We start from the raw sequence: 51,647 nt of genomic DNA on the forward strand, positions 1-51,647 counted from the left end.
CTCGCGCGTGAGCTCGAGGCGACCGGCTACGCGCAGTACCAGAGCGAAGCGGCATAAGGGCGGGGCACGAGCATGGGCGTCGCGATCCGCAAGACCAAGGCCGAGCTCGGGCTGGCCGATCTGTACCAGGGCGCCCGCCGCTATCTGCCGGGGGGCGAGGAGATCACGGCGGTGCGTGCCGCCGCCTTCGACCGCTTCACCGCGGTCGGCCTGCCGCACCGGCGCGTCGAGGCCTGGCGCTACACCGATCTGCGCACGCAGATGAAGGAGGCCAAGCGGCTTGCTTCGCTTCCGGACGATGCCGCCAAGGCCAAGGCGCGGGAGGCAAAGGATCTGTTTGCCGGCGCCGGCTTCCGCAAGCTCGTCATCGTCGACGGCGCCTTCGTGCCGGAGCTGTCCGACCTCGCCGGGCTCGAGCCCGGTCTGACCATCCAGCCGATGGCCGATGCGCTGGCCGCCGACAAACCGCTGCTGTCGCAGCGCCTCGGCGCGATCGTGCCGGACGATGATCCGGCGCTGGCGCTCAACACGGCGCTCGCCGCCAATGGTGTCGTGATCCTGGTCGCGCCGGGCACCGCGCTGAGCCGGCCGATCCACGTTGCCTTCGTCACGACCAATTGGGTCGCGACCTCGATGTTCACCCGCTCGCTGGTCAATATCGGCGCCGGCGCCAGCGCGACCATCGTCGAGTCGCATCAGGGGCCCGATGGCAGCGAGTACCAGGTCAACACCGCGATGCAGCTCGTCGTCGGCGACGAGGCGCGCATCGACCACGTCAAGGTCGTCAGCGAGGGCGGCAGCGCGCTGCACATCGGCTCGCTGCTGGCCAATATCGGCGCGCGCGCGACCTTCAATCAGCTCGGCTTCGTCGCCGGCGGCAGTCTGGTCCGTAACCAGCTGTTCGTCCGCTTGGCGGGCGAGGGCACCGTCGCCGACATCCGCGGCGGTTCGCTGCTGTCGGGCACGCAGCACGCCGACACCACGCTGTCGATCGAGCATGCCGCCGAGAACGGCCAGAGCCGCGAGACCTTCAAGGCTGTAGTCGGCGACACCGCCCGCGCGGTGTTCCAGGGCAAGATCACGGTCGCCCCCGGCGCGCAGAAGACCGACGCCAAGATGATGTCGCGGGCGCTGCTGCTGTCTGACGAGGCCGAGGCCGACTCCAAGCCGGAGCTCGAGATCTTCGCCGACGACGTGCAGTGCGGCCACGGCACCACGACGGGTGCGATCGACGATGAGTTGCTGTTCTATCTGATGGCCCGCGGCATTCCGCCGGCGGAAGCCAAGGCGCTGCTGATCCAGGCCTTCATCGGCGAGATCATCGAGGGCGCGGCCAACGAGAGCGTGCGCGACGCGCTGACCGGGGCGCTGCTGGGCTGGCTCGGACGACGGGAGTAGACGATGCATGCAGCGGTGAACGGGAGCGGCTACGATGTGAGCCGCATCCGGGCGGATTTTCCCATTCTCGGCATGCAGGTCCACGGCAAGCCGCTGGTCTATCTCGACAACGCCGCCTCGGCGCAGAAGCCGCAGGCCGTGCTGGACCGGATGAACCAGGTCTATACGTCCGAATACGCCAACGTGCATCGCGGACTGCATTATCTCGCCAATGCCGCCACCGAGGCCTATGAGGGCGCCCGCAGCAAGGTGGCGACCTTCCTCAACGCCGAGAGCCCCGAGCAGATCATCTTCACCCGGGGCGCCACTGAGGCGGTGAACCTGGTGGCCCAGACCTTCGGCCGCGAGCGCATCGGGCCAGGCGACGAGATCGTGCTCTCGATCATGGAGCACCACGCCAACATCATTCCGTGGCATTTCCTCCGGGAGCGCCAGGGCGCGGTTATCAAATGGGCCCCCGTGGACGACGACGGCAACTTCCTGCTCGACGAATTCGAAAAGCTGCTGACCCCGCGCACCAAGATGGTGGCGATGACGCAGATGTCGAACGTGCTCGGCACGGTCGTGCCCGTGAAGGAGGTCATCCGCATCGCGCATGACCGCGGCATTCCGGTGCTTGTCGACGGCTCGCAGGCCGCGGTGCACATGGAGGTCGACGTCCGGGATATCGATGCGGATTTCTACTGCATCACCGGGCACAAGATCTACGGCCCGACCGGAATCGGCGCGCTGTATGGAAAGCGCGAGCTCCTGGCCTCGATGCCGCCGTTCAACGGCGGCGGCGAGATGATCCGCGAGGTGTCACGCGACTGGGTCACCTATGGCGACCCGCCGCACCGCTTCGAGGCCGGCACGCCGCCGATTGTCGAGGCGGCGGGTCTCGGTGCGGCCATCGACTACGTCTCCTCGATCGGCAAGCAGCGCATCGCCGCGCATGAGCATGATCTCGTGGTCTACGCCACCGAGCAGCTGCGCGAGATCAACTCGCTGCGCATCATCGGCAACGCCGCCGACAAGGGCGCCATCGTCTCGTTCGAGATGCAGGGCGCCCACGCCCACGACTTCGCCACCGTCATCGACCGCTCCGGCGTCGCGGTGCGCGCCGGCACCCACTGCGCCATGCCTCTGCTGGAGCGCTTCGGCGTGTCGGCAACCTGCCGGGCGTCATTCGCGATGTACAACACGCGGGAAGAGGTCGATGTTCTGGTGCGCGCGCTGAAGAAGGCGCAGGAGTTTTTCTCGTAAGAGACTGAGATTCCGGTCGCTAGTATTGCGATAAAGCGGTGCCAATTGCTGCGCCCTCTCCCCTTGTGGGAGAGGGCAACGCCGCCATCAGCTCCAGACTCACTCGGGTGAGGGGTCGTCTCCGCGAGTCACGACCGTCTGAGTATGCCGAGAGAACCCCTCACCCGGCGCGCCTTCGCTGCGCTCATGCGCACCACCCTCTCCCACAAGGGGAGAGGGTGCACCGAGTATGACGCGCTAGACGGGCTCAATCAAACAAGCTCATCAGCTAATTCAACCTACGCCGCCGCGGCCATCGCGGCCTGCGCATCGGCCTTGATCCGGTTCACCATCGAGCGGAAGCCGTTGGAGCGCTGCGGGGTCAGATGCTCGCGCAGGCCGAGCTTCTCGAACAGCGCGATTGGATCGGCGGCGAGGATCTCGGGCGCGGTGCGGCCGGAGACCATCGCCAGGAGGATCGCGACCAGGCCGCGGACGATGTGGGCGTCGCTATCACCGACGAAGTCCAGCACCGGCGCTGCACCGTGGCGCACGGAGGTGGCGACCCAGACCTGGCTGGTGCAGCCCTGGACCTTGTTGGCGTCGTTGCGGTCGGCGTCGGGCAGGGGCGTCAGGCCGCGGCCGAGCTCGATGACGTAGCGGTAGCGGTCGTCCCAGTCGTCGAGCAGGGCAAAATTCTCGACGATGTCCTCGATATCCGGGTTCGCGGGAGCTGCCGTCTGCACCATCTTCAACATGATCCTCTCCTGGTCGTCTGCTGATCTCGATCCGCCTTGAGGCGCGGCTATGTCGCGAGGCTCGGCTCGGTGCCGCGGCGCGCCAGCACCGTGTCGACCGCATGGGTCACGCCGTCGAAGGTGATCGGCTTGGCGATGATCGCCTCCGCGCCCTGGCGAAGGCCCGCCAGCGCCAGCGGCGATTTGGTCGAGCCGGCGACGACGATGATGCCGGCCTGATGAAGCTTGCGGGCGAGCATGCCGACGGTCTCGGCGCCGTCGTCCTCCAGGATGCTGCTGCCGACCAGCACCGCATCCGGTGTCGCTCGTGCCGCCTTGCTCAGCGCATCCGCGGTCTCCGCGAAGGTGAAGGTCTCGTGACGCTCGCTGAGGATATAGCCGAGCGCCGAGCGGATCACCTGATCGGATTCAATGACAAAGACGCACGTCCTGCTCGACATCGAAATGCTCCTTCTGGCCCGTTCGTAAAGCGGGTTTGATCTACATCAAGCAAACTCCGTACCGCCGGCCTGAGCAGGCTTCATACATGCGCTGCGAGAGAGGATCGCTGCAGCGCTGCGTGGAGCCTGCGACGACATGTGTCGTTTCGGACAGCACGTCGCGGGAGCGTCGGGTGAAAAACCCAGATGTCGGGTTTGCAACAAGGTCATCCTAGCTTCGAGCTTGGCCGCATCTCTTTCAAAACATGGCCTTTTTAACGATTCCAAAGCTCTGGCACAGCCGTTGCAAAACTCTGGTCAGGCAAAGGTTGAGGGCTGAGTGCACGCCGACGCTTCGGACGAGCGATGCTCTCCTTCCCAATAACCCGTCTGCCGGTTCTGGAGAGAGGACGCGGTCCTGGTCATGCAAGGCGCATGCGGGACATTGGCAATCGGTTGATGGAGAGCAGAATGTCATCACTTCGACAAATCGCATTCTACGGCAAGGGCGGCATCGGCAAGTCGACGACGTCGCAGAACACTCTGGCGGCACTCGCCGAGATGGGTCATCGGATCCTGATCGTCGGCTGCGACCCCAAGGCGGATTCGACCCGCCTGATCCTGCACGCCAAGGCCCAGGACACCATCCTGAGCCTGGCCGCTGCCGCCGGCAGCGTCGAGGACCTCGAGATCGAAGAAGTCATGAAGGTCGGCTATCGCGACATTCGTTGCGTCGAGTCCGGCGGTCCGGAGCCGGGCGTCGGCTGCGCCGGCCGCGGCGTCATCACCTCGATCAACTTCCTGGAAGAGAACGGCGCCTACGAGGACATCGACTACGTGTCCTACGACGTGCTCGGCGACGTGGTCTGCGGCGGCTTCGCGATGCCGATCCGCGAGAACAAGGCGCAGGAGATCTACATTGTGATGTCCGGCGAGATGATGGCGATGTATGCCGCCAACAACATCTCGAAGGGCATTCTGAAGTATGCGAACTCCGGCGGCGTGCGCCTCGGCGGCCTGGTCTGCAACGAGCGCCAGACCGACAAGGAGCTGGAGCTGGCTGAGGCCCTCGCCAAGAAGCTCGGCACGCAGCTGATCTATTTCGTGCCGCGCGACAACATCGTGCAGCACGCCGAGCTGCGCCGCATGACCGTTCTGGAGTACGCGCCGGAGTCGGTCCAGGCCAACCACTACCGCAACCTGGCAACCAAGATCCACGGCAATGCCGGCAAGGGCATCATCCCGACCCCGATCACGATGGACGAGCTCGAGGACATGCTGATGGAGCACGGCATCATGAAGGCCGTCGACGAGAGTCAGATCGGCAAGACCGCCGCCGAGCTCGCCGCTACGGCCTAAAGCGTCACCGGTCATCCGGCCCGTCACGTCGACGGGCCGGGCGATCTCCGCAACCGATCATCGAGGAAAAAGCCAGATGAGCGTTATCGAGAAACAAAGCGTTGCCGAGATCAAGGCACGCAACAAGGAACTGATCGCCGAGGTCCTCAAGGTTTACCCTGAGAAGACCGCCAAGCGCCGCGCCAAGCATCTGAACGTCCACGAGTCCGGCAAGTCGGACTGCGGCGTCAAGTCGAACATCAAGTCGATCCCGGGTGTCATGACCATCCGTGGTTGCGCCTACGCCGGCTCGAAGGGCGTGGTCTGGGGTCCGATCAAGGACATGATCCACATCAGCCACGGCCCGGTCGGCTGCGGCCAGTACTCCTGGGCGGCGCGCCGCAACTACTACATCGGCACGACCGGCATCGACACCTTCGTCACGATGCAGTTCACCTCCGACTTCCAGGAGAAGGACATCGTGTTCGGCGGCGACAAGAAGCTCGCCAAGATCATGGACGAGATCCAGGAGCTGTTCCCGCTGAACAACGGCATCACCGTGCAGTCGGAATGCCCGATCGGCCTGATCGGCGACGACATCGAAGCGGTGTCGAAGACGAAGTCCAAGGAGTATGACGGCAAGACCATCGTCCCCGTCCGCTGCGAAGGCTTCCGCGGCGTGTCGCAGTCGCTCGGCCACCACATCGCCAACGACGCGATCCGGGACTGGGTGTTCGACAAGCTGCCAGCCGACGCCGCGCCGCGCTTCGAGCCGTCGGATTACGACGTCGCGATCATCGGCGACTACAACATCGGCGGCGACGCCTGGTCCTCGCGCATCCTGCTCGAGGAGATGGGCCTGCGGGTGATCGCCCAGTGGTCGGGCGACGGCTCGCTGGCCGAGCTCGAGGCGACGCCGAAGGCGAAGCTGAACGTGCTGCACTGCTACCGCTCGATGAACTACATCTCGCGTCACATGGAAGAGAAGTTCGGTATTCCGTGGTGCGAGTACAACTTCTTCGGGCCGAGCAAGATCGCCGAATCGCTGCGCAAGATCGCCAGCTATTTCGACGACAAGATCAAGGAAGGTGCCGAGCGCGTCATCGCCAAGTACCAGCCCTTGATGGACGCCGTGATCGCCAAGTACCGGCCGCGCCTCGAAGGCAAGACCGTGATGCTGTTCGTCGGCGGCCTGCGTCCGCGCCACGTGATCGGCGCCTACGAGGACCTCGGCATGGAGGTCGTCGGCACCGGTTACGAGTTCGCCCACAACGACGACTATCAGCGCACCGCCCAGCACTACGTCAAGGACGGCACGCTGATCTATGACGACGTGACCGGCTACGAGTTCGAGAAATTCGTCGAGAAGGTCCAGCCGGACCTGGTCGGCTCGGGCATCAAGGAAAAGTACGTGTTCCAGAAGATGGGCGTGCCGTTCCGCCAGATGCACTCCTGGGACTACTCGGGTCCCTACCATGGCTATGACGGGTTCGCGATCTTCGCCCGCGACATGGATATGGCGATCAACTCGCCGGTCTGGAAGATGACCAAGGCTCCCTGGAAGCAGGCCCCCAAGCCGCTGCTCCAGGCGGCCGAGTAACTGGCAAAGTAACCTGCACCACCCACGGCCTGGCTCTCCTTCGGCGGAGAGCCAGCGCTCCCTGATCGACACAGGAACATAGAGAGGGTTTTCCCATGACACAGTCTGCCGAACATGTGCTCGATCACTTCGAGCTTTTCCGTGGTCCCGAATACCAGCAGATGCTGGCCAACAAGAAGAAGATGTTCGAAAATCCGCGTGATCCCGCGGAAGTCGAGCGCATCCGCGAATGGGCCAAGACGCCCGAATATCGCGAGAAGAATTTTGCCCGCGAGGCGCTGACCGTCAACCCGGCCAAGGCCTGCCAGCCGCTCGGCGCCGTGTTCGTCGCCGTCGGCTTCGAGAAGACCTTGCCGTTCGTGCACGGCTCGCAGGGCTGCGTCGCCTATTATCGCAGCCATCTGTCGCGCCACTTCAAGGAGCCGAGCTCCTGCGTGTCGTCGTCGATGACCGAAGACGCAGCCGTGTTCGGCGGCCTCAACAACATGATCGACGGCCTCGCCAACGCCTACAACATGTACAAGCCGAAGATGATCGCGGTCTCGACCACCTGCATGGCGGAAGTCATCGGTGACGACCTCAACGCCTTCATCAAGACCTCGAAGGAAAAGGGCTCGGTTCCGGCCGAGTACGACGTTCCCTTCGCTCACACCCCGGCTTTCGTCGGCAGCCACGTCACCGGCTACGACAACGCGATGAAGGGCATTCTCGACCATTTCTGGGATGGCAAGGCCGGCACCGCGCCGAAGCTGGAGCGTGTTCCGAACGAGAAGATCAACTTCATCGGCGGCTTCGACGGCTACACCGTCGGCAACATCCGCGAGGTCAAGCACATCTTCGAGGAGATGGGGATCGAGTACACCATCCTCGGCGACAACTCGAACGTGTTCGACACGCCGACCGATGGCGAGTTCCGCATGTATGAGGGCGGCACGACCCTGGAAGACGCGGCCAACGCCGTCCACGCCAAGGCGACGATCTCGATGCAGCATTATTGCACCGAGAAGACGCTGCCCTTCATCGCCAACCATGGCCAGGAAACGGTTTCGTTCCATCACCCGGTCGGCGTCTCCGGCACCGACGCCTTCGTGATGGCGCTGTCGCGCATCTCGGGCAAGGAGATCCCGGAATCGCTCGCCGTCGAGCGTGGCCGCCTGGTCGACGCGATCGCCGACTCCAGCGCCCACATCCACGGCAAGAAGTTCGCGATCTATGGCGATCCGGACCTCTGCCTTGGCCTGGCGTCGTTCCTGCTGGAGCTCGGCGCCGAGCCGACCCATGTGCTCGCGACCAACGGCAACAAGGAGTGGGCGGAGCGCGTGCAGGCGGTGTTCGATGCCTCGCCGTTCGGCAAGAACTGCCACGTGTATCCCGGCAAGGATCTCTGGCACATGCGCTCGCTGCTGTTCACGGAGCCGGTCGACTTCCTGATCGGCAACACCTACGGCAAGTATCTGGAGCGCGACACCGGCACGCCGCTGATCCGCATCGGCTTCCCGATCTTCGATCGCCACCACAAGCACCGTTATCCGGTGTGGGGCTATCAGGGCGGCCTGAACGTGCTGGTCACGATCCTCGACAAGATCTTCGACGAGATCGATCGCAACACCAACGTGCCGGCCAAGTCGGACTACAGCTTCGACATCATCCGCTAAGTCACGGCGCGCGGCGGTCCCCAGGGGCCGCCGCGCTTCGCTCTGGACGATGCGGCTCGTGGGAAGGCACCAAGCCTGAGCCGCCTCATTCCACCAAGACGCGCCGAACGTCCGCCAACAGGAGAAGCCGATGAGCTCGCTGTCTGCCACGATCCAGAACGTCTTCAACGAGCCGGGTTGCGGCAAGAACGCCAACAAGTCCGAGGCCGAGCGCAAGAAGGGCTGCACCAAGCAGCTGCAGCCGGGTGGCGCGGCCGGTGGCTGCGCCTTCGACGGCGCCAAGGTCGCCCTGCAGCCGCTGACCGACGTCGCGCATCTCGTGCACGGACCGATCGCCTGCGAAGGGAATTCCTGGGACAACCGCGGCGCGGCCTCGTCTGGCTCGCAGATCTGGCGCACCGGTTTCACCACCGACATCAACGAGACCGACGTCGTGTTCGGCGGCGAGAAGCGCCTGTACAAGGCGATCAAGGAAATCATTGAGAAATACGATCCGCCGGCGGTCTTCGTCTACCAGACCTGCGTGCCCGCCATGACCGGCGACGACATCAACGCGGTCTGCAAGGCGGCTTCGGCCAAGTTCGGCAAGCCCTGCATTCCGGTCAACTCGCCCGGCTTCGTCGGCCCTAAGAATCTCGGCAACAAGCTGGCCGGCGAGGCGCTGCTCGACCACGTCATCGGCACCGTCGAGCCGGAGGTCACGACGCCCTACGACCTCAACATCATCGGCGAATACAATCTCTCCGGCGAGCTCTGGCAGGTGAAGCCGCTGTTCGACGAACTCGGCATCCGCATCTCCGCCTGCATCTCCGGTGACGGCCGCTACAAGGAGGTCGCGTCGTCGCACCGCGCCCGCGCGGCGATGATGGTGTGCTCCAAGGCGATGATCAACGTCGCCCGCAAGATGGAGGAGCGCTACGGCATTCCGTTCTTCGAGGGCTCGTTCTACGGCATCCAGGACTCCTCGGACTCGCTGCGCGAGATCGCGCGTCTCCTGGTCGAGCGCGGCGCGCCGGCGGATCTGCTGGACCGCACCGAGGCGGTGATCGCCCGCGAAGAAGCCAAAGCCTGGGCCGCGATCGAGCCGTTCAAGAAGCGGCTCACCGGCAAGAAGGTCCTGCTGATCACCGGCGGCGTGAAGTCGTGGTCGGTCGTGGCGGCGCTGCAGGAGGCCGGCATGGAGCTGGTCGGCACCTCCGTGAAGAAGTCCACCAAGGAGGACAAGGAGCGCATCAAGGAACTGATGGGCCAGGACGCTCACATGATCGACGATATGGCGCCCCGCGAGATGTACAAGATGCTCAAGGACGCCAAGGCCGACATCATGCTCTCCGGCGGCAAGTCGCAGTTCGTGGCGCTGAAGGCCGCGATGCCCTGGCTCGACATCAACCAGGAGCGCTCGCACGCCTTCATGGGCTATATCGGCATGGTGAAGCTGGTCGCCGAGATCGACAAGGCGATCTACAACCCGATGTGGGAGCAGCTGCGCAAGCGGGCGCCCTGGGAGAGCGCCAGCAACAACTGGCAGGCCAAGGCGATTGCGCAGGCCGATGCGGAAGCTGCTGCGCTCGCGGCTGATCCCGTGGCGGCGGAAGCCGCGCGCCGCGCCAAGAAGATCTGCCATTGCAAGTCGGTCGATCTCGGCACCATTGAGGATGCGATCAAGGCGCACGGCCTGACCGACGTCGCCGGCGTCCGGACCCACACCAACGCCTCGGGCGGCTGCGGCGCCTGCGCCGGCCGGGTCGAGGACATTCTTGCGGCGCAGAAGGCACCGGCTGCGCCGCTCTTGCAGGCAGCGGAATAGGGCGGCGCTCATGGCCAAGGTCACCATTGGAAAGAAGGCCTGCGCGGTCAATCCGCTCAAGATGAGCCAGCCGATCGGCGGCTCGTTCGCCTTCCTCGGCCTGCGCGGCGCGATGCCGCTGCTGCACGGCTCGCAGGGCTGCACCTCGTTCGGCCTCACTTTGTTCGTGCGCCACTTCAAGGAAGCGGTGCCGATGCAGACGACGGCGATGAGCGAGGTCGCCACTGTGCTCGGCGGCTACGAGAACGTCGAGCAGGCGATTCTCAACATCTACAAGAAGCAGAAGCCGGAGATCATCGGCATCTGCTCGACCGGCGTCACCGAGACCAAGGGCGACGACGTCGACGGCTACATCAAGCTGATCCGCGAGAAGCATCCGGAGCTCGCGACCTACCCGCTGGTCTACGTCTCGACGCCCGACTTCAAGGATGCGTTCCAGGACGGCTGGGACAAGACGGTTGCCAAGATGGTCGAGGTGCTCGTCGACAAGCCGACCTCGACCCGGCGCGATCCTGCCAGGGTCAACGTGCTGCCCGGCTGCCATTTGACACCCGGCGATATCGAGGAGCTCCGCACCATCTTCGAGGATTTCGGCCTGGAGCCCTCGTTCCTGCCGGATATCGGCGGCTCGCTCGACGGCCACATCCCCGACGAGTTCACGCCGACCACGATCGGCGGCATCGGTCTCGAAGAGATCGCGACCATGGGAAGTGCGTCCTGGACGATCGCGATCGGCGCGCAGATGAAGCGCGCGGCGGAGGCGATGCAGGCGAAGACCGGCGTGCCGTACCGGCTGTTCGAGCGGCTCTGCGGCCTGCTGCCGAACGACGAGTTCATGTCCTTCCTGAGCGAGATCTCGGGCCGTCCGGTGCCGGCGAAATATCGCCGCCAGCGCGGCCAGCTCGCGGACGCGATGCTGGACGCGCATTTTCACATCGGCGGCCGCAAGCTCGCCATCGGCGCCGAGCCGGACCTGCTGTTCGACGTCGCCAGCATGCTGCACGACATGGGCGCCGAGATCTCGGTCGCTGTCACCACCACGCAGTCGCCGGTGCTGGAGCGGATGCCCTGCGAGGAGGTGCTGATCGGCGACCTCGAGGATCTGGAGAACCTCGCCAAGGCGCGCGACTGCGGCCTGATGATAACGCATTCGCACGGCCGCCAGGCGGCGGCGCGGCTGAAGATCCCGTTCTACCGGGTCGGCTTCCCGATGTTCGACCGGCTGGGCGCTGGGCATCTGCTGACCGTCGGCTATCGCGGCACCCGCGACCTGGTGTTTGCGCTCGCCAACCTGATCATCGCCGACCGCGAGGACAACCATCAGCCGACGCCGGACACCTGGATCGATCCCTGGAAGGATTTCCAGCAGGTCTCGCCGGAGCCGGCGGTCGTGGCACCGCTGCATTGACGCGTCAGGAGAAAGGACCGACGACATGAAAGTCGCATTCGCTACCCAGGATCTGAAACGCGTCGACGCCCATTTCGGCTGGGCCAAGAACATCGCGATCTACGATCTCGATCCCGAAGGCTACCGCTTCGTCGAGACCGTCGAGTTCGACGGCGATCTCAAGGAAGACGGCAACGAGGACAAGCTGGCGCCGAAGATCGAGGCGATCAAGGATTGCGCGATCCTCTATGTCGCCGCGATCGGCGGCTCCGGCGCGGCGCGCGTGGTCGCCAACAACATCCACCCCATGAAGGTCACCCAGCCCGAGGACATCACCGATCTCCTCGGCAAGCTGCAGGCGGTGCTGAAGGGCACGCCGCCGCCGTGGCTGCGCAAAGCCTTGGCAAAAGGCCAGGAACGCGCGCTCGATTTCGAGGAATGAGGAAACGAACATGTCTGATACCGCAGTCGTAGAAGAAGTCGTCCCCGCCGAGCAGCGGCCTTTCGTCAAGGAGCTGATCAAGGTCTGGCGCGCCCAGGACACCCATGGGGCCTGGGAGGGCAAGAAGGACGTCGAGCTGCTCGAGCCCTACATCCTGGACAAGGAGAAGCGCCGTGCGCTGCCGATCATCGGCGACCCCGATCCGGAGACGATCTGGCGGCTCGAGCTGTTCTTTAACGCGATCGCGCTGTCGATCGAGAAGGCCACCGGCGTGATGATCTCGCCGATGCTGAAGATGAGCCATGAGGGCTTTGGCCGCATGGTGCTGATCGGCGGCCGGCTGATCGTGGTCAACAAGCAGCTGCGCGACGTGCACCGCTTCGGCTTCGACAATCTCGGCAAGCTGGCCGACGAGGGCGACAAGTTCGTCAAGGCCGGCGTCGAGATGATCGAGAAGTTCAAGGACGTCGCGAATTACTAACGGCGAGGATGAGAGAGATGAGCGACCTGGATACATTGAAGGCCGAGATCAAGAAGCTGTCGGCCCGCGCCATGGATGCCAAGATGAACCTGCACGATCTGTCGGAGGAACTGCCCGTCAATTGGGACCAGATCCTGCCGACCGCGCAGAAGGCGCACGAGGCATTCGCCGAGCTGGAGAAGAAGCGGGCCGAGCTGAAGAAGCTCGAGGCCGCGTAAAGCCCGCACAAGGACCTGTCACTATGTCCAATTCAACCCGCGACGGCCGCGACTGGCGGCCGGACTATCTGGTCGCCATCGACGCGGCCAAGTGCATCGGCTGCGGCCGCTGCTACAAGGTCTGCGGCCGCGAGGTGATGACCCTGAAGGGCATCAACGACGAGGGCGAGTTCGTCGAGCTCGACGACGACGAGGATGACGAGGTCGAGAAGAAGATCATGGTCATGCACGACACCGGCGCCTGCATCGGCTGCGGCGCCTGCGCCCGGGTCTGCCCGACCAACTGCCAGACCCATTCGCCGGCGTGATCCTATCGAGCGTGCGGGCATGCTGCGGATGGAAGCAAAATTCACGATCGGCCAGGTGACCCGGCACCGCGTCTACGACCTGCGCGGTGTCGTGTTCGATGTCGACCTGTCCTTCTCCGAGGAGGAAGGCTGGCGCGCCATCACGATGGACAAGCGGCTCGACAAGGAGCAGCCGTTCTATTACCTGCTCGCCGAATGCGGCGATAGCAGCTACATCGCCTATGTACCGGAGCAGAACCTGGTGGCTGACGTCTCCGGCGAGCCGGTGAAGCATCCGGATATCGGCGAGCTGTTCGATGTCGATGACGGCGGGAGCTATCACTACCGCGGGCGGATTTTCCAATAATCGACTGGATATCCAGCCATAGCCGTCATTGCGAGGAGCCGCAGGCGACGAAGCAATCCAGAATCTCCGCGCGGCCCCGGATCGCGTTGCTGTGCTCGCGATGACGATGCTTTATGAGGCACCATCTGTCCGATCGTCATTCCGGGGCGCGCACAGCGCGAGCCCGGAATCCATAACCACGAATGGGTATTGTTTTCCGAGAAGAGCGCCACGTCCATCCCGCGGCTCATCACCGCCTGTGTCTATGGATTCCGGGCTCGCGCTGCGCGCGCCCCGGAATGACGACGGAGAGAGGCGGGCGCAGGCGCCAAGCGGGGACCTACTCGATCCCCTGTTCCCGGGCCTTCCACATCGCGGCGATGCGGAAGCGTTCGTTGATCGCGGCGGGGCTGGCGAGGATCTCGCTCTGGGCGCCGGCGAAGGCGCCCTCGACGATCGCGGCTTCCTCCTTCGTCAACGTGATCCGGCCGGCCATGTGGGTCGCATCCGGCGCCGCTTCCCAGATCTTGCGGCGGTTCGGATGCAGCTTGACCTCGACCAGCTCGAACGCCTCGAGCTCGCCGTCGAGGCAGATCGCCAAGCCGATCACCTCGACCTTGCGGCCGTCCTGCGTGGTCTTGACCAACGTCTTTGCCATGCCTGTGCTCCCGTCACTGATGTCCTGAAGGTCACGCCGCCGCCGGCGTGTCGTCGAGCTGGCTCCATTCCGCCCAGGCGCCGTCATGGACGGCGACGGCGGGAACGCCGAGGCGGTACAGCGCCAGCGCCAGCATGCATGATGTGATGCCCGAGGCGCAGGTGGTGACGATCGGCTTCGCCAGATCGATGCCGGCGGCCGCGAAGCGCGCGGCGAGTGCCTCCGGCGGCAGCAGAACGCCAGTGTCGGGATCGACCAGATCGGCCCAGGGCAGGTTGATGGCGCCGGGGATGTGGCCCTGGCGCTTGAAGGTGAAGACGTCCGGCTGCGTGCCGTCGAACTTGCCGGGGCCGCGGGCGTCCACGAGCTGCGCGCCACTCTGCAGCGCGGCCTGCACCTGCGCCGAGGTCGCAACCAGCTCGGGCCGGAAGCTCGCCGTGAAGCTCGCCGGCGCCGGGCGCACCGGCGTCATCTCCGCCGGCTGCTTCTCCTTGGTCCATTTGCCGAAGCCGCCGTCGAGCAGGGCAACGTTATCGTGGCCGAAGACGCGGAACATCCACCACACGCGGCCTGCGGCCGAACCGCCATAGTGGCGGTCATAGACGATGACGCGATCGGCATTGCTGATGCCGAGCAGCCCGACCTTGTGGGCGAAATCCTCCGCCGTCGGCAGCATATGCGGCAGCGGGTTGGTCTTGTCGGCGACCTGGTCGATGTCGAAATGTACCGAGCCCGGCAGGTGCCGGCCGCGATATTGCGTACGGCCGTCGAGATTGGTGCTCGGGTGATGCCAGGTGCAATCGAGGATCTTGATGCCGGGATCGGCGAGATGCTGCGCCAGCCATTCGGAGCTGACCAGGGCGTCTGATGGATCTCTGCTCATGCATGCGCTCTCGATGAGGGGCCAACGGAAAGGCTGACGCGGACGCGCGTCAGAGCGTCTTCGGCATCGCGTAGCCCGGGCGCGGATGGCTGTCGTAATATTCCGGGCGCTCCGGCCAGCCGCCATCGGCGATGATCTTGAAGGTCGCGACCGTCACCGGCGCGCCGGGCGAGCAGGACACTTCGGTGAACTTGATCTCGCGCTCGCCGGGGCCGGCCGAGAAATCGGCGACCGTGGTGCCGTCGGCCTTGCGGGCGCGGGCGAAGCCGGGCGTGCCGACGGTGGCGGCGGGCACGGCGGCGGCGACGAAATTCGGCTGCTCCAGGCCGTCGACCGCGGGTCCGAAAGCGGGCGAGCCGAAGGTGAAGGTCGCGAGTACGCCGCTGCGGTCGACCGCCTTGTCGGCGGTGGTCGGACGCGCCACCGAGTAGACGGTCAGCGTGCCGCCGTCCAAAGCGGCCTTGATGTCGTCGAGCGAGCTTTCGACGAAGTCCAATGTCACGTTCATGTCGATCTCCTTACAAAGAGAGGCCTTTGCAGGAGAAATTTTCAAGTTCTGTGCCAGTCTCTCGCAACAGCGAGAAGGGACGGTCAGCGGTGGAGTTGCGCGAATCTTGCAACGTGGCTTCTCAGCGAGCCGACCGTCGCTCTCATCGCACAGAAAGCGGCAATGTCGGACATGCGCCAGACATCGATGAGGCCTGACATGACGACCGACGTCGCCTACGCCATCTGCAGCTTCAACGACATCCCGAGCCGCCGCGCCATGGGCTTCCAGCTCATGATCGTCGCGGAGGACGGCAGCCATCGCCCGTGGCCGATCTTCGTGATCCGCTGGGGCAAGCAGGTGTTCGGCTATCTGAACATGTGCCCGCACGACAAGGTGAATCTGGACTGGGAGCGCAACCAGTTCATGGACGGCAACGGCCTGCGCATCCTCTGCGGCAAGCACGGCTCGCTGTTCGAGATCGGCACCGGGATGTGTGTCGACGGCCCGTGCAAGGGCGAGAGCCTGACGCCAGTGGCGCTGTCGGTCATCGACGGCGACATCTGCGTCACCGGCGTGACCCTGGTGGAGGATGACGAGGACGACGAGGAAGAGGCCGGTATGCAGTGTGAGGAAGGCTGAGATCTCACATGAAGTCCCGGCGCGAGGGCCGGGACTTCACTTGGCGTGTGAGGAGGAGACGGCGGTCAAACCGGCCGGTTCTCGTTGCGGTTTTTCACCGGCTCCATCTTGGCCAGCGCGTCGGCATAGGCAATGAGCTCATAGCTCTCGCTGAACTTCACGGCGGCGTCGAGGACGTAGTCCAGCTTGCCGGCGGTATCGAGCTTCTTGATGTCGTTCTTGTCGATCGACAACAGATCCATCATCTCCTTCCAGACCGTCGATTCATCGCACGGCAGGACGTAGAACGTCACGTCGCCCATCTTGATGCGATACTTCGCCAGCAGGTCGATGTTGTTGCAGAACATGAAGTAGCTGCCGTCAGGCTTCAGCAGGCCCTTGAGCACCTCCACCGCCGTCTCGAGATAGGCGAGCGAGTGGATGTAGCCGACCAGCACAGGAATCGTCGGCTCGCCGTCATTGACGATCGTCAGCACCTGCTCGATCGAGAAATCCGGCGGGCGCTTCTCGTCGGCGACCTGGGTCTGGAATTTCAGCGCGATGTCGCCGCGGAAGCCGAACCGGCCGGGCTTCGTGGTCGGCGCCTTCAACACGGCGTTGAGCAGCCGTCCTTCCTTGTCGAGCTGCGCGAGCGCGGTGGTCTCGATCGCAACCGTCTTCTCCAATGTCGTCATCAGCAATCCCCTCGCATGTCCTTCATGAGCCGTTCGCCGCACGGCGCGGTCAAAAGGGCGGTGATGCAAGTTGTCTGCCGATGTTTGTTGCGCGTTGATTTGCTTGAGATTTTCGTCCGCCGGGCCGGCCGATTGTCGCGTTTGCGCCGCGACATTCTGACGTCACGGGCGCGACACGACGCGAGGCGCGCCTGTCGCAAAGCCGACACGCGTCGGAAACGCCACAGCGACATCGCGAAAAGCCGTGTTCTTTCAGGCGATTGATGCATGGCACGAGACTTGCCAATTCCGTTCGCAACAGCCGAATGGGAAAGGCCAGACGATGATGATCAACCTGACCGACAGCGCCATCAATGCGGTCCGCAACGCGATCACGACCTCCGACAAGCCGGTCGACGGCCTGCGGATCATGGTCGAAGCCGGCGGCTGCGCCGGGCTCAAATACAACATGGGCCTCGTCAGCGGCAGCGAGCCCGAGGACACGGTGATCGAGCGCGAGGGCGTGCGCGTGCTCGTCGATCACAAGAGCCTCGAATATCTCGAGGGCACGACGATCGATTTCGTCGTCGCGCTGGAGGGCTCCGGCTTCACCTTCGAGAACCCCAACGCCAAGTCGAGCTGCGGCTGCGGCAAGTCCTTCGCCTGAGCCGTCGTTCGCTTAAATCCTTCGCTTGATCCATCAACACGAGAGAAGTGACATCATGCTGGTCGAAACCCAGGGCGTCGTCGAGGCGCCGGCTCAGATGAGCGAACGCGAGCGGATCATCCGGGCCGTGATCGAGGAGGTTCGTCCGAACCTCAAGCGCGACGGCGGCGATTGCGAGCTCGTCGAGATCGACGGCAACAAGATCATGGTCAAGCTCGCCGGCGCCTGCATTTTCTGCAAGCTCGCCAGCGCGACCCTGGAAGGCATCCAGGCCCGCATGATCGAGAAGCTCGGCGAGTTCGTCCGTCTCGTTCCGGTGGCCGGCGCTGCGAAGGCGCGGCATTAAGGAGCGGCCGTGCGTCCGGTGTATCTCGACAACAACGCCACGACGCGCGTCGACCCTGAGGTCGTCGCGGCGATGTTGCCGTTCTTCACGGACCAGTTCGGCAATGCCTCGTCCTCGCATGCCTTCGGCAGCGAGGTCGCGGGCGTCGTCCGCCAGGCGCGCAAGAGCCTGCAGGCGCTGCTCGGCACCGCGTTCGACCACGAGATCGTCTACACCTCGGGCGGGACGGAATCCGACAACACCGCGATCCTCTCGGCGCTCGAGACTCAAGAGGGCCGCGACGAGATCGTCACCACCGCGGTCGAGCATCCCGCGATCCTGACGCTGGTCGAGTATCTCCGCGACAAGCGTGGAATGACGGTGCACCTGATCGGTGTCGATGCCGCCGGGCGGCTCGATGTCGACGCCTACAAGCGCGCGCTGGGGCCGCGCACCGCGATCGCCTCCGTGATGTGGGCGAACAACGAGACCGGTACTCTGAATCCGATTCCGGAACTTGCCAAGCTTGCACATGAGGCTGGCGCGCTGTTCCATACCGACGCCGTGCAGGCGGTCGGCAAGATCGCCATCGACCTGAAATCCGCCGGCGTCGACATGCTGTCGCTGTCCGGACACAAGCTGCACGGGCCGAAGGGCATCGGTGCGCTGTATGTCAGGAAGGGCACGCCGTTCGCGCCGCTGGTGCGCGGCGGCCCGCAGGAGCGCCGCCGGCGTGGCGGCACCGAGAACGTTCCCGCCATCATCGGCCTCGGCAAGGCGGCCGAACTTGCCGCAAAGCATCTCGCCGACGAGCAGGGGCGTGTCCGCGCGCTGCGCGACCGGCTGGAGCAGGGCATCATCCAGGGCGTCGGCCATTGCGCCGTGCTCGGCGATCCCGATCAGCGGCTGCCGAACACCGCCAACATTGCCTTCCGGCATCTCGAAGGCGAGCCGATCGTGATGCGGTTGAACCAGGCCGGCATCGCCGCCTCGCTGGGATCTGCCTGCGCTTCCGGCTCTATGGAGCCGTCGCATGTGCTCAGGGCGATGAACGTACCGCCGGAGCTGCTGCGCGGCGCGGTCCGCTTCTCGCTGTCGCGTGACACCACGGACGACGACATCACGCGTGTGCTTGCCGTGCTGCCCGACATCGTCGGCCGTCTCCGCGAGACCTCGCCGGCCTGGCTGCAGCATTACCCCTCGCACGCGGCGGACGCCGTTCGATCCACGGAGCTTACGTAATGAAAGTCATGATCCGCCGCTCGCCGGAAACCGGCCTCTCCATCTACGTCCCCAAGAAGGATTTGGAGGAGCCGATCGTCGAGACCGAGCACGAGACCCTGTGGGGCGGCTGGATCCGCATCGCCAATGGCTGGGTGCTCGAGCTGCCGCAGATGGCCGCCGACACGCGGCTGCCGATCACGATCAATGCGCGCAAGCGCGGTGGAGAAGGGGACGAGTGATGAACGCGCCGCTTCCTCATATCGACATCATCAAGCAGGCCGACGCCGAGGCGCTGCTGAAGGACGTCGTCGCCAAGCTCAAGGCTGGCAAAATCGTTCCGTTTCTCGGTCCCGCGGTGTCGGAGCAGTCCGGCGCCCCCGTGCCGATGAATCCGGAGGCGCTGGCCGCGTTCTTCGGCACCAAGGTGGCGCTGCCGCGTCGCGCGAAGGGCAATGCCTGGGCCTCGGCACAGCACATCGAGAGCACGCGCCATCGCTCGACGGTGACGGCGCTGATGTCGGAAGCTTTCGCCGCGCCGGTTGCGCCGACGCCGCTGCAGCAGCATCTCGCGTCGCTGCCGCTGCCGATGATCGTCGACAGCTGGTATGACGGCGCAATGCGCACCGCGTTGGCCGGCCGCAGCGATTGGGGCGAGGTCCAGGGCATCACCCGCGCCCATATCGGCGAAGACCGCTGGTATCGCTTCTATGGCGCGGATGGCGGCGAGAGCGATCGCGAGAAGGCCAACGGCTGGACCACGCTGCTGTACAAGCCGCATGGCGGCATCACGCCGGCGAAGAATTTCCTCATCACCGACGCCGACTATGTCGAGGTCCTGACCGACATCGACATCCAGACGCCGATTCCCGACACCGTCAAGGATCGCCGCACCGACCGCGGCTTCCTGTTCATCGGCTGCCGCTTCAACGACCAGCTGCTGCGTACCTATGGCCGCCAGGTCATCAAGCGCTCGGGCAGCGAGCACTACGTCCTGGTCGAGCCGGATACGCTGTCGAAGAACGAGCTGAAATTCTTCATCGCCGAGCGGCTGACGCCGATCGCGATCCCGCTCGCCCGCGCCACCGAGATCATCATCGGCGGCTGAACGCGATCCGTTGCAATCACGAACAGCGCGGCCCAAGGCCGCGCTGTTTTGCTGTGCGTCCGCGCGTCGTTCGAGTCTGTAACGTTTCTAACAACGCATCAAACGAGAGGCTTTCGCATGTTGGCAAGGCGACAGCCGCGATGATTTTGCTAAGGCGTTGATAGTTCGCAAGAATGATCTTGTCCACGGCGTGGCACGCGAGTTGCTGAACTCCTTACCAAGGCGGTTTGCGGCTCGCCAGCAACGTTAAGGAGCGGACATGGACGCGTCAGTGCAGCACGAACAGGCGACGATACCGGACGGCGACAAGCTGAGCTCGGTGATGCAGACCATCGCAGAACACAAGGGCTGCGGCACCTCGGGCGGCAGCGGCAAGGCGAGCTGCGGCTCGGGTGCCGGCGAGAACGACCTGCCGCCGGAGATCTGGGAGAAGGTGAAGAACCATCCCTGCTACAGCGAGGAGGCGCATCACCACTACGCGCGCATGCATGTCGCCGTGGCGCCCGCCTGCAACATCCAGTGCAACTACTGCAATCGCAAATATGACTGCGCCAACGAGTCGCGTCCGGGCGTCGTCAGCGAGAAGCTCTCGCCGGAGCAGGCCGCCAAGAAGGTGCTGGCCGTCGCCTCGACCATTCCGCAGATGACCGTGCTCGGCATCGCCGGCCCGGGCGATCCGCTCGCCAACCCCGAGAAGACCTTCAAGACTTTCGAGCTGATCGCGCGCACCGCGCCCGACATCAAGCTCTGCCTCTCGACCAACGGTCTCGCGCTGCCCGACCATGTCGACACCATCGCCGGCTTCAACGTCGACCACGTCACGATCACCATCAACATGGTCGATCCCGAGATCGGCGCCAAGATCTATCCCTGGGTGTTCTGGAAGCACAAGCGCTACACCGGCGTCGAAGCCGCGAAGCTGCTGACCGACCGCCAGCTGCAGGGCCTGGAGATGCTGACCGAGCGCGGCATCCTCTGCAAGGTCAACTCGGTGATGATCCCCGGCGTCAACGACAAGCACCTCGTCGAGGTCAACAAGGCGGTGAAGTCGCGTGGCGCCTTCCTGCACAACATCATGCCGCTGATCTCCTCGCCCGAGCATGGCACCGTGTTCGGCCTAACCGGCCAGCGCGGCCCGACCGCGCAGGAGCTCAAGGCCCTGCAGGACGAGTGCGAAGGCGAGATGAACATGATGCGGCACTGCCGCCAGTGCCGCGCCGACGCCGTCGGCCTGCTCGGCGAGGACCGCTCGGCGGAGTTCACCACCGACAAGATCATGGCGATGGAGGTGAACTACGACATCGACAGCCGCAAGGCCTATCAGGAGGCGGTCGAAAGCGAGCGCGTCGCCAAGGTCGTCGCCCGCCAGGAGGAGCTTGCTTCGCTCGCCGGCCAGTCCAGCGACATCAAGCTGCTGGTCGCGGTGGCGACCAAGGGCTCGGGCCTGATCAACGAGCATTTCGGCCACGCCAAGGAGTTCCAGGTCTACGAACTCTCCACGGCCGGTGCGAAGTTCGTCGGTCACCGCCGCGTCGATTTGTACTGCCAGGGCGGCTATGGCGACGAGGACAGCCTGGAGACCGTGATCCGCGCCATCAACGACTGCCATGCGGTGTTCGTGGCCAAGATCGGCGGCTGCCCGAAGAGCGACCTGCAGGCCGCCGGCATCGAGCCGGTCGACCAGTTCGCCCACGAGTTCATCGAGAAGTCGGCGATCGCTTGGTTCAAGAGCTATCTCGACAAGGTCAACAGCGGCGAGATCCAGCACGTCGTGCGCGGTGACGCCGAGATCCGCCAGGGCGCTCTGACCTCGGCGGCGTGAGATCCGATCCCGGCGGCGCTCCGGCGCCGCCGGCCCCTTTCGACAGGAGCGTTTCATGACTTTGAAGATCATTGCTTCGCAATGCACGAGCTGCTCGGCCTGCGAGCCCGAATGCCCGAACGTGGCGATCTCCGAGAAGAACGGCACCTTCGTGATCGACCCCAAGAAGTGCACCGAGTGCATCGGCCATTTCGACGAGCCGCAATGCGCCGCGGTCTGCCCGGTCGACAACACCTGCGTCATCGACAATTCGTTCCCGCGCTATCAGCCGCCGGCCTGAGGAGACCCCGATGAACTTTACGCTCACGCCAGCTGCGCAGAAATTCATGCGCATGATGCTGAGGGCCGACGGCGGCGCCGGTGCTGGCTTCCGCCTCGCGGTGTCGCCCGGCGGCTGCTCGGGTCTCGCCGCGGACATCAGCGTGCTCGCGACGCCACTCGCCGGCGACGCCGTGGTCGAGCGCGACGGCGTCAAGCTGTTCCTGCCGGCGGAAAGCCGCCTGCTGCTCGACGGCGTCACGATCGATTTCGCTGACACCGCGACCCAGACCGGCCTCGTGTTCCACGACCCGAAGCAGGTGTCGTGCTCCAGCCACGCGCTGAAGGCGCTGCAGGACTAGGACAACCAACAATGCCGACCGATGCCCGGCCCAGCTCCCAGACTGCCATCGAGGACGCGCTGCTTGCCGACGCGCTGCTCGGTGGCGGACTGCCGGAGGAGGCCGAGCGACATCTCTGGGAGGCGGGCCAAAGCTATCACCTCGACGACATCGCCGAGGCGCATCTGAAGCAGGCCGAGGCGCTGGCGCCGGATCATGCCGCGGTCCTGATCGGCTTCTATCGGTTCTATTTCTACAAGGGGCGGCTCAACGACGCGCTGCGCATCGCCAAGCGCTGCCTCGCCAAGGCCGCGATTGAAAACCATCTGCCGCCGCATTGGCGCGACGTCCGGCCGGAGCATGCCGAGTTCGGCAGCTTCGACCACATGCTGCCGCGCTTCTTCATGTTCACCTTGAAGGGCTACGCTTACTTGCAGATGCGGCTCGGCAATCTCGTCGAGGGGCGGCTTGCGGTGCAGAAGCTGCTCGACCTCGATCCTACCGACAAGATCGGCGCGCGCGTGCTGCTCGAGGTCGTCGACCGGGTGGAGCTCGACGATGAGTGACGACATCGACGAAGCCATTGACTGGCAGGGTAACGAGATCAGCTGCACCGGCTGCGCCCACGAGCAGCTGAGCGCGACCGGTGGCTGCAAGCTCCGCCACGCCTGCGTGCACGACCGCTATGCGCGGCGCATCGACCGTTTCTTCAACTGGAATCCGGGGCTCGCCAACGATTACGTCAAGCACCCGCATTTCGAGGTGCGGGCGATCGCGGCCAAGCATGCGAGCCCGTTCTATCTGCCGCCGCTGCTCGACGACCCGGAGGAGACGGTGCGCTGGAATGCGGCGCGGCGGCTGCCGAAGCGATTGGTGCTGCGTCTGCGCCATGATCCGCATCGCGAGGTCCGCATCCGTATCGCCACCGTGCTCGATCCCGAAGACCTGATGCCGATGATGATGGATGACGACTATTACGTCCGTCTGGTCGTCGCGCGCCGGATCGTGCCGTCCGTGCTCGGCCGCATGATGGGCGATCCCGAAGCCGAGGTCCGCCGGGTCGTCGCGCGCCGCATTCCGAGCGACTGGCTGCTCGGCATGATCAGCGATCCCGATGCGCGGGTCCGCCTGGAGATCGCCGAGCGCCTGGCGCCGGATCTGCTGACAGCGATGCGCAAGGATGCCGACTGGCGCGTGCGCCACGAAGTCGCGAGCCGCATCCCGCTCGGCGAACTCGCCGAACTCGCGCGGGATGAGGATCCGCTGGTGCAGGAGATGGCGCGCGGCCGGCTCGAGAACCGTTCGGGAGCTGCGATGGAGAAACCGGCATGAGCAACATCGTTCGTGACAGCGAGGTCGTCGAGCTGTCGGCGCCGCCCTACTTCACCTTCGGCGAGAAGGTGAAGGCGAAGCGGACCATCCGCAACGACGGCACCTATGCGGGCAAGGAGATCGGCGAGATCCTCGCGAAGAAGGGGGAGATCGGCTACGTCGTCTCGATCGGCACCTTCCTGCAGCAGTTCTACATCTACGGCGTCGAGTTTCTCGAAAGCGGAAACCGCGTCGGCATGAAACGCAAGGAGCTCGAATCCACCGTTCCCCGCGGGGAGGCCGAGGACGAGCTGCCGCTGCCGGGAGCGTACAGATCATGATCGAACCGCGGATGCCGAAATACCAATGGGGCCAGCGCGTCAAGGCGCTGATCGACCTCGTCAATGACGGCTCGTTCCCGAATGCGCCGGCGGAAGCCAAGCTGGTCGGCATCGGCGACATGGGCGAGATCGTGCAGGTCGGCACCCATACCGAAGCGAACATGCCGATCTATCTCGTCGAATTCGGCGAGCAGCTCGTCGTCGGGTGTCTCGAGGAGGAGATCGTCCCGGTCTGAGGGCGATGATCGATCATGGTGGCAGCCGCGCTTAAGCCCAGCTTCGTCCTGCCTGCGCATCCCAACGAGTTGGATCGCAAGCGGATCGAGCGCGCGCTGAAGTCGCGCAAACGCTACCGCTACGTCGAGCCGACGGTCGTGCCGGTCGATGAAGGTTATCAGGTCCGCAGTCCGTGCTGCTCGCGCAACATCGACAAGGACGGCGGAGTGATCGACGTGGCGCTGCTGCGTCATGATCCCGCGAAGACGATGTGGAAGCTGTTCTGGAGAGATCACGCGAAGGGGATCTGGGAGCTGCACAGTGTGCACCAGCGGTTGACCGCGGCGGTCGACGAGCTGAACGCCGACCCCGAGCGGATCTTCTGGCAGTAACGAGGAGGACGGGTGAGATGGCATTGGCCGAGCAGGAACTGAATGAGATCGCCCAGGTGCTCGAGCAACCTGACGCCGGGAGCACCGCGTTCGGCGAGCTGCGCCGCCGCTTTCCCAAGCTGGTTCTGACGCGGTGCGATGCCTCGGATGTCACCGAAGTGCCGTTCCGCAGCTACGCGGCGTTCGACCTGCATCTGCTCGACGCCAGCGAGCACTGCGCGGGAGTCACGGACGACCCGGCCAAGGCCACCGGCCTCATCCTGGCGAAGCGGGGCTGATCATGACCAAGCCCTATCTGGTGCATGACGCCGACCGGCAGGAGCAGGACGAGGCCGAGCTGACGCCGGTCGAGGCGAGCTTCATCCCGCTGTCCGATCCGGATATCACGACGGCGGAGATCGCGGCCGTGGATGCCGCGTTGCGCTCGCCGCGGCTGTCCCACGGGCCGCTGGTCGAGGAGTTCGAGGCGGCGTTCGCCGCCTATCTCGGGCGCAAATACGCCATTGCTGTGCCGAGCGGAACACTCGGCCTTGTCCTGGTCTTGAAGGGCCTGGGAATCGGTCCCGGCGACGAAGTGATCGCGTCGTCCTATTCGTTCCGCGAGGTCGCGCATGCGATCAGCATCGTCGGCGCCAAGCCGGTGTTCGCCGACATCGACTATTATTCCGGCACGTTGGCGCCGAACAAGATCGAGGCGCGGATCACGGCCAAGACCAAAGCGATTCTGGCCGGCAACACCAATGGCCATCCGGCCAAGTGGTCGGAGCTGCACGCGATCGCCAAGGCGCACAGCCTGACGCTGCTCGAGGACTCGACCGAGGCGATTGGCTCGAAGTACAAGGGCGCGCTGGTCGGCACCTTCGGCGCGGCCTCGGTGTTCGACTTCTCGCAGCCGTTTGCGCTGACCTGCGGCGAGGGCGGCATGGTCGTGACCGACGATGTCGACATCGCCGTGGCGGTGCGGCGCCACCGCTCGCACCGGCTCGACGAGCGGAGCTCGGTCGTGGTCAGCGGTACGCCGTCGCATCAGGCGGTCATGGGCGACGTCACCGCGGCGCTCGGGCTCGCGCAGCTCAAGCGGATCGACGAGATCCTCGAACGGCGCCGGCTGATCGAGCAGATCTATTACAGCCAGGTGCAGTCCTTCGAGGGCATCAAGGATCCCTATGTCGGTCCAGATGTCACCGAGGTGAACTGGTTCCTGTACCAGGTGCATCTGGGGACTCGCTTCTCGAAGTCCAGCCGCGACTCGATCGTCGAGGATCTCCGCGTCGAGCAGGTCGAGGCTGTCGCCTATTCCAATCCGCTGCACCTGCAGCGCCACTATTTCGACATGGGCTACAGGCGCGGCGACTATCTGGTGACCGAGAAGGTCGCCGATCGCGTGGTGGCCCTGCCGTTCCACGTCCATCTGACCACCGACCAGATCGCCTTCATCGTCGCGACGATGAAGGACGCCTCGGTCAATGTCGGAGCGGGCGCTGCGATCTACTGACGTGAAATGAACTCAACCCACTAAAGGAGAACATCAATGGCAACTCTGACGGTCATGCCCTCTGGAAAGACGATCGAGGTGGGCGAGGGCACCACCATTCTCGCGGCGCTGCTCGCGGCCGAGGTCGAGATCCCGCATAAGTGCGAGGGCCAGGCCAAGTGCGGCTCCTGCCACATCTTCCTGCAGGAGGGACGCAAGGGCGTGTCGAAGGTCAGCAAGCTCGAGAACGAGAAGCTGGATACCATCGTCGGCGTCGGCTCCAAGTCCCGCCTCGCGTGCCAGGCGACGATCCTCGGCACCGAGAACGTCAAGATCGAGCTGCTCGGCTTCTCGTCAGGTCTGTAACAGGAGGACATCATGGACAATGTCACGCTTCACGTTCGTTTCGCCCCGGATGGCACCGTCGCCGAGATCAGCGAGCGGCCGGCGACCTTGACGCCGCAGCAATGGTTCAACAAGCTCAGCGAGGCGATCGGCCTGAAGGCCTACCAGACCTTTGCCGGCGGCCGCGGCGTATTCAAGACCACGCGCGAACAGATCGAGGCCTTGAAGACCGCGGCCTGATCGGTTGCGTCCTCAACCAAGAGCGAAGCGGCGGCGCGATGACGGATACAGGACAGGACTGTCAGTTCTTCGTCTCGTATACGGGCGTCAAGCTGCCGCTGCGGCTGGTGACGCCGATCGCGCCGGAGCAGCTCTCGAACCGCAACACGTTCATCCGCGGCTATTTCAATGCCGCCGGCGTGCTGACCGGGTTCGAGAAGGTGGTGTATGGCGAGGTCGAGCTGACGCACCGCTACAGCTACCATGCCAACGGAGCGTTGCGCAGCGCCGAGATCGTCATGCTCGACGAGGAGCCGGCGACACTGCATTTCGATGAGACCGGCGCAGCCGTTGCCGGCCAGGACGCCGCATGAGGGAAGCGCCGTGACCGTCGCCAAGCTGATCGAGGCCCTTGCCAGCATGCCCAAGGACGCTATCGTGCTGATGGACTCCGGCGCCGGATTGTCGCGGGTCGACGCGCTGGAGCTCGTGGCCGAGCAGGGGCCGGGCGCGCCGGCCGAGGTGATCCTGCAGCCTAGCTTGGACGAATAGAGACGGAACGGAGCGATGGCGGACGCAGGCACGACAGAGACGGACACGTCGGCGGCAGGGCCGGTGATTACGCCCTATGAGCGGATCGGCGGCGCCGTCGTGGTCGACCGCCTGGTCGAGTTGTTCTACCACCGCATGGATACGCTGCCCGAGGCCAAGACGATCCGCGACATGCACGGCACCAATCTCGGACCAATCAAGGTCGTGCTGAAGCGTTATCTTTCGGAATGGCTCGGCGGCCCGAAACTGTACTCCCCCGAGAAGGGCCACCCGCGCCTGCGCCAGCGCCACATGGGTTTTCCGATCGGCAACGCCGAGCGCGATGCGTGGCTGCTGTGCATGCGCGGCGCGCTCGAGGAGACGGTGACGGACGTGGCGGCCCGCCAGGATGTCGACGCCGCCATGACCAAGCTCGCCGACTGGATGCGCAATCAGGCCGGCAATCCCCATGACGCGCGGGCTGCGCGGCCGTGAGGCCGGGTCACCGTCTCAGGCGTCATTGCGAGGAGCCGAAGGCGACGAAGCAATCCAGAGTCGTCGCGGGACTCTGGATTGCTTCGCTTCGCTCGCAATGACGGAGACACGAGGCGTAGGCGTAGGGTGGGCAAAGCGAAGCGTGCCCACCGGCCGCTAGATCCGCAGACACCGCCGTTGGAATGGTGGGCACGGCGCGCGTCAAGCGGTGCTAAGTTATCACCGCCAGTGGCGCCTTTGCCCACCCTACGCGACCTCGGCTAATACAACGGCACCCCGAAGAAGTTTTCATCATCGCCGCCCCAGGCCCGGTGCAAGGCCAGCGCGTTCTGCCATTGCGCCATCTCGGTCTCGCTGGCGTTGCGGTGGGTGATCTTGCCCTCCGGCATCTCCGCCAGCAGATAGGTCTTGCCGTTGCGGATGAAGCGGTTGAGGTCCTTGGTGTCGTTGGGCCGCACCACACAGCGCGGCCGCTCGTCGATCAGGATGGTGGTCGGCTGCATTGCGACGCTCGCTCCATCGGGTGTCAATCGGCGGGCGGACCCATGTCGTCATCCGCCTTTTTCTTCTTTTTCTTGTCGACCTTGGCGAGCGCATAGGCGCCGGCGTTCTTCAGGGTGATCGGCGGCTGGCCGACGACATATTGCGAGATCCAGGCGAGCGTGCGCTCCTGCGCCAGCGCGCTGGCGGTCTCATCATAGGTCTCGCCCTCGGCGTCGAAGTCGTGGGCGGCGTTCGGATAGGAGAAGGCGCTGACCTCGGGATGGTCGGCGCGGAACATGCTCACGGCTGGAAACGGCACGACCGCATCGGCTTCGCCGAAGTGCAGCAAGGTCGGGACCTTGCGCTTGGCGCCGGCGGCGTCGACCACGCCGGTCGCGTAGTAGCTGACGGCGCAGGCAAGCCCGGACACGCGGTTCGCGGCGTTGTAGGCGAGGCCGCCGCCGGCACCGTAGCCGACCACGGCCACCTTGCCGCAGTCCTTGACGCTGTCGACGGTCGACTGGATTTCTGCAAGCAGAGGGGCGACCGGATCCTGTGCCGCCGCCGGCGCCTCGCCGTCTGCCGTGGTCTCGACCGCCGCCGGCGGTGTCAGCTCCGGCGTGATCACGACATAGCCGCTCGCGGCGAAGGCATCGGCGACCTTGCGGACCTTGCTGCAGCCGTTGCCGTCCGGCAGCACGACGATGGCGCCTTTGGGCGTGTCGGCTGGATCGGCACGGAACGCCTGGAACGTATGTCCGTCGTTGGCGGTGAGCTTGATGGTGCTCTCGGTAGCCATGTGATGCTCCTGTTTCGTTCGGCGCGGCCCGCGCGCGTTACAACAAGCCCAGCTCCAGGGCGGTCTCTTCCGACATCCGCGACTTGTCCCACGGCGGCTCGAACACGAGCGTGACCTTGACGGAGACGACACCTTCGACGGCCTGCACCGCGTCCTCGACCATGCGGACGATCTCGCTCGCGACCGGGCACCCGGGCGCCGTGAGCGTCATGTCGATCTCGACCGCGCCGCCGCCTTCATGCGCGATGCGATAGACCAGACCGAGGTCGTAGACGTTCACCGGAATCTCCGGGTCGTACACCGTCCGTAGCGCGGCGATCACGCTCTCGGCGGCATTTTGGGAGCCGGTCGCCAGCGCGCTCTGCGACGGGGAGGGAGGGGGAGCGGCGTGCATGCTCATCATGCGTTGGGTCCTCTCATTGTCCTGGTTCGCACCGGGGGATGGTCGTTGGGAGTCCTGTCGAGATTGCGCTGAAGATGCTGCATGGCCGGGGCCTCACTCCGCACCGAGCCCGTCGGCGAGCGCCGCCACGACGGGCCACCCGACGGCGCCGGACGGATCGAGCTGGCGCAGCGCGGCCAGCATTTCGGCCGCGCTGTCGGGATCGTTCTTGCGCAGATGGATGAAGGCCAGTGCCTTCAACGTGTAAAGCGCGAAGCGGCCGGCGCCGTCGGGCAGCGGATCATGCGGCACCCATTGCCGCCAATCCGAAGACCAGCCAGCCTGGCGCGCCGCCTCGGCGAGGCCGAGCTCGGCAACGGCCTTGGCCTCGTCGAGGTGGCCTTGATAAGTGTGAATCTTATAGAGACAGAAATAGGTCGGCAGCTCCTGCGGGGCGGCAGCGAGCGCCTGGCGAAACAGCCGGTCGGCGCGGGCGTGGTCGCGGCGATAGGCCGCCACGCCCTGCTGCAGCAGCGCGTCGATCTCCTCGGGAAGATCGCCGAAGTTGATCGTGTCGGGTTCACTGACGAGTTCGAGCATCTGCATTGACCTCGATCAAATCGTTGCAAGACGCGGACCGTTTTTGCGGTGGTGCAGCAGAGGCCGTCATCGTCGCGAAGCCGGCGAAAACGCGCGGGCCTGTTGGATTTTGAACGCCGAGCCTGGGTCGCATCGTCGTCCTTGTCGCAAAGCCGACGCGCTCGTCGTCAAATCGCCGCTTGAGCAGAGCCGGGACAGCGTCCGGTACCCGCAAATCGCTGGTTCGGAGCTTGCATGACGCCATCATCAATCCAGCGGGAGACACAACGATGGCGATGACAGCAACTGATATCGAACGTCTGATCAAGGAGGCGTTCCCGGATGCAGTCGTCGTGATCGAAGACCTGGCCGGTGACGGCGACCATTATTCGGCACGCGTCACCTCGCAGGCTTTCGCCGGGAAGAGCCGGGTGCAGCAGCATCAGATGGTCTATTCGGCCCTCAAGGGTCAGATGGGCGGCGTGCTGCATGCGCTGGCGCTCGAGACGTCATTGCCGAAATGATCGCTGCCGCGACACATCCAGGGACGAAAGGATAATACAATGTCGACATCCGAACGCATTCAGAAGCTGATCGACAGCAATGACATCGTTCTCTTTATGAAGGGCGTGCCGGCGGCGCCGCAATGCGGCTTCTCGGCTGCCGTTGCGCAGATCCTGGCTAAGCTCGACGTCCCCTATGAAGGCGTCAACGTGCTGGCCGATCCCTTCATCCGCGAGGGCATCAAGGAGTTCTCCAACTGGCCGACCATTCCTCAGCTCTACATCAAGGGCGAGTTCGTCGGCGGTTGCGACATCGTGCGCGAGATGTTCCAGGCCGGCGAGCTCGCGACGCTCCTGACCGAAAAGGGCATCAAGGCGGCCGCATCATGAGCGACGGCGGTGTCGCAGAGGCGGAAGACGATTTCGAGATTCCGCAGCTCTACAAATATCACGCCTTCGTCTGCCTGACGCAGCGTCCGCCCGGCCATCCGCGCGGCAGCTGCGGCGCGCTCGGCGTGCAGCCGCTGTGGGACCGGCTGACCAAGACCATCGAGGCGCAGCGGCTGACGGATGTCGGCGTCACCGCGGCCGGCTGCTTCGGCTTCTGCAGCGCCGGGCCGATGATGGTGGTCTATCCCGATGGCATCTGGTATCGGCCGACCAAGCCCGAGGATATCGACGAGATCGTCGAATCGCACTTCAAGCAAGGGAAGCGCGTCGACCGGCTGGTGATGGTGCTGAAGCGCTGAGGCTTCGACCGGAGCCGCTCAGCGCGGCTCCGGACAGGGCGAGGCCTCGGGCCGCGTGCAGCCCTGGACGTCGTCGAGATCATCCTCCCGCTGCAGCAGCGACAGCACCGGCTCGCGATCGAAGCCGGCGCAGCACTGGCCGCCGGCCTCGATCAGGGGACGGCGGATCAGCAGCGGATCCTCCAGCATCAGGTCGATGGCTGCGACCGCGTTGGTCGCCTCCGGCTCGATCTCTCCGGATTTGACGCGCGGCGAGGCCGGGTTGAACCAGGACCACACCGGCGTTCCGGCGAAGTAGGCGCGCAGCCGCTCACCGGTCCACGGTTCGGTCAGGAGATTTCGCGCGACGACCTCGTGGCCGGCGCGAGTCAGCATCAACTTCTGCCGGGCATTGGTGCCGCAGCCCGGCTTCTCGTAGAACACGACCGTGGTCACGTCAGAGCCCGCCGAGCTGCACCAGCTGCGCGCCGCCGGCGCGGCCGAGGATGGTGTCGACCTTCTTGCGCACGGACTCGATGGTCAGTGGTTTGACCACCGCGCCATGCGCGCCCGCCTTCAGTCCTTCGATGGCGATCGCCTCGTCGGCCTTCGCGGTCACGATCAGGATCCGGACGCCCTTGAACTTGGCGGCGATCTCGCGCACCAGCTCGGGCCCGCGCTGCTTCAGAAAGGACACCCCGAGCAGCACCACGTTCGGCGCCAGCCAGTCGACGCCCTTCTCATAGGCTTCTTCCGGCGTCGCCAGCTCATGAGTCTCGATCTCATCGTGCAACATGAACTGCAGGGCCGCGCGGGTGATCTCGTCATCATCGATCACGAACACGCGCCGCTGGTCCACCGCTTTCGCCGTTTCAACTCCGATCTGCATCGCATCCTCCTCAAATCTTCGCAAGATCCTTGGCCGCAAGGCTGCGACAAGGATCTAGCAAATCCCGTTCCGGGCTTTTCGCTGCTGAAAACCCTGCATTCTTGTGTCGTTTCGGACAGCGCAGCGCCGTCGACATCTTGCGAAGCATTCCGATGTCGGGTTTGCAACAACCCGCATCGCTCGCCGGTTTGTTTGGCATCTCCTTCTAAACACGATCATTTTTCAGCGCCGCTGGCGATGGCACAGCCGTTGCAAAACTCCGTTCAGGCAATGGTTGAGGGCTGAGTGCACGCCGACGCTTCGGACGAGCGATGCTCTCCTTCCCAATAACCCGTCTGCCGGTTCGGACACATGAGAGGACGCGGTCACGCTCCGCTGCAAGCGGGCGCGGCCATAGCAATCGGTTGATGGAGAGCAGAATGGCATCCCTGCGACAAATCGCATTCTACGGCAAAGGCGGCATCGGCAAGTCGACGACGTCGCAAAACACCCTGGCCGCGCTGGCCGAGATGGGTCATCGGATCCTGATCGTCGGCTGCGACCCCAAGGCGGATTCGACCCGCCTGATCCTGCACGCCAAGGCGCAGGACACCATCCTGAGCCTGGCCGCTGCCGCCGGCAGCGTCGAGGACCTCGAGATCGAAGAGGTCATGAAGGTCGGCTATCGCGACATCCGTTGCGTCGAGTCCGGCGGTCCGGAGCCGGGCGTCGGCTGCGCCGGCCGCGGCGTGATCACCTCGATCAACTTCCTGGAAGAGAACGGCGCCTATGAGGACATCGACTACGTGTCCTACGACGTGCTCGGCGACGTGGTCTGCGGCGGCTTCGCGATGCCGATCCGCGAGAACAAGGCGCAGGAGATCTACATCGTGATGTCCGGCGAGATGATGGCGATGTATGCCGCCAACAACATCTCCAAGGGCATTCTGAAGTATGCGAACTCCGGCGGCGTGCGCCTGGGCGGCCTGGTCTGCAACGAGCGCCAGACCGACAAGGAGCTGGAGCTGGCTGAGGCCCTCGCCAAGAAGCTCGGCACCCAGCTGATCTACTTCGTGCCGCGCGACAACATCGTGCAGCACGCCGAGCTGCGCCGCATGACCGTTCTGGAATACGCGCCGGAGTCGGTCCAGGCCAACCACTACCGCAACCTGGCGACCAAGATCCACGGCAATGCCGGCAAGGGCATCATCCCGACCCCGATCACGATGGACGAGCTCGAGGACATGCTGATGGAGCACGGCATCATGAAGGCGGTCGACGAGAGCCAGATCGGAAAGACTGCCGCCGAACTCGCCGCAACGGCTTAAGCAGTCTTGGTACCGGCCTTCCTCCCGTCGGAAGGCCGGTACCTCTTCTTCGAACTCTCATCGGCCTCGATAGGAGATCGCGCCATGACCATCGCAATCGTCGATACGTCGCATGCCGCCGCGGTGAACCTGCAAGCACCGCTCGCTTTCGAGGACGACAAGCGGCATCATGGCCGGCAGATCTACCGCCTGCTCACAGGGAACGACCCAGCCGAGGCGGTGATCGACGACGACTTCGACTTCGACCGCCACGTGATCGCATCGATCCTCGCAGTGTCGGCGATGGAGCATGGCGCGCTCGCTGAGCGCGCAGGGCTTTCGACCGTCGAGCTGATCGCGCTGCTGGCGCAGTTGTTTCCCGCTGCCGCGATCGATTCGACCTGGCTGCCGATCAACGGCGCAGCTCCAGCGCCTGATGACGACGAGATCGCGATGGTGCGCGATCTGCTGACGGCACAGCGCTCGACCGATGGCGACGTCAGCCGCTGGCTCGCGGCGATGGTCGCTCGGCGCGCGATGGAGCCGAACCATCTCTGGGAAGACCTCGGTCTGCGCGAGCGGTCCGAATTGTCGCGGCTGCTGATGCGCCATTTCGGGCCGCTGGCGAGCCGCAACACGAGAAACATGCGCTGGAAGCGCTTCTTCTACCGCATGCTGTGCGAGGACGACGGCTTCGTGATGTGCACGACGCCGGTCTGCACCCAATGCAACGATTTCGCGCTCTGCTTTGGCGAGGAGAGCGGTGAGAGCCGGATGGCCGAGCGGCGCCGCGAGGTGGCGCTGCAGGAGGCGGCCAACGCCGCACAGTGAGTTCGAGGAACTGCGACGATGTTGATGGACCCCCAGCTTGGATCTCCCTGTAACTCCGACCACGGACGCTGTCCCGAAGCGGAGACCTGCGAGGCTGGCGAGGCCCTGATGCGCCGCTGCGAGGACGCGCTGAGGCTGGCCGGCTTGCGTCCGACCCAGCAGCGCCAGCAGCTCAGCCGCATCCTGTTCGGCAATGGCAACCGTCACATCACCGCCGACGTGCTCTATGCCGAGGCGGTCGCGACCGGCATGAAGATCTCGCAGGCGACCATCTACAATACGCTCAATCAGTTCGTGGAGCTCGGTCTGCTCAGGCAGATCGGCGTCGACGGCTCCCGGTCGTTCTTCGACACCAACACCACGGTGCATCCGCACTTCTTCTACGAGGACGAGGGCGAGCTCGTCGACGTGCCGGATGTCGTCGCGTTCGAGCAACTGCCCGAGCCGCTGCCGGGCTATGCCATGGAGCGGATCGACGTCGTCATTCACCTGCGCCGCAGCCGCCACGGCTGAGGCGCGGGCCACCGCGTCGGCCGCAAGTCTTTCCATCTCCGGCACGTCCGATTTCCGACCCTGTTACAAAGCCGACAATCTCGGTCGTTCGGAAAACACACGCAAATTCAAGCGATTAAAGCGGTGGCCGGCCCTGGCATGGCCGTTGCTGAGTGACTGACAGGCCGTGGATGGAGCGTCGAGCTCTGGCGGTCGACACAGGTTGCGACGGAGCAAGTGAATGCCTGACGTCCTCGGACCGCGCGGGCCCAAGAATGGCATCAGGAGTGCCCGGGATGCCGGCTCTGCTTTCGCGAGCAAGGGTCTTGGGAGTTCGACGTCCGGGAGCCCGATGCCCCGGGTCATCCTGAACGACACCACGCTCCGCGATGGCGAGCAGGCCCCGGGCGTCGCTTTCGCCCTCACCGAGAAGGTCGCGATCGCCCGCGCGCTGGCGCGGGCCGGCGTTCCCGAGATCGAGGCCGGCACGCCTGCGATGGGGGCCGACGAGATCGCCGCCATCCGCGCCATCGTCGAGGCCGATCTGCCGGCAACCATCATCGGCTGGTGCCGGATGCGCGAGGCCGACGTCGATGCCGCGATCGCCGCGGGCGTGTCGATGGTGAATGTCTCCATCCCGACATCGGACGTGCAGATCGCCGCCAAGCTCGGCGGCGGCCGGAGTGCTGCGCTGGATCTGCTCAAGCGCGTCGTGGGTTATGCCAGGAGCCGAGGATTGGCGGTCGCCGTTGGCGGGGAGGACTCGTCGCGCGCGGATGTCGGCTTTCTCGCTGAGGTGATCGCAACCGCGAAGGCGCTCGGTGCGCGCCGCTTCCGTGTCGCCGATACGCTGAGCGTGCTCGATCCCGACGCGACCTCCGCGCTGGTCGGTGCCCTGCGTGCGACGACCGACTTGGAAATCGAGTTTCATGGCCATGACGATCTTGGTCTCGCCACCGCCAACACACTGGCCGCGGTCAAGGCCGGCGCGACGCATGCATCCGTCACGGTGATCGGGCTCGGCGAACGCGCCGGCAATGCGCCGCTGGAAGAGGTCGCCGTGGCGCTGCGGCAGCTGTACGGCCGCGAGACCGGAATCGTGCTGGCCGAGCTCGACCATGTCGCGAATGTCGTGGCCGCCGCCGCGGCGCGCGCGATTCCGCTCAACAAGGCGATCGTCGGCGAGCATGTCTTCACCCACGAGTCGGGAATTCACGTCGACGGTCTGCTCAAGGACCAGCGCACCTATCAGGCGCTCGATCCGATGCTATTCGGCCGTTCCAACCGGATCGTGATCGGCAAGCATTCAGGTCTCTCGGCGATCACCTCGCTGCTGTCGGATCTGCGCCTGCCGGCGAGCGCCGACCAGGCGCAACGCATCCTCGCGCGGGTGCGCAAGCATGCGGTCGCGCACAAGGGGCCGGTGCCGAAGGAAGCCGTTGCCGCCATCTGGCGCGAAGTCTGTGATCACCCGCACGCGAGCTTTGCCTGATCATGACCGATATCGTGGACCACCCGATCGCCAAGCCCGTCGCCGCCGAAGCGAACCCGCCCTCGTTGTTCCGGCTGATCCGCGAGGACATCGGCTGCGTCCGCTCGCGCGATCCGGCCGCGCGCAGCGAGATCGAGACCTTGCTGACCTATCCCGGAATCCATGCGCTGATCTGGCATCGCCTCGCGCACCGCTTCTGGATCAGCGGCTGGCGCTTTCCGGCGCGGCTGCTGTCGTGGCTCGGACGCTTCCTGTCCAATGTCGACATCCATCCGGGCGCGCAGATCGGCCGCCGCTTCTTCATCGACCACGGCGCCTGCGTCGTGATCGGCGAGACGGCCGAGGTCGGCGACGACGTCACCCTGTACCACGGCGTCACCCTCGGCGGCACGTCCTGGTCGCCGGGCAAGCGGCATCCGACCCTGGAGAACGGCGTCGTCGTCGGGGCGGGCGCCAAGATCCTCGGGCCGATCACGATCGGGCCGCGCACGCGTGTGGGCGCCAACTCCGTCGTCATCCAGAGCACCCCGCCGGACGTCACCGTGGTCGGCATTCCGGCCAAGGTGGTGCGGCCGGAGTTCACGCATCGCCGCACCGTCGGCCGCATCGATCTCGATCATCATCTGATGCCTGATCCCGTGGGAGAGGCGCTGTCGGTGATGCTCGACCGCATCGAGTTCCTGGAAGCGCAGCTCGCGCATGTCCGGCAGAAGGTCCGCCAGGGGCCGCCGCCGCCGGCGCCGATCAACGGATGCGAAGTTGACCCGACTTTGACTCAAGGAGCGAAGCAATGAGTGCGGCAACACCGAATGTGCTCGAGCAACTGAAGCAGACGTCCGCGGCCGAAGAATTCTTCAAGCTGCTCGGCGTCGAATACGATCCCAAGGTCCTGAACGTCTGTCGTCTGCACATTCTCAGGCGGATGGGCCAGTATCTCGTCAGCGAGGACTTCTCGGGCGTCTCCAACGACGAGATCGCAACCCGCTGCAAATCGTTCCTGGAGCAGGCCTATCAGGACTTCGTAGTGTCGACGCCGCTCGACCAGCGCGTCTTCAAGGTGCTCAAGGAAGCCGTGGCGCCGCCGAAGCCGGCGCCCAAGCCGTTCGTGTCGCTGACGACTCTCAAGTAGCAGACGAACTCATCATGATATCCGCAAGCGCCGCCGGTTCTGCCGGCGGCGCTTCTGTTTGCGAACGAGCTAAGCGAGTTGAGCTCCTGTCGTATTCCCGACGCGTGTTGCTTGCGACGTGTCGGACCTCTGCAGGACCTCTCGGCAGAATTTTAAGTGTCTCGGTCAAGGCATTGAATCGACGATGAGATTCATCGCGCTCGAAACTGGTACGACAATTGCTGTCCTAATTGCAGGCCCTACACCGGAGAGATCGCATGCATATCGTCGTCTGCATCAAGCAGGTCCCGGACTCCGCGCAGATCCGCGTCCATCCGGTGACCAATACCATCATGCGCCAGGGCGTGCCGACCATCATCAATCCCTACGACCTGTTTGCGCTTGAAGCCGCGTTGCAGCTGCGCGACAAGTTCGGCGGCGAAGTGACCGTGCTGACCATGGGTCCGCCCTCGGCCGAGGATTCGTTGCGCCGCGCGCTGACCTACGGGGCCGATCGCGCGGTGCTGCTCACCGACCGCTTCTTTGCAGGTGCCGACACGCTGGCGACGACCTATGCGCTGGCGACCGCCATCCGCAAGATCAGCGAGACCTTCGGTGCGCCGGATATCGTGTTCACCGGCAAGCAGACCATCGACGGCGACACCGCACAGGTGGGGCCCGGTATCGCCAAGCGGCTCGGGCTGCTGCAACTCACCTATGTGGCCAAGATCAACGAGGTCGATCCGGTCGCGCGCACCATCGAGGCCGAGCGCCGCTCGGAAGGCGGCGTGCAGGTGCTCAAGACCAAGCTGCCTTGTCTCGTGACGATGCTGGAGGCGACCAACGAGATTCGCCGCGGCGCCATGGCCGACGCACTGCGCGCCGCGCGGGCGCAGATCGTGACCTGGAGCGCCAAGGACGCAGGCGTCGAGGACATCTCCAAGTGCGGCCTGAAGGGCTCGCCGACCATCGTCAAGCGCGTGTTCGCGCCGTCGGCACGCGCCGAAAAGGCGGTCTTCGTCGACTTCGCCAATAAGCCGCCGGCGGAGGCGCTGATCGAAGAACTGTTCAAGCGCCAGCCGAAGCTCGAAGCCGAACTGATTTCGTCGGCGCACGGCTTCTGACCAACGGCTTCTGACGGATCGAGGGAACGACGACCATGAGCGAACCCACCAAAGCACCGCCCGCCGCAGCCGGTCGCGCCGCGACCAAGAAGGAGCTGCCGGAGCATTTCAAGGCCTACAAGCACGTCTGGGTGTTCATCGAGCAGGAGCGTGGCCAGGTTCATCCTGTCTCCTGGGAGCTGATGGGCGCCGGCCGCAAGCTCGCAGACAAGCTGAAGGTCGATCTCGCAGCGGTGGTGATCGGACCGCCCGGAGAGGCCGTGCAGCATGCCGCGGCGGAATCGTTCTGCTACGGCGCCGATCTCGCTTATATCGTCGCCGACGAGGTGCTCACCGACTATCGCAACGAAGCCTACACCAAGGCGCTGACGGACACCGTCAACACCTTCAAGCCTGAGATCCTGCTGCTCGGTGCCACCACCCTGGGCCGTGATCTCGCCGGCTCGGTGGCGACCACCTTGCTGACCGGTCTCACCGCCGACTGCACCGAGCTCGACGTCGATGCCGACGGCTCGCTGGCGGCGACGCGGCCGACCTTCGGCGGCTCGCTGCTCTGCACGATCTACACGCTGAACTACCGGCCGCAGATGGCGACCGTCCGCCCCCGCGTGATGCCGATGCCCGAGCGCGTCGAGAAGCCCGCGACCCGGATCATCGAGCACAAGCTCGGCCTGGTCGAGGAGGACATCGTCACCAAGATCCTGTCCTTCATTCCGGACCGCGACTCCGCCAAATCGAATCTGGCCTATGCCGACATCGTCGTCGCCGGCGGTCTGGGCCTGGGCTCGCCCGAGAACTTCCAGCTCGTCAAGGGGCTGGCTGCGGTGCTCGGCGCCGAGTTCGGCTGCTCGCGGCCGCTGGTGCAGAAGGGCTGGGTCACCTCCGACCGCCAGATCGGGCAGACCGGCAAGACCATCCGTCCGAAGCTCTATATCGCCGCCGGCATCTCCGGCGCGATCCAGCATCGGGTCGGCGTCGAGGGCGCAGACCTGATCGTCGCCATCAACACCGACAAGAACGCGCCGATCTTCGACTTCGCGCATATCGGCATCGTCACCGACGCGATCCGGCTACTGCCGGCGCTGACCGAAGCATTCCGCGCGCGTCTGTCGCCGCATTCGCGCGACCGCATCGCTAGCTAGGCACCAGAGGAGCAGGGCAATGATCGAGGAACGTTTCGACGCGATCGTCGTGGGCGCCGGCATGGCCGGCAATGCGGCTGCGCTGACCATGGCCCAGCGCGGCATGAAGGTGCTGCAGCTCGAGCGCGGCGAGTATTCCGGCTCGAAGAACGTGCAGGGCGCGATCCTCTATGCCGACATGCTGGAGAAGCTGATCCCGGAGTTCCGCGAGGAGGCGCCGCTGGAGCGGCACCTGGTCGAGCAGCGCTTCTGGATGCTGGACGACAAGTCGCATGTCGGTCTGCACTACAAGTCGGACGACTTCAACGAGGAGAAGCCGAACCGCTACACCATCATCCGCGCCCAGTTCGACAAATGGTTCTCGTCCAAGGTCAAGGAAGCCGGCGCCACGGTGCTGTGCGAGACCACGGTAACGGAGCTGGCTCAGGATGCCTACGGGAAGGTGATCGGCGTCAGGACCGATCGCCGCGATGGTGAGATCCACGCCGACGTGGTCGTTTTGGCCGAAGGCGTCAACGGCCTGCTCGGCACGCGCGCCGGCCTGCGCGAGCGGCCGAAGCCGGAGAACGTTGCGCTTGCGGTCAAGGAGATGCACTTCCTGCCGCGCGAGACGATCGAGGCACGCTTCAACCTCAAGGGCGACGAAGGCGCGGTGATCGAGGCCGCCGGCACGATCTCCCGCGGCATGACCGGCATGGGCTTCATCTACTCCAACAAGGAGTGCATCTCGCTCGGCATCGGCTGTCTCGTCTCCGACTTCCAGAAGACCGGCGAGACGCCCTACGGCTTGCTCGAGAACTTCAAGCGGCATCCGTCGGTGGCGCCGCTGATCGAGGGCTCGGAGGTGAAGGAGTACTCGGCGCACCTGATCCCCGAAGGCGGTTACAACGCGATTCCCGAGCTCTGCGGCGATGGCTGGGTGGTGGTCGGCGATGCCGCCCAGCTCAACAATGCGATTCATCGCGAGGGATCGAACCTTGCCATGACCTCCGGCCGCATCGCGGCCGAGGCGATCTTCCAGGTCAAGTCGCGCCGCGATCCGATGACCAAGGCTAACCTTTCGCTCTACAAGAAGATGCTGGAGGAGTCCTTCGTCATCAAGGATCTGAAGAAGTACAAGGACATGCCGGCGCTGCTGCACAACCAGTCGCAGAACTTCTTCCTCACCTATCCGCAGCTCGTCTCCAAGGCAATGCAGAACTTCGTGCGCGTCGACGGCACGCCGAAGAAGGAGAAGGAGAGCAGCACGCTGCGCTCCTTCGTGAGTGCGCGGTCATGGACGGGCCTGTTTGGCGACGCCTTCAAGTTCGCGCGGGCGTGGCGCTAGTCGAGGAATGAACGAAGCAACCGAACCCAAGGGAGAACGGACATGAGCACGGATGTCGCAGTGCGGGTCGAAGACAAGCTGTTCTACAATCGCTACCAGGTCGATCCCGGCCGGGCCCATATCAAGGTCCGTCCGCATACGACGCCGAGCCCGCAGCTCAAGGCGCTGCTCAAGGCCTGCCCGGCGCGGTGCTATGAGCTGAACGATTCCGGCCAGGTCGAGATCACCGTCGACGGCTGCATCGAATGCGGCACCTGCCGGGTGATCGGCGAGGCCAGCGGCGACATCGAGTGGAGCTATCCGCGCGGCGGTTACGGCGTGCTGTTCAAGTTCGGTTGAGATTGGCAGAGGCCAGGGACGGCGTAGCGCATGACGCGTGTGGCCGTCCGGTCTATCCTATATCATAATTGATATAGGTCATTGAGTCCTTGTGCCGTCTCTGCTTACATCCGATCGCAGCAATGGAGCTGCGGGGGAATGAGGAGCGGCAGGTGAAGCTGAGCGCACGGAATGTTTTGCCGGGGACGGTCGTCTCGGTGTCCAAGGGCGCGACCACGGCCCATGTCAGGGTCGAGCTCGCGCCGGGATTGACGGTGTTTTCGGCGATTACCAATGAAGCCGTGGAAGAGCTTGGGCTCGCCGTCGGCGACACTGTGTCGGCCGTGATCAAGTCGTCCGATGTGATGATCGGCAAGTAGCGGCCAGCCTTATGCGCCGGCGCCGGTCAGCCGGCGGAGGTACGAACCGTGCTGAGGTCCAGCCACCAGGACTCCATTGCGGAGCGCGACGGGGGCAGCAGGGTGCCGAGATTGCCGGTGAAGGTCCGCCAGTCTTCGATGCATTTCTGCGGCACGGCGGTCAGCACCGGAATTCCGGACGTGATCGCGTCAGCGAGCTCGCCGCGCAATCCGCCGCCAGCCGATTCCTGCTTGGAGAACTTGTTCACCACGATGAGATCGGCATGAGCGGCGATGGCGCGATGGACGGCCATGCCGGCTTCGGCGAGGCCTGCGGAGTCGAGCTTGCAGGCGGTGGATCCGCTGCCGAGGTCCTGGCAGATCGAGATCGTATCGCCATTGGTGAGGTCGATGACATCCATTCCGCTCTTGCGGCCGATCTCGTCCCGCGTGTTGCGCTGGACGATGCCGCCGACGCGCACCCCGCGCTGTACCAGGCCTTGCACGAAATCGTCGAGCAGGGTGTCGGCGTCGTCGCCCGGTCCGTAGAGAATGGCCGCCAGGCGGGGCGGATCGAGCTCGGCCGGCTCGGCAAGTTCGTGCGGCGTCATGGGGCGACCTCGGATGGCTGTCGTCCTCCCGCCTGACCATGTTGGTCCGGCGATCGAGGTCGAGCAGCGCGCTGGAGATATATCGAGAAACGGTCCCGGGGACCAAGAGGAGATGTCGCGCGTGCCGACCACCGCTACGAAACAGGATCTCGAAGCGCTCCTGCGCGATGATGTCCCCTATGGCGACCTGACGACGGAGACGCTCGGAATAGGAGCCGAACCCGGCGTGATGCAGTTCGCTGCGCGGGGACGGATGGTGTTGGCGCTGGCGGAGGATGCGGCCGCGCTGATCGAGCTGACGGGCTGCCGCGTCGAATTGTTGTCGGGCAGCGGGACGGTGCTCGAGGAGGGCGCTCAGATCCTGCGCGCAGAGGGCGACGCTGCCGGCCTGCTGCGCAGTTGGAAGGTGGCACAGACGCTGATCGAGATCTGGTCTGGCGTTGCCACCGAGGCGGCCGCGATCGTCGGCGCGGCGCGTGCAGTGAAGCCTGGGATCGCCGTGGCCTGCACCCGCAAGAACGTGCCCGGCACCAAACCGTTCGCCGTTGCCGCCGTGAAGGCCGGCGGCGCGGTGATGCATCGGCTTGGCCTGTCGGAGACGCTTCTGGTCTTTCCGGAGCATCGGGCTTTTCTCGACGATGTGCCCTTGGCCGACATTGCGGAGCGGCTGCGGCGGGGAGCGCCGGAGAAGCGGCTGGTCATCGAAGTCACGACGATCGAGCAGGCGGTTGCGGCGGCCGTGGCCGGCTTCGACGTCATCCAGGCCGAGAAGTTTCCGCCGGCGGAGATCGGCGCGCTCGTGAAACGGGTCGAGACGATGGCCGCCTTGCCGAGGCGACCGATCATCGCAGCCGCTGGCGGCGTCAACGCCGGCAATGCAGCTGACTATGCCGCAGCCGGTGCCGATCTGCTGGTGACATCCGCGCCCTTTCTGGCGCGCCCGCGCGATGTGCAGGTGCTAATCTCGCGGAAGCCGCCGGCGGCATGATCGCGCCACGCCTGCATCGGAGCCTCGTTCGCGGCATCAGCGTACTGAGACGCGGCGGCTGGCCTCCGGCGATCCTTGCTCCGCGGCCTTGAGGTACCAGGTCCGCGCCTTGGCGGCGTCCGGGACGGCGCCGAGGAGCCGCGATTTGGCCAGCTCGACAGGATCGTAGGTGCGCGCCAGCAGCAGAGACGCATCCGCCACGCCGGCCTCCGACAGCCGCGTCAGGATCAGGCGCGCGCTTGCGACATCCCCTGCCGCCAGCAGGTCGCGACCGCGCTTCATCAGCGCATCCACTTCGTCGCGCGGCAGTGGAGCGACGGCGCGGGGCGGAGCTGCGGGAAGAGCCGGGGACAGATTGGGCATGGGCGGTGGTGCTGCGGCCGGGGCAGGCGAAGCGGGCGCCGACGGCCATGGCCGCATCGTGGTCTCGCCAGTCGAGGGGGCGAGTGCGGCAACGGTCTGCGGCGGATCCTCCTGGGCGACCTTGGCTTCCGCCGGGTCGATCTGGGCCAGGCTCTCCAAGACGGTGGACGGCATGATCGTGCTCTTGCCGCCCGGTGTCGCTGCGCCGTTGTCGAAAGAGACCATGTTCGCCACGATCATCGCGACGGACGCCGCAACGCCAATGGCTGCGGCGACCTTGATGATCCCGCCAAGCCGGGTGGCCTTGTCCGAATCGTCCGGCGGGAGCGGCATGACCACCGGATCGAGCTGGGCGCTCCAGGCGCGCCGCGTGTCTTCATCGTCGAGATCGAGCGCAGCGGGCCGGGCGGGAAGGAAGTTCTGCCGCGCGACCAGATGATGTGGCAGCGGCACGCCCTGCTCAGGCTGGTCCGACACCAAGCCGGCGTCCGCTTGATGCCGGCGCGGGGCATAACGGCGAAGCTCTTCGCTGGCCCAAGGCGGCGCCGGCTTGGCCTGATCGTTCTGATCTGGAGCACTCATCACTAGCCTCCGGTCTCCAACGGCGTTGCCGTGGGAGATAGCTTCAGGGCGTCGGGCGCGCACCGCCGGTCCGAAGTGCGCATCATGCGACATCGGCGAGATTGCGCCAACGCTTCCGTCGAGACTGACAGGTCCGATTTCCTTCCGACATGCGCGCCACCGTTTTCGCGCGCCCTGGTCACAATCGATGTTGCTTGGGCCCTAAGCTGATCAATGTTCTTGGCGGGAAGGGTGAGTTGGTAAGGCTATTTAGTGGAAATTTCCCGGCGTGTCACATGGATGAATACGCGCAGTGCGCGAGCCGAAGGAAAGCAAGACCGGGATGGAGATGACTATCAGGAGTATCAGGGTGCCGCAGCGTCTTCAACTTTGCCGCGAGGTCAGGGGCTTAGCCGACCGATCAGAACGGAGCGCGGCGGAATGACATGCAACTCATGCGCGAGGCGGGCAAAATGAAATGCGGCCGGACGATGCCGGCCGCATTCACAGATCGGGTCGATTTCTACTCGGCCGCCAGCGCGACGGTCACACCCGCGGCTTCGATCGCGACGGCAACCGACTGAATGATGGCAGCGAAGCGTACCGCGGTCTGGATCGTGGCGGTGGCAACGCCCGCGTCCCGAAGCACCTTCTCATGCGAGTCGATGCAGGTGCCGCAGCCATTGATGGCGGAGACCGCGAGCGACCACAGCTCGAAATCGGCCTTGTCGACGCCGGGATTGGCGATGACGTTCATCCGCAGCCGTGCCGGCATCGTGGCGTAGTCCTTGTTCGAGGCAAGGTGCACGAAGCGGTAGTAGACGTTGTTCATCGCCATGATCGCGGCGGCCGATTTCGCCGCCGTCAGGGCCGCCGGCGACAGCTGCGCGGCCGCGACCGCTTCGAACGCCGCCGTCACCGTCGGATTGCGGGTCGCGATCGCGCAGGCGACGAACAGGCCATACTTGGCCTGCGGCGAGAGCGTCTCGTCGGACGCCATGGACGACAGGTTCAGCCTGACGTCCTTGGCGAAGTCCGGGATCTGATCCTTGAGCTGCTCGATCGACATGATCAAGCGACCTTCAGGGTCTCGCCGCCGACCTCGCGGTTGCACGGGCAGAGCTCATCGGTCTGCAGCGCGTCGAGCACGCGCAGCGTGTCCTTCGGTGCGCGGCCGACGTTGAGGTTGGTCGCGTAGACGTGCTGGATCGTGTTGTCGGGGTCGACGATGAAGGTGTAGCGATAGGCCACGCCATCCGGCGAACGCACGCCGAGGCCGTCGACCAGCGAGCCCTTGGTATCGGCGAACTGCCAGATCGGCAGCTTGTGCAGATCCTTGTGGTCACGGCGCCAGGCCAGCTTGCAGAATTCGTTGTCGGTCGAGCCGCCGAGCACGACGGCATCACGATCGGCGAAGTCGCTCGACAGGCGCGCGAACTCGGCGATCTCGGTCGGGCAGACGAAGGTGAAGTCCTTCGGATAGAAGAAGATGATCTTCCACTTTCCCGGGAAGCTGGCTTCGGTCAGGGTCTCGAAGGCGCTCTCGCCCTTCTCCTCCTGCAGGTGAAACCCGGGCTTCACACCAACGATTTCGAACGAAGGCAGCTTACTTCCAATTCCCAGCATGTCGCACTCCAAGAAATTTCTGCGCTGCAATAGCGAGGCGCATTGTGCATTGCAAGCGATATGCCATTAGCTATCAACATCAATGCTTTGTCGGAAACGCAACACTCGTTTTGCGGATGTTGCGACTGCGAATAACTGCAGTGTTCGAGACCTGACCAGGAAGCGGGAAGCTCAAACCACCGCGTGCGATTCGTGACACTCGCGTGAATGCGTGGAGTGCATGCGGAAGGTGCGCGTCGCGGTCAGCGCACAATGAGGTTGAGGTGGCGGGCGTCGTGGCGCTTACGTGAGGTCTGGCGGCAGCGGCCCGCGATCCGAACGTGCAATTTCTTTGTGCGGCCGGAATGGCAAAATTGACATTATCGCCCTTGCTGCGATGCACGTTTGACCAGGGCGGCTTCGGAAGCGGCAGCAAGGTGACAAGGGCTCGGCAGCGCGCAGCGTCGCGCAGTGATGCCGGTCGCCGAGGCCCTTGTTTTTGTCAGCTTTTCAGCAGATCCCGTCTGTTATTTCGCCTTGCTGCGCGGCGCCCTGACCATAGTCTCCTCACGAACTTTCAACGCCTGGGAGGAGTTCTGCACCATGAGCGAACGTGTCTCGGCATCATCCGCGAGCGCAAATCCATTCATCGATCGACGTCGTTTTCTGATGACGTCTGCGGCGGTGGCCGCCGGCCTCAGCGCGCCTGCGCTGTTGGGCACCAGAACGGCTGCGGCGGCCGGCCTGAAGACGGTCCGCTTCAGCGAGGCCGTGCACAATCTCGGCTACATCAATCTCTACGTCGGCATGCATGCCGGCATCTTCAAGAAGAACGGCCTGGACATGCAGGTGAGCGCCGCGGGCGGCGACACCCAGACCTTTGCCGCTGTGCTCGGTGGCTCCGCTGATTTCGCCATCGGCGACGCGACCATGGCGCAGATCTCGCGCGAGAACGGCGGTCCCGGCGTCGTCGTCGGCACGGTCGTCCAGCGCGCGCACTATTTCGGCGTCTCCAAGACGCTCGAGCCGATCACCGATCCCAAGGGCTTCAAGGGTCTCAAGATCGTGACCTCGCCCGAGCCCAACACCAATTTCAGCGTCGCCAAGCGCCTGCTGGAAAAGGCGGGCATGAAGGTCGGCGTCGATGCGACCATCGTGCCGGTCAATCCCGGCACCGAGATCGCCGCGATGCTGGCGGGGCAGGCCGATATCGCCATCGCCTATCAGCCCAGCGTCGCCGCCGCCGAAGCGCAGGGCGCGAAGGTCGTGTTCGACTTCTCCAACTACATCGGCCCGTTCTGCAACACCGGCATCATGGTGTTGCCGACCACGATCCAGAAGGATCCCGAGATGGTGCAGGCGCTGGTGACCTCGTTCGAGGAGGCCTCGCGCAAGACCTACGCCGACCCGGCGTTCTCAAAAGAGGTCGCACGCAAGGAGTTTCCGGATCTGCCCGGCGAGGTCGTCGACAAGGCGATCGATGCCGAGCTGAAATACCTGATTCCGGCGCAGTCGGTCATCACCAAGAAGGACCAGTGGGCCAACCTGATGGAAATGCAGGTCTATCTCGGAAATGCCAAGGGCTCGGTGCCGTTCGATCAGATCATCGACAACTCGTTCGCTGAGAAGGCGATCGCCAGTCTCAAATGACTGAGGTGAGCGGTACGGTGCAAACAGGGCCGGGCGCCGTCGCGTCGCCCGCGCCTCCGCTCGTCGTCGAGCACGTGGCCAAGAGCTATGAGCTCGACGGTGGCCAGACCGTGCCCGTCATCGGCGATCTCAGCCTCACCTTGCGGGAAGGGCAGATCATCAGCATCGTCGGTCCGTCCGGCTGCGGGAAGACGACGCTCCTGAATACGCTGTGCGGATTGCTCGCGCCCGATGCCGGCCGCATTCGCTGGCATGGCCGCGAGGTCGCTGGCCAGCCGCAGAATGTCGGCTACATGCTGCAGAAGGATCTGCTGCTGCCGTGGCGGACCGCGCTCGGCAATACGATGCTCGGCCTCGAGATCCGCGGTGTGCCGGCGGCCCAGGCCGAGGACCGTTGCCGCGCGATGCTCGACCAGCTCGGGCTGCATGGCTTTGCCGACCATTATCCGTCGACCCTGTCCGGCGGGATGCGGCAGCGCGTGGCGTTGGCGCGCACGCTCGTCAACGAGCCGGACGTGCTGCTGCTCGACGAGCCGTTCGCCGCGCTCGATTTCCAGAGTAAGCTCCTGATCGAGAACGATACGGCCGGCCTGGTCCGGGAGGGCCGGCGCTCCCTGCTGCTGATCACGCATGACATCGAGGAGGCGGTCTCGCTGGCTGATCGCGTCATCGTGCTGTCGAAGCGACCGACCAGGGTGAAGGCCGTCTACGATATCGCCCTTGGCGGCGATCGCCGTGATATGATGGCCGTGCGGCAGACGTCCGGTTTCAGCGACTATGTCCGCCAGATCTGGGCCGATCTCGACGTGGTGCTGCAATGACGGCCGACATCGACAGTGCGCCGGCGTCCGCGCCGGTTTCCAAGGCCATGGCGGCGCCGGGCCGGCGCTGGCTGCGCCTGCGCAGCACGCTGGCGGTGCTGGCCACGCAGCTTGTCGTCCTCGCGGCATTCCTCGCCTTCTGGGAATATGCGACCGGTCAGAACAAGGCGGCGGCCTTCATGTTCGGCTCGCCGTCGGCGATCTTCAAGTTCCTGTCGCAGATGGCCATTGACGGCAGCCTGTGGCGCGACACCTATGTCACGGGCCTGGAGACGCTGCTCGGCTTCTTCGTCGGCAATTGCATCGGCACGGTGATCGGATTGTCGCTGTGGTATTCACGCTTCGTCTCCCGCGTCGTCGAGCCGTTCGTGATCGCGCTCGGCTCGATCCCGATCATCGCGCTGGCGCCGATCATCATCATCTGGTTCGGCACGGGGCTGATCTCGAAGGTTGCGATGTCGACGCTGTCAGTCGTGATCGTCGCGCTCGTCACCTCCTATAAGGGCGCGACCGGCGTCGATCCCGATCAGATCAATCTTCTGCGCACGCTCGGCGCCTCGAAGTTCCAGATCTTCCGCAAGCTTGTCGTGCCGGCCTCGCTCACCGACATCTTTGCCGGGCTCAAGCTGACAGTCGGCTTCGCCCTGATCGGCGCCATCGTCGGCGAGTTCATGTCGTCATCGGAAGGGCTGGGACACGCGATCTTCAAGGCGGGATCGCTGTACATCATCCCGAAGGTCTTCGCCGCGCTCGTTGCGACCATTGCGCTTGCCCTTGCGCTGACCTTCGCAGTCGGCAAGATCGAGCAGCTGCTGATGCCGTGGCGGCGGCAGCTGCGATGAAACAAGCAATCCGAATGGATGACAGGGAGTGATCATGTCAAAGCGCGTCAGTAAGGCCGGCAACATCAAATACGCGCTCTCCGGCGACGACGCCTTCATTGCGTCGGTCGAGCCGGGTGAGACCTTCGTGGTCGAATGCGCGATCAACGTCAATGACGGCACGATCCGCGCGCTCGGCCAGCAACTGGTCGAGAGCGACGTGACCTTGCCTTATGTCAACGGCGCCACCGGGCCGATCGAGGTGCGCGGGGCCAAGCCGGGTGACATGCTGCGGCTCGACATCCTCGACATGGAGCTCGACCGGCTCGGCTTCACCGCGCTGTGGCCGGGGATCGGCATGTTCCCGGATTGGGTCCGGCGCAAGGAGTTCGGCATCCAGACCCGCGTGGTCGAGGTCAAGGATGGCCAGGTGCTGTGGAACGAGCACGTCAAGCTGCCGGTGCGGCCGATGATCGGCGTCGCCGGCGTGGCGCCGGTGCATGGCGCGGTGCTGACGGTCGATAACGGTCCGCACGGCGGCAATCTCGACGTCCAGGAGATCACGTCAGGCAATTCGGTGTTCTTCCGCGTGAACAAGGACGGCGCGCATCTCTTCCTCGGCGACTGCCACGCGATCCAGGGCGATGGCGAAGCCAACGGCATGGGCGCGATCGAGATCGCGGCCAACCTCACCGTCAAGGTCTCGCTCGCCAAGGCGCCCGCGCGCCTGAACCATCCGAGGATCGAGACGCCGACGCACATCTGCACGCTCGGCTGCGCGCGTCCCCTGGAGGACGCGATGCGGACCGCGTTCGAGGAGATGATCAACTGGCTGGAAGACGACTGGAAGATTCCGGCGCCGGAGGCCTACATGCTGCTCGGCCAGATCGCCGAGGCGCGCTGCACCCAGGTGGTCAATCCGAAATACACCTACATCTGCAAGGTCAACAAGGCCTTGCTCGCTGGCTATCACGGCTGACGCCGTACATTCGAAAAGGAGAACATCATGGATCTGGGATTGGCCGGCAAGAGCGTGCTGATCACGGGCGGCAGCAAAGGCATCGGGCTTGCGATCGCCGAGCTGTTCGCCGCCGAGGGCGCCAACGTCGCAATCTGCGCGCGCGATGCAGAGGCGGTCGGCAAGGTCGTGACGAAGCTCGCGGCCAAGGGCGTCAAGGCGTGGGGGCAGGGCATCGACGTCGCCGATCCCGTGGCGCTCAAGGGCTGGGTGGATGGCGCGGCGAAGCAGTTCGGCGGCGTCGACAGCTTGATCTGCAACGTCAGTGCGCTCGCCGTCGGCGACACGCCGGAGACTTGGGACAAATCCTTCCGCGTCGATATGATGCACACCGTCAACTCGGTCGCGGCGGCCGTTCCCTATCTGGAGCAGTCGACATCGGCCTCGATCAGCATCATCTCCAGCGTGTCTGGCTTCGAGGTCGACTTCGCCGCGGGATCGTATGGCGCCATCAAGGGCGCTCTGATCCATTATGCGAAGGGGCTTGCGCATCAGCTCGTGAGCAAGGGTATCCGCGTCAACGCCGTTTCTCCCGGCAACACCTATTTCGAAGGCGGCATCTGGCAGAACATCGAGAACGGATCGCCCGATCTGTTCAAAATGGCGATGGGTCTGAATCCGACGGGACGCATGGGAACGGCCGAAGAGGTGGCCTATGGCGTGGTGATGCTGGCGAGCCCGCTGGCGAGCCGTATCTCGGGAACCAACCTGATCGTCGACGGCGCCTTGACCAAGGCGGTTTAGTTCCTCGCGCATCCGGCAGACGAGCCATGCAGCATGTGGATGCTGCACTGCGGCTGCCGTCCGACTCTCCCGGCGGTCTCGGGCGTTGAGAGCGCTCGAGATCCCCAAGGGAGAGCAAGGCATGCAGGCACTCGTGCAGCAGCTATCCGGACTGTTTCCGGACTGGATGGTCGGACCGGCCTTGATCATCGGGGCCATTCTCGGCGCGCTGCTGGTCTATAGCGTCGCGCGCGCTTTGGTGAAGCGCGCGATCGGCGCACAGAACTCGATCCTGTTTCCCATCCTGCAGAGAACCGCGGGTCCCGCGCGTCTCGCGCTTTGCCTGGTGGCCGTGGCGCTGGTGCTGCCGCTCGCGCCGTTGAACGAAGGCTGGCGCCGCGCGCTGGCGCATCTGTTCGTGGTGACGACCATCGCGCTGATCGGATGGATCACCATCCGTGTCGTCGATCTCGTGTCGACCCGATATGTCAAACGCTTTCGCGACGACATCGCGGAGAATTTCCTCGCGCGCAAGCATGTGACGCAGGTCCGCGTCTTCAAGCGCGTCATCGACACGCTCATCATCATCGTCGCCGTTTCGGCTGCGCTGATGACCTTCGATTCCGTCAGGCAATACGGCGTCAGCCTGTTCGCATCGGCCGGCGCGGCCGGTCTGATCGTCGGTCTCGCCGCGCGGCCGTTGCTCAGCAACCTGATCGCCGGCGTCCAGATCGCCGTGACGCAGCCGATCCGCATCGAGGATGCCGTGATCATCGAGAACGAGTGGGGCTGGGTCGAAGACATCGCCTCGACCTATGTCGTGATCCGGCTGTGGGACTGGCGCCGCATGGTGGTGCCGCTGTCCTATTTCATCGAGCGTCCGTTCCAGAACTGG

The 51,647-nt window shown here is 64.9% G+C and carries 71 protein-coding genes (2 of these 71 cut by a window edge); 55 read left to right on the plus strand and 16 right to left on the minus strand.

The annotated features are described in order from the left end of the window. The 3 genes in view from sufC to ACQR0Z_RS08620 are tightly spaced (at most 15 nt apart) and all read left to right on the plus strand, a layout consistent with a single transcriptional unit that may run on beyond the window. Positions 1-57, plus strand: the end of a protein-coding gene (gene sufC / locus ACQR0Z_RS08610; protein ID WP_434918342.1) for a Fe-S cluster assembly ATPase SufC. The gene continues 705 nt to the left of window position 1, outside the view; 57 of the gene's 762 nt are visible here — the last part of the coding sequence; the start codon falls outside the window, past its left edge; its stop codon occupies positions 55-57. A gap of 15 nt (positions 58-72) precedes the next feature. Beyond that, a complete protein-coding gene (gene sufD / locus ACQR0Z_RS08615; protein WP_434918343.1) occupies positions 73-1,398 on the plus strand; it encodes a Fe-S cluster assembly protein SufD in 1,326 nt (441 codons plus the stop codon). Between the two features lie 3 nt (positions 1,399-1,401). After that, positions 1,402-2,643, plus strand: coding sequence for a cysteine desulfurase (locus tag ACQR0Z_RS08620; RefSeq protein ID WP_434918344.1), 1,242 nt, complete (start codon positions 1,402-1,404; stop codon positions 2,641-2,643). Positions 2,644-2,921: 278 nt separating this feature from the next. On the opposite strand, the gene ACQR0Z_RS08625 is transcribed toward ACQR0Z_RS08620, so the two are convergent. Next, the gene (locus tag ACQR0Z_RS08625) at positions 2,922-3,380 is read right to left on the minus strand and encodes a SufE family protein (protein ID WP_434918345.1); all 459 of its coding nucleotides are present in this window, start codon (positions 3,378-3,380) and stop codon (positions 2,922-2,924) included. Positions 3,381-3,427: 47 nt separating this feature from the next. Beyond that, positions 3,428-3,820, minus strand: a complete 393-nt coding sequence (locus ACQR0Z_RS08630) for a response regulator (protein ID WP_434876481.1) — start codon at positions 3,818-3,820, stop codon at positions 3,428-3,430. Between the two features lie 450 nt (positions 3,821-4,270). Here ACQR0Z_RS08630 and nifH (ACQR0Z_RS08635) point away from each other — a divergent pair, with 450 nt between their 5' ends. The 10 genes from nifH (ACQR0Z_RS08635) to hspQ all read left to right on the plus strand — a co-directional run bounded on the left by nifH (ACQR0Z_RS08635) (position 4,271) and on the right by hspQ (position 13,381). Next, positions 4,271-5,158: a nitrogenase iron protein gene (nifH, locus tag ACQR0Z_RS08635; protein WP_006609655.1), complete on the plus strand. Its 888-nt coding sequence runs from the start codon at positions 4,271-4,273 to the stop codon at positions 5,156-5,158. 76 nt (positions 5,159-5,234) lie between these two features. Then, the gene (gene nifD, locus ACQR0Z_RS08640) at positions 5,235-6,737 is read left to right on the plus strand and encodes a nitrogenase molybdenum-iron protein alpha chain (protein WP_012045819.1); all 1,503 of its coding nucleotides are present in this window, start codon (positions 5,235-5,237) and stop codon (positions 6,735-6,737) included. A 95-nt stretch (positions 6,738-6,832) separates the two neighbouring features. Beyond that, the gene (nifK, locus tag ACQR0Z_RS08645; RefSeq protein WP_012029031.1) at positions 6,833-8,392 is read left to right on the plus strand and encodes a nitrogenase molybdenum-iron protein subunit beta; all 1,560 of its coding nucleotides are present in this window, start codon (positions 6,833-6,835) and stop codon (positions 8,390-8,392) included. A gap of 130 nt (positions 8,393-8,522) precedes the next feature. Then, a complete protein-coding gene (nifE, locus tag ACQR0Z_RS08650) occupies positions 8,523-10,199 on the plus strand; it encodes a nitrogenase iron-molybdenum cofactor biosynthesis protein NifE (RefSeq protein ID WP_434859259.1) in 1,677 nt (558 codons plus the stop codon). A 10-nt stretch (positions 10,200-10,209) separates the two neighbouring features. Continuing rightward, positions 10,210-11,607: a nitrogenase iron-molybdenum cofactor biosynthesis protein NifN gene (nifN, locus tag ACQR0Z_RS08655; RefSeq protein ID WP_434918346.1), complete on the plus strand. Its 1,398-nt coding sequence runs from the start codon at positions 10,210-10,212 to the stop codon at positions 11,605-11,607. 25 nt (positions 11,608-11,632) lie between these two features. Continuing rightward, positions 11,633-12,028 carry a nitrogen fixation protein NifX gene (gene nifX, locus ACQR0Z_RS08660; protein WP_172134705.1) on the plus strand — a complete coding sequence of 132 codons (396 nt, stop codon included), beginning with the start codon at positions 11,633-11,635 and terminating at the stop codon, positions 12,026-12,028. 10 nt (positions 12,029-12,038) lie between these two features. Then, positions 12,039-12,509 (plus strand): NifX-associated nitrogen fixation protein, encoded by a 471-nt coding sequence (locus tag ACQR0Z_RS08665; protein WP_006609661.1) that lies wholly within the window; start codon positions 12,039-12,041, stop codon positions 12,507-12,509. A gap of 17 nt (positions 12,510-12,526) precedes the next feature. Further along, positions 12,527-12,727 carry a CCE_0567 family metalloprotein gene (locus tag ACQR0Z_RS08670; RefSeq protein WP_009032148.1) on the plus strand — a complete coding sequence of 67 codons (201 nt, stop codon included), beginning with the start codon at positions 12,527-12,529 and terminating at the stop codon, positions 12,725-12,727. A 23-nt stretch (positions 12,728-12,750) separates the two neighbouring features. Then, positions 12,751-13,035: a ferredoxin III, nif-specific gene (fdxB, locus tag ACQR0Z_RS08675; RefSeq protein ID WP_434859261.1), complete on the plus strand. Its 285-nt coding sequence runs from the start codon at positions 12,751-12,753 to the stop codon at positions 13,033-13,035. Positions 13,036-13,054: 19 nt separating this feature from the next. Further along, a complete protein-coding gene (gene hspQ / locus ACQR0Z_RS08680) occupies positions 13,055-13,381 on the plus strand; it encodes a heat shock protein HspQ (protein WP_172115369.1) in 327 nt (108 codons plus the stop codon). A 319-nt stretch (positions 13,382-13,700) separates the two neighbouring features. Here the strand turns inward: hspQ and ACQR0Z_RS08685 are convergent, their stop codons facing one another. The 3 genes from ACQR0Z_RS08685 to ACQR0Z_RS08695 are packed head-to-tail and all read right to left on the minus strand — an operon-like array spanning position 13,701 to position 15,409. Further along, positions 13,701-14,018 (minus strand): hypothetical protein, encoded by a 318-nt coding sequence (locus tag ACQR0Z_RS08685; protein WP_008965769.1) that lies wholly within the window; start codon positions 14,016-14,018, stop codon positions 13,701-13,703. A gap of 31 nt (positions 14,019-14,049) precedes the next feature. Then, positions 14,050-14,901, minus strand: a complete 852-nt coding sequence (locus ACQR0Z_RS08690; protein ID WP_434918347.1) for a sulfurtransferase — start codon at positions 14,899-14,901, stop codon at positions 14,050-14,052. A 49-nt stretch (positions 14,902-14,950) separates the two neighbouring features. Further along, positions 14,951-15,409, minus strand: a complete 459-nt coding sequence (locus ACQR0Z_RS08695; RefSeq protein WP_434918348.1) for a hypothetical protein — start codon at positions 15,407-15,409, stop codon at positions 14,951-14,953. A gap of 198 nt (positions 15,410-15,607) precedes the next feature. On the opposite strand from ACQR0Z_RS08695, the gene ACQR0Z_RS08700 reads away from it, so the two are divergent. Further along, on the plus strand, positions 15,608-16,030 hold the full coding sequence (locus ACQR0Z_RS08700) for a Rieske (2Fe-2S) protein (RefSeq protein ID WP_035654868.1): 423 nt from the start codon (positions 15,608-15,610) through the stop codon (positions 16,028-16,030). Between the two features lie 65 nt (positions 16,031-16,095). Here ACQR0Z_RS08700 and ACQR0Z_RS08705 read toward each other — a convergent pair whose 3' ends face one another. Continuing rightward, entirely contained in the window at positions 16,096-16,704 is a 609-nt protein-coding gene (locus tag ACQR0Z_RS08705) for a hypothetical protein (RefSeq protein ID WP_434918349.1), read from the minus strand. 325 nt (positions 16,705-17,029) lie between these two features. Here ACQR0Z_RS08705 and ACQR0Z_RS08710 point away from each other — a divergent pair, with 325 nt between their 5' ends. The 20 genes from ACQR0Z_RS08710 (at position 17,030) to ACQR0Z_RS08805 (ending at position 27,749) form a co-directional block, all read left to right on the plus strand. After that, positions 17,030-17,350, plus strand: a complete 321-nt coding sequence (locus ACQR0Z_RS08710) for a HesB/IscA family protein (protein ID WP_008960276.1) — start codon at positions 17,030-17,032, stop codon at positions 17,348-17,350. Between the two features lie 55 nt (positions 17,351-17,405). After that, a complete protein-coding gene (locus ACQR0Z_RS08715; protein WP_009032140.1) occupies positions 17,406-17,696 on the plus strand; it encodes a NifU family protein in 291 nt (96 codons plus the stop codon). 9 nt (positions 17,697-17,705) lie between these two features. Then, positions 17,706-18,917 carry a cysteine desulfurase NifS gene (gene nifS, locus ACQR0Z_RS08720; RefSeq protein WP_434918350.1) on the plus strand — a complete coding sequence of 404 codons (1,212 nt, stop codon included), beginning with the start codon at positions 17,706-17,708 and terminating at the stop codon, positions 18,915-18,917. Then, on the plus strand, positions 18,917-19,138 hold the full coding sequence (gene nifT / locus ACQR0Z_RS08725; RefSeq protein ID WP_012029022.1) for a putative nitrogen fixation protein NifT: 222 nt from the start codon (positions 18,917-18,919) through the stop codon (positions 19,136-19,138). Before nifS ends, nifT begins: the two co-directional genes overlap by 1 nt. Continuing rightward, positions 19,138-20,004: an SIR2 family NAD-dependent protein deacylase gene (locus ACQR0Z_RS08730; protein WP_434918351.1), complete on the plus strand. Its 867-nt coding sequence runs from the start codon at positions 19,138-19,140 to the stop codon at positions 20,002-20,004. The genes nifT and ACQR0Z_RS08730 overlap by 1 nt, the downstream gene beginning before the upstream one ends. A gap of 259 nt (positions 20,005-20,263) precedes the next feature. Next, positions 20,264-21,826 carry a nitrogenase cofactor biosynthesis protein NifB gene (nifB, locus tag ACQR0Z_RS08735; RefSeq protein ID WP_008960281.1) on the plus strand — a complete coding sequence of 521 codons (1,563 nt, stop codon included), beginning with the start codon at positions 20,264-20,266 and terminating at the stop codon, positions 21,824-21,826. A gap of 55 nt (positions 21,827-21,881) precedes the next feature. Next, positions 21,882-22,106: a YfhL family 4Fe-4S dicluster ferredoxin gene (locus tag ACQR0Z_RS08740; protein WP_006609676.1), complete on the plus strand. Its 225-nt coding sequence runs from the start codon at positions 21,882-21,884 to the stop codon at positions 22,104-22,106. Between the two features lie 10 nt (positions 22,107-22,116). Beyond that, positions 22,117-22,446, plus strand: coding sequence for a HesB/IscA family protein (locus ACQR0Z_RS08745; protein WP_315721320.1), 330 nt, complete (start codon positions 22,117-22,119; stop codon positions 22,444-22,446). 11 nt (positions 22,447-22,457) lie between these two features. Further along, on the plus strand, positions 22,458-22,991 hold the full coding sequence (locus tag ACQR0Z_RS08750; protein WP_434859271.1) for a hypothetical protein: 534 nt from the start codon (positions 22,458-22,460) through the stop codon (positions 22,989-22,991). After that, on the plus strand, positions 22,984-23,757 hold the full coding sequence (locus ACQR0Z_RS08755) for a 4Fe4S-binding leucine-rich repeat protein (protein ID WP_434859272.1): 774 nt from the start codon (positions 22,984-22,986) through the stop codon (positions 23,755-23,757). Before ACQR0Z_RS08750 ends, ACQR0Z_RS08755 begins: the two co-directional genes overlap by 8 nt. Beyond that, positions 23,754-24,077: a nitrogen fixation protein NifZ gene (locus tag ACQR0Z_RS08760; protein WP_009032133.1), complete on the plus strand. Its 324-nt coding sequence runs from the start codon at positions 23,754-23,756 to the stop codon at positions 24,075-24,077. The genes ACQR0Z_RS08755 and ACQR0Z_RS08760 overlap by 4 nt, the downstream gene beginning before the upstream one ends. Continuing rightward, positions 24,074-24,313 carry a nitrogen fixation protein NifZ gene (locus tag ACQR0Z_RS08765; protein WP_012029017.1) on the plus strand — a complete coding sequence of 80 codons (240 nt, stop codon included), beginning with the start codon at positions 24,074-24,076 and terminating at the stop codon, positions 24,311-24,313. Before ACQR0Z_RS08760 ends, ACQR0Z_RS08765 begins: the two co-directional genes overlap by 4 nt. A gap of 15 nt (positions 24,314-24,328) precedes the next feature. Continuing rightward, positions 24,329-24,685 carry a DUF3024 domain-containing protein gene (locus ACQR0Z_RS08770; protein ID WP_434859274.1) on the plus strand — a complete coding sequence of 119 codons (357 nt, stop codon included), beginning with the start codon at positions 24,329-24,331 and terminating at the stop codon, positions 24,683-24,685. Positions 24,686-24,702: 17 nt separating this feature from the next. Then, on the plus strand, positions 24,703-24,963 hold the full coding sequence (locus ACQR0Z_RS08775; protein WP_434876473.1) for a hypothetical protein: 261 nt from the start codon (positions 24,703-24,705) through the stop codon (positions 24,961-24,963). A gap of 2 nt (positions 24,964-24,965) precedes the next feature. Next, the gene (locus ACQR0Z_RS08780) at positions 24,966-26,180 is read left to right on the plus strand and encodes a DegT/DnrJ/EryC1/StrS family aminotransferase (protein ID WP_434918352.1); all 1,215 of its coding nucleotides are present in this window, start codon (positions 24,966-24,968) and stop codon (positions 26,178-26,180) included. Positions 26,181-26,216: 36 nt separating this feature from the next. Next, positions 26,217-26,525, plus strand: a complete 309-nt coding sequence (locus ACQR0Z_RS08785; protein ID WP_172185768.1) for a 2Fe-2S iron-sulfur cluster-binding protein — start codon at positions 26,217-26,219, stop codon at positions 26,523-26,525. A 12-nt stretch (positions 26,526-26,537) separates the two neighbouring features. After that, positions 26,538-26,744 carry a hypothetical protein gene (locus ACQR0Z_RS08790; protein WP_434876471.1) on the plus strand — a complete coding sequence of 69 codons (207 nt, stop codon included), beginning with the start codon at positions 26,538-26,540 and terminating at the stop codon, positions 26,742-26,744. A gap of 38 nt (positions 26,745-26,782) precedes the next feature. After that, positions 26,783-27,097, plus strand: coding sequence for a DUF6156 family protein (locus ACQR0Z_RS08795; RefSeq protein ID WP_434876470.1), 315 nt, complete (start codon positions 26,783-26,785; stop codon positions 27,095-27,097). A 10-nt stretch (positions 27,098-27,107) separates the two neighbouring features. After that, positions 27,108-27,275 carry a hypothetical protein gene (locus ACQR0Z_RS08800; RefSeq protein ID WP_006609688.1) on the plus strand — a complete coding sequence of 56 codons (168 nt, stop codon included), beginning with the start codon at positions 27,108-27,110 and terminating at the stop codon, positions 27,273-27,275. A 15-nt stretch (positions 27,276-27,290) separates the two neighbouring features. Beyond that, complete coding sequence (locus ACQR0Z_RS08805) at positions 27,291-27,749, plus strand: group II truncated hemoglobin (protein WP_434918353.1); 459 nt, start codon at positions 27,291-27,293, stop codon at positions 27,747-27,749. 260 nt (positions 27,750-28,009) lie between these two features. On the opposite strand, the gene ACQR0Z_RS08810 is transcribed toward ACQR0Z_RS08805, so the two are convergent. From ACQR0Z_RS08810 to ACQR0Z_RS08825, 4 genes are all read right to left on the minus strand, one after another. After that, a complete protein-coding gene (locus ACQR0Z_RS08810) occupies positions 28,010-28,252 on the minus strand; it encodes a hypothetical protein (protein WP_434859280.1) in 243 nt (80 codons plus the stop codon). A gap of 23 nt (positions 28,253-28,275) precedes the next feature. Continuing rightward, positions 28,276-29,031, minus strand: a complete 756-nt coding sequence (locus ACQR0Z_RS08815; protein ID WP_434918354.1) for a dienelactone hydrolase family protein — start codon at positions 29,029-29,031, stop codon at positions 28,276-28,278. Between the two features lie 37 nt (positions 29,032-29,068). Beyond that, entirely contained in the window at positions 29,069-29,431 is a 363-nt protein-coding gene (locus tag ACQR0Z_RS08820) for an iron-sulfur cluster assembly protein (RefSeq protein WP_434918719.1), read from the minus strand. Positions 29,432-29,527: 96 nt separating this feature from the next. Then, the gene (locus tag ACQR0Z_RS08825; RefSeq protein WP_434918355.1) at positions 29,528-30,019 is read right to left on the minus strand and encodes a tetratricopeptide repeat protein; all 492 of its coding nucleotides are present in this window, start codon (positions 30,017-30,019) and stop codon (positions 29,528-29,530) included. A gap of 263 nt (positions 30,020-30,282) precedes the next feature. Here ACQR0Z_RS08825 and ACQR0Z_RS08830 point away from each other — a divergent pair, with 263 nt between their 5' ends. From ACQR0Z_RS08830 to ACQR0Z_RS08840, 3 genes are read left to right on the plus strand one after another with little or no spacing between them, the layout of a single operon-like run. Beyond that, positions 30,283-30,516, plus strand: a complete 234-nt coding sequence (locus ACQR0Z_RS08830) for a BolA/IbaG family iron-sulfur metabolism protein (protein WP_434918356.1) — start codon at positions 30,283-30,285, stop codon at positions 30,514-30,516. Between the two features lie 39 nt (positions 30,517-30,555). Continuing rightward, the gene (gene grxD / locus ACQR0Z_RS08835; RefSeq protein WP_434918357.1) at positions 30,556-30,885 is read left to right on the plus strand and encodes a Grx4 family monothiol glutaredoxin; all 330 of its coding nucleotides are present in this window, start codon (positions 30,556-30,558) and stop codon (positions 30,883-30,885) included. Further along, the gene (locus ACQR0Z_RS08840; RefSeq protein WP_006609696.1) at positions 30,882-31,244 is read left to right on the plus strand and encodes a (2Fe-2S) ferredoxin domain-containing protein; all 363 of its coding nucleotides are present in this window, start codon (positions 30,882-30,884) and stop codon (positions 31,242-31,244) included. The genes grxD and ACQR0Z_RS08840 overlap by 4 nt, the downstream gene beginning before the upstream one ends. Positions 31,245-31,262: 18 nt before the next feature. Here the strand turns inward: ACQR0Z_RS08840 and ACQR0Z_RS08845 are convergent, their stop codons facing one another. Both ACQR0Z_RS08845 and ACQR0Z_RS08850 read right to left on the minus strand, forming a co-directional pair. After that, positions 31,263-31,679 carry an ArsC/Spx/MgsR family protein gene (locus ACQR0Z_RS08845; protein ID WP_434918358.1) on the minus strand — a complete coding sequence of 139 codons (417 nt, stop codon included), beginning with the start codon at positions 31,677-31,679 and terminating at the stop codon, positions 31,263-31,265. A 1-nt stretch (position 31,680) separates the two neighbouring features. Beyond that, positions 31,681-32,112 carry a response regulator transcription factor gene (locus ACQR0Z_RS08850; RefSeq protein WP_041756928.1) on the minus strand — a complete coding sequence of 144 codons (432 nt, stop codon included), beginning with the start codon at positions 32,110-32,112 and terminating at the stop codon, positions 31,681-31,683. A gap of 419 nt (positions 32,113-32,531) precedes the next feature. Between ACQR0Z_RS08850 and nifH (ACQR0Z_RS08855) the strand changes: the two genes are divergently transcribed. The 11 genes from nifH (ACQR0Z_RS08855) to ACQR0Z_RS08905 all read left to right on the plus strand — a co-directional run bounded on the left by nifH (ACQR0Z_RS08855) (position 32,532) and on the right by ACQR0Z_RS08905 (position 41,612). After that, the gene (gene nifH / locus ACQR0Z_RS08855; protein WP_012045780.1) at positions 32,532-33,419 is read left to right on the plus strand and encodes a nitrogenase iron protein; all 888 of its coding nucleotides are present in this window, start codon (positions 32,532-32,534) and stop codon (positions 33,417-33,419) included. A gap of 84 nt (positions 33,420-33,503) precedes the next feature. Then, entirely contained in the window at positions 33,504-34,229 is a 726-nt protein-coding gene (locus ACQR0Z_RS08860; protein ID WP_434918359.1) for a nitrogen fixation protein NifQ, read from the plus strand. Positions 34,230-34,247: 18 nt separating this feature from the next. Beyond that, complete coding sequence (gene irrA / locus ACQR0Z_RS08865) at positions 34,248-34,742, plus strand: iron response transcriptional regulator IrrA (protein ID WP_434876464.1); 495 nt, start codon at positions 34,248-34,250, stop codon at positions 34,740-34,742. Positions 34,743-35,073: 331 nt separating this feature from the next. Further along, on the plus strand, positions 35,074-36,213 hold the full coding sequence (gene nifV, locus ACQR0Z_RS08870) for a homocitrate synthase (protein ID WP_434859288.1): 1,140 nt from the start codon (positions 35,074-35,076) through the stop codon (positions 36,211-36,213). Positions 36,214-36,215: 2 nt separating this feature from the next. Beyond that, on the plus strand, positions 36,216-37,007 hold the full coding sequence (cysE, locus tag ACQR0Z_RS08875) for a serine O-acetyltransferase (protein ID WP_434918360.1): 792 nt from the start codon (positions 36,216-36,218) through the stop codon (positions 37,005-37,007). Next, the gene (gene nifW / locus ACQR0Z_RS08880; RefSeq protein WP_434918361.1) at positions 37,004-37,342 is read left to right on the plus strand and encodes a nitrogenase stabilizing/protective protein NifW; all 339 of its coding nucleotides are present in this window, start codon (positions 37,004-37,006) and stop codon (positions 37,340-37,342) included. The genes cysE and nifW overlap by 4 nt, the downstream gene beginning before the upstream one ends. Positions 37,343-37,599: 257 nt before the next feature. Further along, positions 37,600-38,445, plus strand: coding sequence for an electron transfer flavoprotein subunit beta/FixA family protein (locus tag ACQR0Z_RS08885; protein ID WP_434859290.1), 846 nt, complete (start codon positions 37,600-37,602; stop codon positions 38,443-38,445). 35 nt (positions 38,446-38,480) lie between these two features. Continuing rightward, complete coding sequence (locus ACQR0Z_RS08890; protein ID WP_434859291.1) at positions 38,481-39,587, plus strand: electron transfer flavoprotein subunit alpha/FixB family protein; 1,107 nt, start codon at positions 38,481-38,483, stop codon at positions 39,585-39,587. A gap of 19 nt (positions 39,588-39,606) precedes the next feature. Continuing rightward, entirely contained in the window at positions 39,607-40,914 is a 1,308-nt protein-coding gene (locus tag ACQR0Z_RS08895; protein WP_434859292.1) for an FAD-dependent monooxygenase, read from the plus strand. Between the two features lie 42 nt (positions 40,915-40,956). Beyond that, entirely contained in the window at positions 40,957-41,253 is a 297-nt protein-coding gene (locus tag ACQR0Z_RS08900) for a ferredoxin family protein (RefSeq protein ID WP_006609708.1), read from the plus strand. A 152-nt stretch (positions 41,254-41,405) separates the two neighbouring features. Further along, positions 41,406-41,612, plus strand: coding sequence for a TOBE domain-containing protein (locus ACQR0Z_RS08905; RefSeq protein WP_434859293.1), 207 nt, complete (start codon positions 41,406-41,408; stop codon positions 41,610-41,612). A 26-nt stretch (positions 41,613-41,638) separates the two neighbouring features. On the opposite strand, the gene ACQR0Z_RS08910 is transcribed toward ACQR0Z_RS08905, so the two are convergent. After that, a complete protein-coding gene (locus ACQR0Z_RS08910) occupies positions 41,639-42,202 on the minus strand; it encodes a DUF2478 domain-containing protein (protein WP_434918362.1) in 564 nt (187 codons plus the stop codon). Positions 42,203-42,323: 121 nt separating this feature from the next. Here ACQR0Z_RS08910 and modD point away from each other — a divergent pair, with 121 nt between their 5' ends. After that, a complete protein-coding gene (gene modD / locus ACQR0Z_RS08915; protein ID WP_434918363.1) occupies positions 42,324-43,190 on the plus strand; it encodes a ModD protein in 867 nt (288 codons plus the stop codon). 36 nt (positions 43,191-43,226) lie between these two features. On the opposite strand, the gene ACQR0Z_RS08920 is transcribed toward modD, so the two are convergent. The 3 genes from ACQR0Z_RS08920 to ACQR0Z_RS08930 all read right to left on the minus strand — a co-directional run bounded on the left by ACQR0Z_RS08920 (position 43,227) and on the right by ACQR0Z_RS08930 (position 45,740). Beyond that, complete coding sequence (locus tag ACQR0Z_RS08920; RefSeq protein ID WP_434918364.1) at positions 43,227-44,135, minus strand: sel1 repeat family protein; 909 nt, start codon at positions 44,133-44,135, stop codon at positions 43,227-43,229. A gap of 502 nt (positions 44,136-44,637) precedes the next feature. Further along, positions 44,638-45,183, minus strand: coding sequence for a carboxymuconolactone decarboxylase family protein (locus tag ACQR0Z_RS08925; RefSeq protein ID WP_434876457.1), 546 nt, complete (start codon positions 45,181-45,183; stop codon positions 44,638-44,640). 2 nt (positions 45,184-45,185) lie between these two features. Next, positions 45,186-45,740, minus strand: a complete 555-nt coding sequence (locus tag ACQR0Z_RS08930; RefSeq protein WP_434876456.1) for a peroxiredoxin — start codon at positions 45,738-45,740, stop codon at positions 45,186-45,188. 582 nt (positions 45,741-46,322) lie between these two features. Here ACQR0Z_RS08930 and ACQR0Z_RS08935 point away from each other — a divergent pair. From ACQR0Z_RS08935 to ACQR0Z_RS08960, 6 genes are all read left to right on the plus strand, one after another. Further along, on the plus strand, positions 46,323-47,369 hold the full coding sequence (locus tag ACQR0Z_RS08935) for an ABC transporter substrate-binding protein (RefSeq protein WP_434859297.1): 1,047 nt from the start codon (positions 46,323-46,325) through the stop codon (positions 47,367-47,369). Further along, entirely contained in the window at positions 47,366-48,190 is an 825-nt protein-coding gene (locus tag ACQR0Z_RS08940; RefSeq protein ID WP_434918365.1) for an ABC transporter ATP-binding protein, read from the plus strand. The genes ACQR0Z_RS08935 and ACQR0Z_RS08940 overlap by 4 nt, the downstream gene beginning before the upstream one ends. Further along, entirely contained in the window at positions 48,187-49,032 is an 846-nt protein-coding gene (locus ACQR0Z_RS08945) for an ABC transporter permease (protein ID WP_434918366.1), read from the plus strand. The genes ACQR0Z_RS08940 and ACQR0Z_RS08945 overlap by 4 nt, the downstream gene beginning before the upstream one ends. 34 nt (positions 49,033-49,066) lie before the next feature. Next, entirely contained in the window at positions 49,067-49,990 is a 924-nt protein-coding gene (locus ACQR0Z_RS08950; protein ID WP_434859300.1) for an acetamidase/formamidase family protein, read from the plus strand. A gap of 27 nt (positions 49,991-50,017) precedes the next feature. Continuing rightward, on the plus strand, positions 50,018-50,773 hold the full coding sequence (locus ACQR0Z_RS08955; protein ID WP_434859301.1) for an SDR family NAD(P)-dependent oxidoreductase: 756 nt from the start codon (positions 50,018-50,020) through the stop codon (positions 50,771-50,773). A 121-nt stretch (positions 50,774-50,894) separates the two neighbouring features. After that, positions 50,895-51,647 carry the 5' portion of a mechanosensitive ion channel family protein gene (locus tag ACQR0Z_RS08960; protein WP_434859302.1) on the plus strand. It continues 360 nt past the right edge of the window, so the window shows 753 of its 1,113 coding nt (coding positions 1-753); its start codon is at positions 50,895-50,897; the stop codon falls past the right edge of the window.

The sequence above is a fragment of the Bradyrhizobium sp. HKCCYLS3077 genome, assembly GCF_051167555.1.
Taxonomy (GTDB): Bacteria; Pseudomonadota; Alphaproteobacteria; order Rhizobiales; family Xanthobacteraceae; genus Bradyrhizobium.

Coding starts and splice junctions, on each gene's coding strand:
- sufD (WP_434918343.1), top strand. CDS start 73: ATGGGCGTCGCGATCCGCAAGACCAAGGCCGAGCTCGGGCTGGCCGAT.
- ACQR0Z_RS08620 (WP_434918344.1), top strand. CDS start 1,402: ATGCATGCAGCGGTGAACGGGAGCGGCTACGATGTGAGCCGCATCCGG.
- ACQR0Z_RS08625 (WP_434918345.1), bottom strand. CDS start 3,380: ATGTTGAAGATGGTGCAGACGGCAGCTCCCGCGAACCCGGATATCGAG.
- ACQR0Z_RS08630 (WP_434876481.1), bottom strand. CDS start 3,820: ATGTCGAGCAGGACGTGCGTCTTTGTCATTGAATCCGATCAGGTGATC.
- nifH (WP_006609655.1), top strand. CDS start 4,271: ATGTCATCACTTCGACAAATCGCATTCTACGGCAAGGGCGGCATCGGC.
- nifD (WP_012045819.1), top strand. CDS start 5,235: ATGAGCGTTATCGAGAAACAAAGCGTTGCCGAGATCAAGGCACGCAAC.
- nifK (WP_012029031.1), top strand. CDS start 6,833: ATGACACAGTCTGCCGAACATGTGCTCGATCACTTCGAGCTTTTCCGT.
- nifE (WP_434859259.1), top strand. CDS start 8,523: ATGAGCTCGCTGTCTGCCACGATCCAGAACGTCTTCAACGAGCCGGGT.
- nifN (WP_434918346.1), top strand. CDS start 10,210: ATGGCCAAGGTCACCATTGGAAAGAAGGCCTGCGCGGTCAATCCGCTC.
- nifX (WP_172134705.1), top strand. CDS start 11,633: ATGAAAGTCGCATTCGCTACCCAGGATCTGAAACGCGTCGACGCCCAT.
- ACQR0Z_RS08665 (WP_006609661.1), top strand. CDS start 12,039: ATGTCTGATACCGCAGTCGTAGAAGAAGTCGTCCCCGCCGAGCAGCGG.
- ACQR0Z_RS08670 (WP_009032148.1), top strand. CDS start 12,527: ATGAGCGACCTGGATACATTGAAGGCCGAGATCAAGAAGCTGTCGGCC.
- fdxB (WP_434859261.1), top strand. CDS start 12,751: ATGTCCAATTCAACCCGCGACGGCCGCGACTGGCGGCCGGACTATCTG.
- hspQ (WP_172115369.1), top strand. CDS start 13,055: ATGCTGCGGATGGAAGCAAAATTCACGATCGGCCAGGTGACCCGGCAC.
- ACQR0Z_RS08685 (WP_008965769.1), bottom strand. CDS start 14,018: ATGGCAAAGACGTTGGTCAAGACCACGCAGGACGGCCGCAAGGTCGAG.
- ACQR0Z_RS08690 (WP_434918347.1), bottom strand. CDS start 14,901: ATGAGCAGAGATCCATCAGACGCCCTGGTCAGCTCCGAATGGCTGGCG.
- ACQR0Z_RS08695 (WP_434918348.1), bottom strand. CDS start 15,409: ATGAACGTGACATTGGACTTCGTCGAAAGCTCGCTCGACGACATCAAG.
- ACQR0Z_RS08700 (WP_035654868.1), top strand. CDS start 15,608: ATGACGACCGACGTCGCCTACGCCATCTGCAGCTTCAACGACATCCCG.
- ACQR0Z_RS08705 (WP_434918349.1), bottom strand. CDS start 16,704: ATGACGACATTGGAGAAGACGGTTGCGATCGAGACCACCGCGCTCGCG.
- ACQR0Z_RS08710 (WP_008960276.1), top strand. CDS start 17,030: ATGATCAACCTGACCGACAGCGCCATCAATGCGGTCCGCAACGCGATC.
- ACQR0Z_RS08715 (WP_009032140.1), top strand. CDS start 17,406: ATGCTGGTCGAAACCCAGGGCGTCGTCGAGGCGCCGGCTCAGATGAGC.
- nifT (WP_012029022.1), top strand. CDS start 18,917: ATGAAAGTCATGATCCGCCGCTCGCCGGAAACCGGCCTCTCCATCTAC.
- ACQR0Z_RS08730 (WP_434918351.1), top strand. CDS start 19,138: ATGAACGCGCCGCTTCCTCATATCGACATCATCAAGCAGGCCGACGCC.
- nifB (WP_008960281.1), top strand. CDS start 20,264: ATGGACGCGTCAGTGCAGCACGAACAGGCGACGATACCGGACGGCGAC.
- ACQR0Z_RS08740 (WP_006609676.1), top strand. CDS start 21,882: ATGACTTTGAAGATCATTGCTTCGCAATGCACGAGCTGCTCGGCCTGC.
- ACQR0Z_RS08745 (WP_315721320.1), top strand. CDS start 22,117: ATGAACTTTACGCTCACGCCAGCTGCGCAGAAATTCATGCGCATGATG.
- ACQR0Z_RS08750 (WP_434859271.1), top strand. CDS start 22,458: ATGCCGACCGATGCCCGGCCCAGCTCCCAGACTGCCATCGAGGACGCG.
- ACQR0Z_RS08755 (WP_434859272.1), top strand. CDS start 22,984: ATGAGTGACGACATCGACGAAGCCATTGACTGGCAGGGTAACGAGATC.
- ACQR0Z_RS08760 (WP_009032133.1), top strand. CDS start 23,754: ATGAGCAACATCGTTCGTGACAGCGAGGTCGTCGAGCTGTCGGCGCCG.
- ACQR0Z_RS08765 (WP_012029017.1), top strand. CDS start 24,074: ATGATCGAACCGCGGATGCCGAAATACCAATGGGGCCAGCGCGTCAAG.
- ACQR0Z_RS08770 (WP_434859274.1), top strand. CDS start 24,329: ATGGTGGCAGCCGCGCTTAAGCCCAGCTTCGTCCTGCCTGCGCATCCC.
- ACQR0Z_RS08775 (WP_434876473.1), top strand. CDS start 24,703: ATGGCATTGGCCGAGCAGGAACTGAATGAGATCGCCCAGGTGCTCGAG.
- ACQR0Z_RS08780 (WP_434918352.1), top strand. CDS start 24,966: ATGACCAAGCCCTATCTGGTGCATGACGCCGACCGGCAGGAGCAGGAC.
- ACQR0Z_RS08785 (WP_172185768.1), top strand. CDS start 26,217: ATGGCAACTCTGACGGTCATGCCCTCTGGAAAGACGATCGAGGTGGGC.
- ACQR0Z_RS08790 (WP_434876471.1), top strand. CDS start 26,538: ATGGACAATGTCACGCTTCACGTTCGTTTCGCCCCGGATGGCACCGTC.
- ACQR0Z_RS08795 (WP_434876470.1), top strand. CDS start 26,783: ATGACGGATACAGGACAGGACTGTCAGTTCTTCGTCTCGTATACGGGC.
- ACQR0Z_RS08805 (WP_434918353.1), top strand. CDS start 27,291: ATGGCGGACGCAGGCACGACAGAGACGGACACGTCGGCGGCAGGGCCG.
- ACQR0Z_RS08810 (WP_434859280.1), bottom strand. CDS start 28,252: ATGCAGCCGACCACCATCCTGATCGACGAGCGGCCGCGCTGTGTGGTG.
- ACQR0Z_RS08815 (WP_434918354.1), bottom strand. CDS start 29,031: ATGGCTACCGAGAGCACCATCAAGCTCACCGCCAACGACGGACATACG.
- ACQR0Z_RS08820 (WP_434918719.1), bottom strand. CDS start 29,431: ATGAGCATGCACGCCGCTCCCCCTCCCTCCCCGTCGCAGAGCGCGCTG.
- ACQR0Z_RS08825 (WP_434918355.1), bottom strand. CDS start 30,019: ATGCAGATGCTCGAACTCGTCAGTGAACCCGACACGATCAACTTCGGC.
- ACQR0Z_RS08830 (WP_434918356.1), top strand. CDS start 30,283: ATGGCGATGACAGCAACTGATATCGAACGTCTGATCAAGGAGGCGTTC.
- grxD (WP_434918357.1), top strand. CDS start 30,556: ATGTCGACATCCGAACGCATTCAGAAGCTGATCGACAGCAATGACATC.
- ACQR0Z_RS08840 (WP_006609696.1), top strand. CDS start 30,882: ATGAGCGACGGCGGTGTCGCAGAGGCGGAAGACGATTTCGAGATTCCG.
- ACQR0Z_RS08850 (WP_041756928.1), bottom strand. CDS start 32,112: ATGCAGATCGGAGTTGAAACGGCGAAAGCGGTGGACCAGCGGCGCGTG.
- nifH (WP_012045780.1), top strand. CDS start 32,532: ATGGCATCCCTGCGACAAATCGCATTCTACGGCAAAGGCGGCATCGGC.
- ACQR0Z_RS08860 (WP_434918359.1), top strand. CDS start 33,504: ATGACCATCGCAATCGTCGATACGTCGCATGCCGCCGCGGTGAACCTG.
- irrA (WP_434876464.1), top strand. CDS start 34,248: ATGTTGATGGACCCCCAGCTTGGATCTCCCTGTAACTCCGACCACGGA.
- nifV (WP_434859288.1), top strand. CDS start 35,074: ATGCCCCGGGTCATCCTGAACGACACCACGCTCCGCGATGGCGAGCAG.
- cysE (WP_434918360.1), top strand. CDS start 36,216: ATGACCGATATCGTGGACCACCCGATCGCCAAGCCCGTCGCCGCCGAA.
- nifW (WP_434918361.1), top strand. CDS start 37,004: ATGAGTGCGGCAACACCGAATGTGCTCGAGCAACTGAAGCAGACGTCC.
- ACQR0Z_RS08885 (WP_434859290.1), top strand. CDS start 37,600: ATGCATATCGTCGTCTGCATCAAGCAGGTCCCGGACTCCGCGCAGATC.
- ACQR0Z_RS08890 (WP_434859291.1), top strand. CDS start 38,481: ATGAGCGAACCCACCAAAGCACCGCCCGCCGCAGCCGGTCGCGCCGCG.
- ACQR0Z_RS08895 (WP_434859292.1), top strand. CDS start 39,607: ATGATCGAGGAACGTTTCGACGCGATCGTCGTGGGCGCCGGCATGGCC.
- ACQR0Z_RS08900 (WP_006609708.1), top strand. CDS start 40,957: ATGAGCACGGATGTCGCAGTGCGGGTCGAAGACAAGCTGTTCTACAAT.
- ACQR0Z_RS08910 (WP_434918362.1), bottom strand. CDS start 42,202: ATGACGCCGCACGAACTTGCCGAGCCGGCCGAGCTCGATCCGCCCCGC.
- ACQR0Z_RS08920 (WP_434918364.1), bottom strand. CDS start 44,135: ATGAGTGCTCCAGATCAGAACGATCAGGCCAAGCCGGCGCCGCCTTGG.
- ACQR0Z_RS08925 (WP_434876457.1), bottom strand. CDS start 45,183: ATGTCGATCGAGCAGCTCAAGGATCAGATCCCGGACTTCGCCAAGGAC.
- ACQR0Z_RS08930 (WP_434876456.1), bottom strand. CDS start 45,740: ATGCTGGGAATTGGAAGTAAGCTGCCTTCGTTCGAAATCGTTGGTGTG.
- ACQR0Z_RS08935 (WP_434859297.1), top strand. CDS start 46,323: ATGAGCGAACGTGTCTCGGCATCATCCGCGAGCGCAAATCCATTCATC.
- ACQR0Z_RS08940 (WP_434918365.1), top strand. CDS start 47,366: ATGACTGAGGTGAGCGGTACGGTGCAAACAGGGCCGGGCGCCGTCGCG.
- ACQR0Z_RS08945 (WP_434918366.1), top strand. CDS start 48,187: ATGACGGCCGACATCGACAGTGCGCCGGCGTCCGCGCCGGTTTCCAAG.
- ACQR0Z_RS08950 (WP_434859300.1), top strand. CDS start 49,067: ATGTCAAAGCGCGTCAGTAAGGCCGGCAACATCAAATACGCGCTCTCC.
- ACQR0Z_RS08955 (WP_434859301.1), top strand. CDS start 50,018: ATGGATCTGGGATTGGCCGGCAAGAGCGTGCTGATCACGGGCGGCAGC.